This window comes from Streptomyces roseus (assembly GCF_001044425.1).
GTDB lineage: Bacteria > Actinomycetota > Actinomycetes > Streptomycetales > Streptomycetaceae > Streptomyces > Streptomyces roseus.
In genome coordinates, this window is record NZ_LFML01000014.1 from 1 (window position 1) to 51565 (window position 51565).

Below are 51565 nucleotides of genomic sequence, written 5' to 3' on the forward strand. Positions count from 1 at the left end.
GCGCGAGGGCCGCACCGCCGGTGCCCGCGACGGCGAAGCCGCGCGCCATGGAACGGGACTTGGGACGTCGGTGCTTACCCTTTGCAGGCATGGCGAATTCCTCTCCGTCGCCTGCGAGGTGAGCTGTCGGGTTCGGACTGGAGATGTCCGGCCGCGCATGAAAGGAACATGAGCGGCTTCACCCCGAGCTGTTCGGACGCGAAAGATCCGGAACAGCGGCCTACCTGGTTCCCCCGCTCCTGCCGCGCGCGTCGATAGTCGGGTGCGGTTTCCGGACGGCGGCAGGATGAGGCGGTCCATCCGGATCGATCGCGAAGGTAATCGAGCCCCGCCGCACGGAACAAGCCGCGAATTTCCTGACGGATTCACAGAACGGGGAATCCGACGGAATTCCGGTCACCCTCCGTCCATTACCCCGCGCCAACAACCGCTCCGGCCGGGCCATTCGCCTTTGACGATCAGGCACTCACGGTCACCGTATGATCTGGCTCACGGGGCCGCGCCCGATCTCGCCTCCGGTGATGGCAAGTTGGTCCCAAGTAGTGTAATTCGGACAGACCACGACGATGCGGAGGAGCACCCGTGACCCAGCAGATACCCCGGCCCTCGCTGACGGAGCCCGTACCGGAACCCGAACTCGCGGGAGTGCGCAACTTCCGTGACGTGGGCGGCTTGCCGACCACCGACGGCCGGAGGGTCAAGCCGGGAAAATTGTTCCGTAGCGGACATCTGGCACATGCCACCGAAAGTGATGCAGAATTCCTCGCGTCGCTCGGTCTGCACACCATCTTCGACTTCCGCAACGACGCCGACCACGCCCTCGAAGGGCTCGACGTGGAGCTTCCCGGCGTACGGAACCTCAACATCCCGCTGTCGGATCCGGCCGACGGCAAGGAGTTCTGGAAAATGGTCCGCGACGGCGGCATCGAACAGCTCCGCGGGCTGCTCGGCGAGGGGAGGGCCGCCGCCCGGATGACCAACTCCTACCGCGCGATGATCGAGAACCGCACCGCCGAGCACAGCCGGGTCGTGCACGCCCTCGCCGAGGACAGCGTCCCCGCGCTCATGCACTGCGCCGCCGGCAAGGACCGCGCCGGCCTGTCGATCGCCGTCACCCTGCTCGCGCTCGGTGTCGAGCGCTCGGCGATCCTGGCGGACTACCTGGAGTCCAACGCCCCGCACCGCCGCTACCGGGTGCGCCGCGGCAGCGAGGCGCCCGAGGCCCGCTCCCCCGAGGTGATGGAGCTGCTCGCGCCGCTGTTCGACGCCCGCGCGGAGTACCTGACGGCCGCCTTCGACACGATCGACACGCACTGGGGCGGGGTCGACCGCTACCTGGCCGAAGGGCTCGGGCTCTCCCCCGAGACCCTCGACCGGCTGCGGGACCGGCTGCTCGACTGAGAGCCGGCCCCGCCGTGGAGCGGGCCGTCAGCCGCCGCCGACGGCCTGCTTCACCAGCGTCCTGCCGAAGTCCCACATCAGGCCGCCCCCGCCGTGCGCCTCGTCCATGACCTCCCGGAAGGCTCCGACGAAGCGGTCGACGTCCCGCTCGTCCACGATCAGCGGCGGGATGAGCTTGATGACCTCCAGGTGGTCGCCCGACACCTGGGTCAGGATCCGGTGCTTCTGCAGCAGCGGCGCCACGACCATCTGCGCGAACAACCCCTTGCGGGCCGCCTGGAGCATGGTCCACCGGCTCCGCAGCCCGAGCGAGGACGGCCGACCGAACTCGATGCCGATCATCAGGCCGCGCCCCCGCACCTCGTGGAGCAGCTCGTACTGGTCCACGAGCGCGGCGAGCCGCCCGCGCAGCAGGTCGCCCATCGCGCGCGCGTTCGCCACCACCGACTCGTCCTCCATCACGGAGAGCACCGCCAGCCCGGCCGCCATGGCCTGCGCGTTGGAGCCGAAGCTGGAGGAGTGCACGAGCACCCGGTCCATGGACGAGTAGACCTTCTTGAAGATCCAGTCCTTGCCCAGGGTCGCGCCCACCGGCACGTAGCCGCCCGACAGGGCCTTGGCCACGCACACCAGGTCCGGCTCCACGTCCGGCTCGTGCTGGTACGCGTAGAAATCTCCGGTCCGGCCGAGCCCCGTCTGCACCTCGTCCGCGATGAGCAGCGCCTTGTGCCGGTGCAGCAGCTCCTGCGCGGCGCGCAGGAACCCGGGCGGGGCCGCGAGCACTCCCTTGCCCTGGACCGGCTCCACGACGAAGGCGGCGACGTCGCCCCGCCCCAGCTCCCGCTCCAGGGCGGCGAGGTCCCCGAGGGCGATCTTCGTATCGGGCAGCAGCGGCGCGAACCCGTCCCGGAACCCGCTCTCGCCGTTGACCGACAGGGAGCCCGTGGTCAGTCCGTGGAACGCGTGGTCGCAGTAGAGGATCCTGGGCCGGCCCGTGGCGTACCGGGCGAACTTCAGGGCCGTCTCCACCGCCTCGGTGCCGCTGTTGCCGAAGAACACCCGGTCCAGGTGCGGGCTGTACGAGAGGAGCTTCTCCGCCAGCAGCCCGGGCAGCGGCTGGCAGTCGAACCGGGTCAGATCGGCGAGCTGCGCGTCCAGGACGTCGTGCAGGGCCTGCCGTACGACCGGGTGGTGCCGGCCCAGGCCCATGACCCCGAACCCGGCCAGCATGTCCAGGTGGTCGTTGCCCTCGGCGTCCCAGAAGTGCGCGCCCTCGGCCCGTACGTAGACCTTGTCGAAGCCGATCGTGTGCAGCATCCGGGGCAGCTGGTGGTTGAGGTGGCGCGCGTGCAGCTCGTACCGTTCCCCGCCCCGCTCGTCCAGCAGGGCGCGGAGGTCGAAGCCGGTCACTGCTTCTCCCGGTTCCCCGAGACCGTCTCGCGGGCGGCGCGCAGGGATTCCTTGAGGGAGCCCATGGTGGCGAGGACGGCGGTGGGCTCGTACCCGCAGTGCGCCATGCAGTTCGCGCAGCGCGGGTCCTTTCCGCGCCCGTACTTGCTCCAGTCGGTCTCCTCGATCAGCTCCCGGTAGGTGGGAACGTAGCCGTCGCTCATCAGATAGCAGGGGCGCTGCCAGCCGAAGAGCGAGTAATTGGGAATGGCCCAGGCGGTGCAGGGGAAATCCGCCTTGCCTTCCAGGAAGTCGAGGAAGAGCGGGGAGTGGTTGAGCCGCCAGCGCCGCCGGTTCCCGCCCGCGAAGGCCTTCCTGAAGAGTTCCCGGGTCTGCTCGACGCCCAGGAAGTGCTCCTGGTCGGGGGCCTTTTCGTAGGCGTAGGCGGGCGAGATCATCATTTCGTCGACCTTGAGGTCGTCATTGAGGTAGTTCAATACCTCGATGATCGTCTGCGGGGTGTCGGTGTTGAAGAAGGTGGAGTTGGTGGTGACCCGGAATCCGCGCTTCTTCGCCTCCTTGATGGCGGCGACCGCCTCGTCGAAGACGCCTTCCTTGGCCACCGACTCGTCGTGGCGTTCGCGCAGCCCGTCGATGTGCACCGCGAAGGCGAAGTACGGGGACGGGGTGAACTTCTCGATCTTCTTGCGCAGCAGCATCGCGTTGGTGCAGAGGAAGACGTACTTCCGCTTCGCCACCAGCTGCCGGACGATCTCGTCGATCTGCGGGTGCATCAGGGGCTCGCCGCCCGCGATGGACACCATCGGCGCGCCGGACTCCAGGACGGCGCCGACCGCCTGGGCCACCGGCATGCGCTGCTTGAGCACGCCCGCCGGGTGCTGGATCTTCCCGCACCCTTCGCACGCCAGATTGCAGGCGTAGAGCGGTTCCAGCTCGACGATCAGCGGGAACTTCTCACGCTTGCGCAGCTTCTGTTCGAGAAGATACGTCCCGACCCTGATGGACTGTCGCAGCGGCATGGCCATCTGGCTCACCTCCTGGGGAGCAGCAAAGAACGGTGCCAGTCATAAAACGCGGGCAGTACGGCACGCAGTACGCGGAAGGCCGATATTCCACCGCGGAGCGTGCCGATGCGGACGAGCTCATGCTCCGGAGCGTCCACGATCACCCGGACGGCCGCAACCGGACGGGTCCAGCCATCGGCGGCGGCCTCCACGGCGGTCCACAACGTGGCCGCGGACTCCATGTCGACCGCGATGGCGCCGGTGGCGCGCAGTCCGGCGCGCTCCTGGCCGCGGACGACGTGGTCGGATCCGGTCAGGGGGCCGATGTGCACGGTACGGCCCGGTGCGGCCCGGGCCAGTGCCTCGGCGAGCAGGGCGGTGCCCTCGCAGGCGACGGTGCCCCGCGGGTCGCGGGTCTCCTCGGCGACGACGAGGTCGCCGGGGCTCATGCCGGGGACCAGCCCGGCGCAGAACCCGGTGGCGAGCACGGGGGCCCGCCCCAGCCCCGGCTCGGCGAGCGCCCGGCCGACGGCCCGCTCGGCGGCGCGCGGGCCCATGCCCGTACGCAGCACGGCGTGGCCCGGTGCGGGGCGCGCCGCGCCGCGGGCGCCCGCACTGCGCAGGGCCGCCTGCTCGATGCGCAGCGCGCAGGCGACCAGCAGCGGTGCGGGGAGGGCGGCGCGGGCGGCGGGGGCCATCAGACGCCTCCGGGCGCGAAGGGTTCCCCGTACAGGTAGCGGCCGAGCGCGGTGAGCGGGAAGACCTGCCGGTACAGGTGGTAGTTGATGGAGAAGTCCCACGGGAAGCCGGTGCCGGTGAAGTACGGCTCGTCCCAGGAGCCGTCCCCGCGCTGGGTCTCCACCAGGTAGGTGATGCCGCGCCGGACGGCCCGGCCCTCCCGCTCCCCGGCCGAGAGCAGGGCCATCAGCGCCCAGGCCGTCTGGGAGGGGGTGGAGGCCCCCTTCCCGGCCCACTGCGGGTCCTTGTAGGAGCGCTGGTCCTCGCCCCACCCGCCGTCCTCGTTCTGTACGGATTCCAGCCACCGCACCGCCCGCCGGATCGCGGGGTGCGCCGGGGCGAAGCCGGCGGCCGCCAGGGCCGGGACCACCGACCCGGTCCCGTACACGTAGTTGGTGCCCCAGCGGCCGAACCAGGCTCCGAAGGGCTCCTGTTCGGCGAGCAGCCAGGCGATGCCCCGCCGGGTCCGCGGGTCGGCCGCCTTGCCCTCCACGGCGAGCATCTCCACCACGTGGGCGGTGACGTCGGCCGACGGCGGGTCGATGACCTCGCCGAAGTCGCAGAACGGCAGCCGGTTCGGGAGCGGGCTGGTGTTGTCGGCGTCGAAGGCGCCCCAGGCCCCGTTCCTCGACTGCATCCCGAGGTTCCAGGAGACCCCGCGGGCGATGGCGGCCTCGACCCGGGCGGGCTCCGGGTGCTTGATCCGGCGCAGCGCGAGGACCACTTCGGCGGTGTCGTCGATGTCGGGGTAGGTGTCGTTGTGGAACTCGAACGCCCAGCCGCCGGGGGCCAGTCCGGGCCGCCGCACCGCCCAGTCGCCGGGGCGCACGATCTCCTCGGCGAGCATCCAGTCGGCGGCCTTCACCAGGGCCGGATGGTCGGGGGCCAGGCCCGCGTCGGCCAGGGCGATCGCGGCGAGGCAGGTGTCCCAGACCGGGGACTGGCAGGCCTCGATCATCCGGGCCCCGTCCTCGCGCCACACCGCGAACCGGTCGAGGGACTCCAGCCCGGCCCGCATCACCGGGTGGGCGAGGTCGTACCCGAGCAGGTGCAGGGCGATGATCGAGTACACGGCGGGTGGCTGGATCCCGCCCCAGCAGCCGTCGTTCTCCTGGCGCTCGATGATCCAGCGGGCGGCGGTGTCCATCGCGGCCTTGCGCAGCAGGCGCGGGGCGAAGCGGCGGTAGACGTGCAGCGCCCTGTCCATCCGCTGGAAGACGCCCTCCCAACTGGCCAGTGGCGCGGGGCGCTTGGCCACGGGGTACGGCCGCCGCGCGTCGGTGTGCAGCTCGTCCAGGGCGAACGGGGCCGGGCGTACGGGCCGCTTCGCGGAGACCACCGTCAGCGGGACGATGGTCTGGCGGGCCCAGCAGCCGAAGTCGTAGATGTTCAGCGGCACCCACGGCGGCAGGAACACCAGCTCGGGCGGGAGTTCGGGCAGGTGGTCCCAGCTCCACCAGCCGAACAGGGCGAGCCAGATGCGGGTGAAGACGCGGGCGGCGGCGATCCCGCCGTGGGCCCGGATCCAGGCGGAGGCGCGGGCCATGTGCGGGGCGTCGGGCTCGTCGCCGGCGAGCCGCAGGGCGACGTACGCCTCGATGGTGGCGGAGAGTTCGGGAGGCCCGCCGTGGAAGGTGGCCCAGGTTCCGTCCTCGCCCTGCTCGCCCCGGATGAAGAGCGCGGCGGCCTGGGTGGTGGCCTCGTCCCTGATCCCGAGGAACTGGCGCAGCAGGAGGTCCTCGGCGTCCATGGTGACGTTGGTCTCCAGGTCGCCCTTCCACCATCCGGCCGCGTCCTGGCGCGCCAGCAGGTGCCGGGTCGCGCGCGCGACGGCCTCCTGCGCGCCCGGCACCGTCTCCGGTGAGGTGATGTCCGGATCGACGCCGGGGGTACCGGCGCCGTCGGTCGTCGCTGTCATGGCTTCCCCTTACGTGGCAGTGAACCTCTGCTGTGCTGGGGGTACGCCGTCGGCCGGACGCCCCCGTCAGGGGGCGCCGGCCGGCGACTCGCGCGTCATATCCCTGCTCGGGTGCCGGTCACCTCTTGCGCACGACGACGAAGTCGGCGAGCGCGACGAGCTGTTCGCGCACCCGCTGCGGCATCTCCACGTCGTCCAGCGCGCGGATGGCGATCGCGTGCTGGCGGCGTGCCTCCTCGGCGGTCCACTCGCGCCCGCCCGCGGCCTCGATGAGCGCGGCGCGCGCCGCGAACTCCTCCTCCGAGAAGTTCTCGAAGTCGTTGCTCTTGGCGTCGGCCGCGAGCAGCCGGCCGAGCTCCTCGCAGGCGGGCCCGCCTGCCGCGAGAGCGGCGACGACCGGCAGGGACTTCTTACGCTGGCGCAGGTCGCTCCAGGTCTGCTTGCCGGTGGCCTCCGGGTCGCCCCAGATGCCGAGGAGGTCGTCGACGGCCTGGAAGGCGAGGCCGAGGTGGTAGCCGTACTCCTCCAGCTTGTCGGCCGTACGGTCGTCCGCGCCGCCGAGGACGGCGCCGATGGAGACCGCGCAGGCGAGCAGGGCGCCGGTCTTGTTGCCCTCCATCTCCAGGCACTCCTCGACGCTGACGCGCTCGCGGTGCTCGTAGGAGATGTCCTGGGCCTGGCCGTCGATGAGCTTGCGGCTGGCGGTGGTCAGCCTGCGCGTGGCGCGCCCGGCCTCGACGGTGCCGAGCTCCAGCAGGACCTCGTTGGCGAGGGCGAACAGGGCGTCGCCGACGAGGATCGCCAGCGCCGGCCCGTGCACCTTCCACACGGTGTCGCGGTGGCGGCGCTGCTCGTCGCCGTCCATGAGGTCGTCGTGGAGCAGCGAGAAGTTGTGCACGAGCTCGACGGCTACGGCGCCCGGGATGCCGACCTCGGCCGAGGCCCCGGCGGCTTCGGCGGAGAGCAGCGCGAGGGCGGGGCGCACGGCCTTGCCGCCGTCGCCGTCCGCCGCGTTGCCCTGGGCGTCGATCCAGCCGAAGTGGTAGGCCGCGACGGTGTCCATGGGAGCCGCCAGCCGGTCGACCGCGGCGCGGAGCACGGGGGTCGACAGCGCGCGGCCGCGCTCCAGGAGTGCGAGCGTGTCCGCCTTCTCGGCGCCCCCTCCGGCTGCGCCGTTGCCGGCGTCCGTGTTCTCGACAGCCGGATTCCCCGGGTTCACTGGCTCTCCTCTGTGTCCTGTACGTGCTGCTGCGGTCGGGCTGGTGGTCGTCATGCCGCCTCCTGCAGGGGGTGCTTCCGGTGGCGGCCGAGTGCGGTGAGCGCGGCGTGCGCCGCGCTCAGTCCGCTGCGGACAGCGCCCTCCATGGTCGCGGGCCAACCGGTGGCGGTCCACGCACCGGCGAGGTAGAGGCCCGGCGTGTCGGTCCGCGCCCCGGGGCGCAGCCGGCCGACGCCGGGGGTGGGGGCGAACGTGGCGGTCCGCTCCCGGGTCACGAAGAAGTCCCGTACCTTGGCGCCCCGCGCGGCCGGCAGCAGCCGTTCGAGCTCGGGCAGGTATTTGGCGCGCAGCACCGACACCGGCTCGTCGATGTCGTCCTGGGCCGCCGACTGGGACAGCGCCAGGTACTGGCCGCCGTCGGGGAGCCCGGAGGAGTCGGTGCGGTCGAACACCCACTGGACCGGGGAGCCGAGGGCGGCGAAGAAGGGCCGCTTGAGCACCTTGCGGTCGTACACGACGTGGACGTTGAGGATGGGCGCGGTGCCGATGTCCAGGAGCTTGTCCGGGTCGGCGAGGGCGCCGGGCGGCAGCAGGGCGTGCGCCTCGCGCTGCGGGACGGCGAGGACGACGGCGGCGGCGTCGAGGGATTCGCCCTCGGTGTCGACCCGCCAGTTCCCCTCCGGCGTACGGGAGACGCCGGTGACGCGGGTGCGCAGCTCGGTGCGTACGCCTGCGGAGTCGAGCTGTTTGCGGGCGAGGGTGTCGTGCAGGTCGCCGAGCGGGACGGTGGCCCAGCCGATGTCGGCGGCGCCGTTCTCGGAGAGCAGGCCGGTCTTGAACACCGTGGCGGCCAGGCCCAGCGAGGCGTGGCCGGCGGTGGCGTTGAGGGTCGCGATGCCGACGAGGTCCCACAGGGCCTCGATGGTGCGCGGGCTCTGGCCCTGGCGGCCGAGCCAGGTCGCGAAGTCCACGCCGTCCAGGGCCGGGTCGGCGGGGTCGAGCCGGCGCAGCGCGAGGGCGGCGCGGCCCACGCTCGCCCGCTCGGCGAGCGAGAGGTGGGGGTAGCGGGCCAGGGAGCCGGCGAGGTGGAGCGGTACGGGCAGGGCGCTGCGGCGCAGCCGGCCCAGGCGCGGCCCGGCGGGGTGGGCGACGTCGAGTACGGGGACGTCGAGGCGGTCCTGGACGGGGGCGAGGTGCGCGCCTTCGACGCGGTCGAGGAACCACCGGTAGGCGGTGCAGCAGCGCAGGTAGACGTGCTGGCCGTTGTCGACGGTGAGTTCGCCGCGCTTGAAGGAGAAGGCGAGCCCGCCGAGGCGGGGGCGGCCTTCGAGGAGGGTCACCTTCAGTCCCGCGTCCGCGAGTTCGAGCGCCGCCGTCACGCCGGCGAGCCCGCCGCCGATGACGACGGCGCGGTCGTCGCTGCCGCTCATGAACCCTCCCCGATGCCGTGGCCTGCGGCGCCCGCCAGGAGGGACGCGCCCGTCCGGGCCCTGGTTGCCCGGGCGGCGGGCTTGGATCCTGCCGGGCTCACGCGCGCCTCCGCGTGCTCTGGCGGGAGATGGTACGGGCGTCGAGGCCCGAGAGGCCGCGTACGGCGACGTACGCCTTCTCGTGCGGGGGCAGCGAGACGCGGCCGCGGAGGACGGCCTCGGGCTCGCGTTCGATGCGGTCGAGCAGCCGACGGTAGATGCCGGCCATGGCGGCGACGCAGGCGCCGCTGCGCCGGTCGAGCATGGGCAGCAGCCGGTAGCCCTCGACGAACAGGGCGCGGGCGCGCCGCACTTCGTGGTGGACGAGCCCGGCGAAATCGGCCCCGGCGGGCATCCGGTCGCTCCCGAACCCGTCCGAGCAGCCGAACTTGGCGAGGTCCTCGGCCGGCAGGTACGTACGGCCGTTGGCGGCGTCCTCGCGGACGTCGCGCAGGATGTTGGTGAGCTGGAGGGCGAGGCCGAGGGTGTCGGCGTACTCGCCGGCCCGCGCGGCGTCGGCCGCGCCGAGGCCGCCGCCGTTGACGGTGCCGAACACCCCGAGGGAGAGCCGTCCGATGGCCCCGGCCACGCAGCGGCAGTAGGCCTTGAGGTCGTCCCAGGTCTCGTAGGTCCGGCCGCGCACGTCCATGAGGACGCCGTCGATGAGCTCGTCGAGGCCGCCGAGCGGGATCGGGAAGCGGCCCGCGGCGTGTGCGAGGGCGACGGCGACCGGATCGGTGTCGTCCTCGTCGATCTCCTCGGCCCGGATCCGTCCGAGCAGGGTGCGGGTCTCCTCCAGGCGGGCGAACTTCGCCTCGGGGGCCAGCATGCCGTCGCCGATGTCGTCGACGCGCCGGGAGAAGGCGTACAAGGCCGACATCGCCTGCCGCTTGTCGGAGGGGAGCAGCCGGATGCCGTACGCGAAGTTGCGCGCCTGGGAGCCGGTGACGGCCTCGCAGTAGCTGTACGCCGCCAGGACCGCTGCGGACGGTGCGGACGTGTGTGCGGAACCCTCCACGGTCGGGCTCACCCCTTTCTCGGCGCTGTGCGCAGGACGGCGGCCACCTCGCGGAGCAGTCCGCTCCTGGTGGGCTTGGGCGGGCCGGGAAGCACGTCGAATCCGGCGGCGGTGACGGCCCGCAGGGCGGCGCGCCCTCCTCCCACGAAGCCCGCGAGCAGCAGCCGGAGCCTGCCGTGCACGCTCCCCACGAGCGGCGTGCCCTCGTCGAGCAGGTCCCGGGCGCGCTGCGCCTCGTACGCGACCAGGGAGCGGACGGACGCGCCGGCGCGGGGCGCCTTGAGGTCGGTCTCGGCCACGTGGAAGCGGCGCATGTCCTCGGCCGGGAGGTAGATCCGGTCGCGGCCGAGGTCCTCCGCGACGTCCTGTACGTGTTCGACGATCTGCAGGGCGGTGCACACGGCGTCGGAGCGGCGGATCCGCTCGGGGGTGCTGGTGCCGGTGAGGGAGAGCACGAGGCGGCCGACGGGGTTCGCGGAGAGCTCGCAGTACGCGAGGAGGTCCCCGTACGTGGCGTAGCGCGCGACGCGCTGGTCCTGGCGGTTGGCCTCGATGAGGCCGAGGAAGGGCTCGGGGGTGAGGCCGTGGGCGCGGACCACGGGCCGCAGCGCTTGCAGGAGGGGGTGGTGCGGCGGCCCGCCGGGGCCGCCGAAGACGCGGCGCAGGTCGGCTTCGAGGGCGTCGAGCATGGCGAGCGGTTCGTCCGCCGCGGCCGGGTCGAGGCCGAGGAGCACGGCGTCGTGTCCGCCGGGGGCGAGGTCGCCGTCGCCGATGTCGTCGACCAGGCGGGCGTACCCGTACACCGCCATGAGGTCGTCGCGCCAGGCGCGGGGCAGGAAGGACGGGGCGACGGGGAAGTTCTCCGAGCGCGCCTTGCCGAGGGTGGCGTACGCCTGCGCTCGGGCGTCGGGGGCTGCGGGGGCCGCGTCCTGCCGTGGCCGGATACCGTGCCCGGGGGTCACCGCCCGCCGCCCGCGCGGGGGACGGCCGTAATGCCTGGGGGCCGGAGAATTCCCGTAGCCATTGCCGTCACATCTCCCGTTCTACACTGCCGACCCAATACATCCTATTTCGGACACGCCGCCGGACTTTCCCCGGGGTACCCCAGGCCGTTCACCTGCGGGGAATCGTCCCCTCTGGCGTGATTCAGGACTGCTCCAGCTTACGCTGTACAACGCCGCAGCAGCCTCTCGGGTATTGACACGGCCACCGAATGTCGGCGCGGAAGCCCCGGACAAGCCGAAGCCCCCGCCGCGCGGAGCGACGGGGGCCGGCGAGGGGCGCGGTCAGGCGCTGGTCGCCTTCTCGTAGGCCGAGACGACTTCCTCGGTGGGCCCGTCCATCAGCAGTTCACCCTTCTCCAGCCACAGCACGCGGCTGCAGGTGTCGCGGATGGACTTGTTGTTGTGGCTCACCAGGAAAACGGTTCCGGCGTGCTTGCGCAGTTCGCGGATGCGCTCCTCGGAACGCACCTGGAACTTGCGGTCACCGGTGGCCAGGGCCTCGTCGATCATCAGAACGTCGTGGTCCTTGGCCGCGGCAATGGAAAAGCGCAGGCGCGCCGCCATACCGGAGGAGTACGTGCGCATCGGGAGGGAGATGAAATCGCCCTTGTCGTTGATGCCCGAGAAGTCGACGATGTCGTCGTAGCGCTCCCGGATCTGCTCGCGGCTCATTCCCATCGCGAGACCGCCGAGGACCACGTTCCGCTCTCCGGTGAGGTCGTTCATCAGTGCGGCGTTGACACCCAGCAGCGAGGGCTGGCCGTCGGTGTAGACCTTGCCGGACTCGCAGGGCAGCAGGCCCGCGATGGCGCGCAGCAGGGTGGACTTGCCGGAGCCGTTGGAGCCGATGACGCCGATGGCCTCGCCGCGGTACGCGGTGAAGGACACCCCGCGCACGGCGTGGACCCGGCGGACGCCCGGCGCGTCGCCCTTGCCCCGGCGCATTATCTTGCTCAGCGCGGCGGTGGCGCTGCCCTTGCCGGACCTGCCGGTGTTGACGCGGTAGACGATGTGCACGTCGTCGGCGATGACGGTGGGGACACTGCCCCGGTTGATCTCAGCCACGGCCGTAACGCTCCTCAGCCTTCCAGAAGTACACGAAGCCGCCGAGGCCGATCACGACGGCCCAGCCGACGGCGAAGGCCCAGACGTGCGGCGGCAGGTTCCCCCGGCCGTAGTCGTCGATCATGGCGAACCGGACCAGGTCCATGTAGATCGCCGCCGGGTTCCACTGGAGCACGTCCGAGACCCACCCGGGCACGTGCCTGTCCTTGAGCGCCCCGCTGATCGAGAACATGACGCCCGAGGCGTACATCCACGTACGCGTGATGAACGGCATCAGCTGCGCGAGGTCGGGGGTCTTGGCACCCATCCGCCCGAAGACCAGCGCGAGGCCGGTGTTGAAGACGAACTGGAGCGCCAGCGTCGGGATGACGAGCAGCCAGGACAGCTTCGGGTAGTTGCCGAACGCGACCGTGACGATCACCACGACGATCATCGAGTACAGCAGCTGCTGGAGCTGCTGCATCGAGAAGGAGATCGGCAGGGAGGCGCGCGGGAAGTGCAGGGCCCGGACGAGGCCGAGGTTGCCGGGGATGGCCCGGACTCCCGCCATCAGCGAGCTCTGGGTGAAGGTGAAGACGAAGATGCCCGTCACCAGGAAGGGGATGTAGACCCCCTTCTCCATGCCGCGGCCCGCGTTCAGGATCAGGCCGAAGATCAGGTAGTACACGAGCGCGTTGAGCAGTGGGGTCGCCACCTGCCAGATCTGGCCGAGCTTCGCGTCGCTGTACTGCGCCATCAGCTTGGCCCGGGAGAACGCCATGATGAAGTGGCGCCGGTCCCACAGCTGCCGCACGTATTCGGCCAGGGTGGGCCGGGCACCGCTGACGGACAGGCCGTACTTCCTGGCGAGCTCCGCGGGGCTCAGCCCGGCGTCATCGGACGGCGGCTTGCTCGTGGCGAGGGCGCCATCCTGCTGGGTTGTGTCACTCACAAGTTGAAACTTTCCGTCTTCAAGATGCGGCAGTAGGTGGCATCGGGCCTGGGGCGCTCGGCCCGTGATCGTGCATGTCCGGGCACGCGTGTTCCGTGACCACGTATGTTCTCAGACGCGAGCCTGTCAGATCACAGGCGGTCGGCCCAGCCGGGTCAGCCGCCAGACCGTGCGCCACTTCATGGGGCGCCGGGGACCGCAGGGAGTGGTCCATCCCTCCTTGAACCCACCGAACCAGGCCTTGAGCGCCGGTGCCGAGGGCTTGCGCAGGAGCGTCAGCAGGAGCCAGACGCCCAGGTAGACCGGGACCAGCGGGGCGGGCAGGTTGCGGCGGGCGAGCCACACCCGGTTACGGGCCACCATACGGTGGTAGACCGCGTGCCGGGAGGGGGCGGTCGTCGGATGCAGCAGCACCATGTCCGCCCGGTAGTCGATCAGCCACCCTGCGTCCAGTGCCCGCCAGGCGAGATCCGTTTCCTCGTGCGCGTAGAAGAACTCCCCCGGCAACCCTCCGACCTGCTTGAACACGGCCGTGCGGACGGCGTTGGCGCCGCCCAGGAAGGTGGTCACGCGGGAGGAGCGCATCGGGTCCGAGGCGCGCAGCCGGGGCACGTGGCGGCGCTGGGTCTCGCCGGACTCCGGATCGGCGATCCGGAAGCTGACGATCCCGAGCCGGGGGTCCTCGGCGAAGGCCTGCCGGCACAGCTCGGCGGTGTCGGTGCGCTCCAGCAGTCCGTCGTCGTCGAGGAAGAGCAGGGCGTCGACCTCGCCGCCGCCGGGGCCGAAGGCCTCGATGCCGACGTTGCGGCCGCCGGGGATGCCCAGGTTCTCGGGCAGCTCGACGCACCGGACGCCCTCGGGGAGCCCGGTGGGCCGGACCCCCTGGCCCACGACGACGACCTCGACCGGGTCGCCCTCCTGGCGGGCCACCGAGTCGAGGAGCGCCTTGAGCTCGTCGGGGCGGTTGCCCATGGTGATGATCACGGCGCCCAGCCGCATCGGCGTGCTCACTTGAGCCTGCTGGAGGCCAGGATCGACACCAGGTGCAGCACCGTCTGGAGCATCGCGATGCCGGCCAGCACGGCGACGCCGAGCCGGGTGAAGTACAGGTCGCCCCGTATCTGGTCCACGATCGCCAGCAGCAGGATCAGGAGCGAGGCCTCGATGCCGAGGACGAGCCGGTGGAACTTGAGCGCGGACGCGGCGCGGCGGGCCAGCGCCATGCCGGAGGAGCGCGGCTCGGCCGCTGCCTCGGCGACGGGCTCCTTGCCGGTCTGGTGGCGGGCGACGCCGACCAGGTCGGTCTCTGCCTTGATCAGGATGGCGCCGAGGGCGGCGAGGGTGCCGAGGAACGCCCACAGCCAGTCGATCCGGCCGGTGCCCCACAGATCGGATGCGCGCAGGCCGAGGCCGACGAGCACCGCGGCGTCGCACAGGTAGGCGCCGACCCGGTCCAGGTACACGCCGGCCAGGGAGTACTGCTTCTTCCAGCGGGCGACCTCGCCGTCGACGCAGTCGAGCAGCAGGTACATCTGGACCGCCACCACGCCGAGGACGGCGCCCCAGATGCCCGGGATGAGCAGCGCCGGGCAGGCCAGGACACCCGCGAGGGTCATCACGTAGGTCAGCTGGTTGGGCGTGACCTCGGTGCCGACCAGGACCCGGGTGATGCGCAGGGAGATCTCGCGCATGTACAGGCGGCCGCCCCAGTGCTCGCCACTGCGCCGGTCCTTGACGCCCGGCGGGTGAACGACGGGCCGGAGTTCAGCTACGGATGGTCTTGGCATAGTCGGCGTACGCGTCCCTGATCTCGGCTGTGGACAGATTGAGGTGCTCCAGGATCGTGAAGCGTCCCGGGCGGGTCTGGGGGGCGTACTCGACGGCCGCGACGAACTCGTCCACGCTGAACCCGATCTCCGCGGGCAGCACGGGCAGGCCGTGGCCGCGCAGCGACTCCACGAAGAGGCCGGCCTGCTCGTCGGCGCCGCGCAGGAACATCGCGAAGGCGGCCCCGAGGCCCACCTGCTCGCCGTGGAGCGCGGAGCGCCCGGGGTAGAGCAGGTCGAAGGCGTGGCTGATCTCGTGGCAGGCACCGGACGCCGGGCGGGTGTCCCCGCTGATCGACATGGCGATGCCGGTGAGGACCAGGGACTCCGCGAGCACGGTGAGGAAGGTGTCGTCGCCGCAGCCGCCCGGGTGGCGCAGGACGGCCTCGCCGGCCGTACGGGCCATGGCGGCGGCCAGGCCGTCCACGGACTCGCCGGTGATCTTGTGCGAGAGCTCCCAGTCGGCGATGGCCGAGATGTTGGAGAGCGCGTCGCCGATGCCGGAGCGGACGAACCGCACCGGGGCGTCACGGATCACGTCGAGGTCGATGACCATCGCGATCGGCGTGGGCACGCCGTAGGAGCCGCGGCCGTTGTCGTTGTCCAGCGTGGCCACCGGCGAGCAGATGCCGTCGTGGGCCAGGTTGGTGGCGACGGCCACCATGGGCAGCCCGACGCGCGCCGCGGCGTACTTCGCCACGTCGATGATCTTGCCGCCGCCCAGGCCGACGACGGCGTCGTAGCGACTGCCCTTTATGTCGTCGGCCAGCTTGACGGCGGAGTCGATCGTGCCGTCGGCGACCGGGTACCAGTCGGCGTGCGGCAGGACGGGCTCCAGCTTGGAGCGCAGCAGCTGACCGGAGCCGCCGCTGATCGCGATCGCCAGCTTGCCGGACGCCGAGATCCGCTGGTCGGCCAGGAGGCCGGCCAGGTCGTCCATGGCGCCGCGGCTGATGTCGACGACGACCGGGGAGGGGATGAGCCTCGTCAGTACTGGCATGCGATCGTCCGGCCCTTGGCGAGGTCGTCGTGGTTGTCGATCTCGACCCACTTGACGTCGCCGATGGGGGCCACGTCGATGACAAAGCCGTCGTTGACGAGCTGCTGGTAGCCGTCCTCGTAGTACAGGTCGGGGTCGCGCTCGAACGTGGTCTTCAGCGCCTCGGCCAGGGCCTCGGCGGCCTCCGGCTCGATGAGGGTGACGCCGATGTACTCGCCGGTGGCGTCGGAGGGCTCCATCAGCTTCGTGATCTTGCGGACGCCCGTGGCGCCGTCGACGACGACCTTCATCTCCTCGTCGGCCAGGCTCTTGACCGTGTCGAGGGCGAGGATGATCTTCTGGCCGTTGCCGCGCGCGTCGAGGAGGGTCTTCTCGACGGAGACCGGGTGGACGGTGTCGCCGTTGGCGAGGATCACACCCTGCTTCAGGACGTCACGGGCGCACCACAGGGAGTAGGCGTTGTTCCACTCCTCGGCCTTGTCGTTGTCGATCAGCGTGATCTTGACGCCGTACTTGGCCTCCAGGGCCTCGCGGCGCTCGTACACGGCCTCCTTGCGGTAGCCGACGACGACGGCGACCTCGGTGAGGCCGACCTCGGCGAAGTTGCCGAGGGTGAGGTCCAGCACGGTCAGGCTGTCCTCGGCGCCTTCGGGGCCGACGGGCACGAGGGCCTTGGGCAGGGTGTCGGTGTAGGGACGCAGGCGGCGTCCGGCACCGGCAGCGAGTACAAGGCCGATCATGCTGGTTCTCCTTCGTCATGTACGGCGGGTGCCCCGGAGGAGACCCAGAAGCGGATGCTCTCCACGAGCACCACGAGTGCCACGAACACGGCCAGGACCGTGAGCGCGACGGGGAAGTCCGCGGCGCGCGTCGCCAGGACGGAGGCCAGGACCGCGGTCAGCAGGACCCGGCCGTCGTGACCGCCGATCGTCCACACCAGCCACCGCGGGGGCGCGCCCGATCCGCCGCGGATGCGGTAGACCGTGTCGTAGTGATGGTAGGCGACCGCCGCGACCAGTCCGAATGCCGCGGGAAGGGCCCCGGGCACGTCCGCCTTGGCGGCGAGGATCAGCACGGTGGTGTACTCGGCGGCCCGGAAGACGGGCGGGACGAGCCAGTCGAGGGCGCCCTTGAGGGGGCGGGCGACGGCCGCTCCGGCGAGCACGGCGTAGAACGCGGCGGCGATGATCACCTGGCGGGCGCCGAACCCGCACGCCCAGGCCGTCCACAGCAGGGCCACGGAGCCGATCACGGCGGCGGCGATGCCGGCCCCGGGGGCCAGCCGGCCCACGACCCGGCCGGCGAGCTCGGCGACCGGGCCGGAGTCGGCGAGGTCGGCCAGTGCCTGGGCGGCACGGTCGGTCCTCTTCGCCTTGCGGGTCAGCGAGCGCAGCACGCGGCCGGCGGTGGTGTAGAGCGCGCCGAAGGCGCAGCCGACGAGCAGGGCGTAGAAGACGATGCGGGGGGTGGTCGCCGCGGTGAGCACCGCGATCATGGCCCAGCGCTCGCCGATCGGCAGGATGATCATGCGCCGGACCCACACCGTCCAGCCGACGCTGTCGAGCTTGTCGGACAGGGCGGCCGTGGGGCTGGTGTTGGCGGTGGCGTCGTGGTTGGCCTCGTTGAAGGCGAAGTCCACGACGTGGCGGCAGGTCATGAGGATCATCGCGCCGAGCGCGAGGGCCCACACGTCGTCGCCGTTCCTGGCCGCGCCCAGCGCGAGGCCCGCGTAGAAGGAGTACTCCTTCGCGCGGTCGAAGGTGGCGTCGAGCCAGGCGCCCATCGTCGAGTACTGCAGCGAGTAGCGGGCGAGCTGCCCGTCCGTGCAGTCCAGGACGAAGGAGACGAGGAGCAGCACGCCTGCGGCGACGTAGCCGCCGCGCTCGCCGGTGGCGGCGCAGCCGGCCGCGATCAGCGCGGTGATCAGCGAGGCGGTGGTGACCTGGTTCGGGGTCAGACCACGGCGCGCGCACCAGCGGGCGATGTAGCGCGAGTACGGGCTGATGAAGAAGGTGGTGAAGAACCCGTCTCGGGACTTCACGGCGGTGCGCAGGCGTACGGCCTCGTCGTCCACGGCGGCGACGGCGGCTTCCGCCGCGGCGCGCTCCGCCCCGGTGGCGGGGACGGCGGCGACCAGGGTGCCGAGCTCGGGGTGGTGGACGGGGGTCCCGGCGGCCTCGACGGCCGCGGCGAGGCGGTCCGCGTGGGGGCCGCCGCCCTCCGCGGGGAGGGCCGCGGCCTTCTCCAGGGCCGCCCGGGCGCCCGGCTGGACGGCGACGGCGCCGGTCACGGCGCAGGCGTCGAAACGCGGGTCGGTCAGCGCGAGCCGCAGGGCGTGGACGTGTCCGACGAAGGCGCTGTCGACGACGGCCACCCTCTGGTCGGCGGGTACGCCGGCCAGCACGGCGGCGGCCTCTTCAGGACCGGCGGCCGGGCGGACGTCGAAGCCGAGGGAGCGCAGCTCGTCGGTGAGCGGTGATCCGGGGACCGGCAGGCCGGTGAGGATGACGGTCGACAGACGGACTCACTCCTTGCAGCGAAACACTGGACGGGCGCCCCGGCGGGGGCGGCGGCACGTCGGCAGAGGCTATCGGATGAATGGAAGCGGGGGTTCACCACCCGTTTACTCCCCGATAAGCCGAATATCCCGGGGCTTCGGGCCCCGGCGCGATCATCATTGACGATCACGCCGAGATACCACAAACCCGGGGAGCAAGGCCGCCGCGGCCCCGCCGCTTATCACGTCGCGGAGGCGGACATGCGCGGATGGCCGAAGTGGGGACAAGCCTCTTTTGTACGGCAGACTGAAGGCCGAAGTCCGAAGCGAAGGATGGGTATGCCGACCACACCAGCCACCGCCGCGAACACCGCGTCCCCCGGCACCGGCACTCAGGAACCGATCATGCTCGAACTGGTCGATGAGTCCGGCAACACCATCGGCACGGCGGAGAAGCTCTCCGCCCATCAGGCGCCGGGTCTGCTGCACCGGGCCTTCTCCGTGTTCCTCTTCGACGAGCAGGGCCGCCTGCTGCTCCAGCAGCGCGCCCTCGGGAAGTACCACTCCCCCGGCGTCTGGTCGAACACCTGCTGCGGCCACCCCTACCCCGGGGAGTCGCCGTTCGCGGCCGCGGCCCGGCGGACCCACGAGGAGCTGGGGCTGTCCCCCTCGCTGCTCGCGGAGGCGGGAACCGTGCGCTACAACCACCCGGACCCGGCGTCGGGCCTGGTGGAGCAGGAGTACAACCACCTTTTCGTGGGACTCGCGCAGTCCGGGCCGCGGCCCGATCCGGAGGAGGTCGGGGACACCGCGTTCGTGACCGCCGAGGAGCTGGCCAAGCGGCATGCCGAGGCGCCGTTCTCCGCCTGGTTCACGACCGTGCTCGACGCGGCCCGGCCCGCGATCCGCGAGCTGACCGGGGATGCCGCGGGCTGGTAGTCGGTACCGGTGTGCCGGGCGCGCCCGGCGCCCGTACGCCGCCTCAGAGCGCGGGTGAGGCGAGCGGCAGGGCCGCCCAGATGACCTTGCCGCCCGTCGAGGTGTGCTCGACGTCGCAGACCCCGCCGGACTCCCGCGTGACCTCGCGCACCAAGAGCAGGCCGCGTCCGCCGGTCTGGCCGAAATCCGCCTCCAGGGCCTTGGGGCGGTACGGGTGGTTGTCCTCGACCGCCACCCGTACCCATTCCCGGCCGATGGCGACCTCGACCGCGACCTGGGGCGAGAGCAGGGCCGCGTGCCGGACCGAGTTCGTCACCAGCTCGGAGACGATCAGCAGCAGCGCGTACACGAGGTCCCGGTCGGCCGGGACGCCCTGGCGGCCGAGTAGGTCGCGTACGGCCCGGCGGGCCTGCGGAACGGATTCTTCTACAGCGGGCACGGTGAACCGCCACACGCCCTCGTACGCGAGGGGGTCGGCCGGGGCGGCCGCCGGCTCACCCTCCTTGGCTGGCGGGACGCTCCCGCTGACATCCATTTCCCGGCCCCCGTCTTCACGCTCGATCGTCTCCACGCGTCAAGAGTGGGGAGCGGACCGGTCCGGACCGGAGCCCTGACCAGAAGTCAGCGTCAATCGGACGCTTTCTGACCGTTGGGGTATGACAGCGTCAGTTGTGCGACCGTTCCTGATCTTCTGCGGGGCCTTTCTCGGCCGCGATGGCCGGACCGCCACCGGCAGCGGCGTCCGCCGGGAGCTCGTCTTCCCTGACCAAGCCCAGAATGCGCCGGGCGCTCATGCCCAGGAGGATCAGGCTCAGCCCGTCGAACAGCAGGGCGAGCGAGAAGAAGGTTCCGATCACGTACAGACTGCTGCTCGGCCAGCTGGCGAGGACCAGGAAGCCCAGCAGGATCCCGAAGGCGCCCTGGACGAGGTTGACCCACAGGTTCGTCCCGCGCACCACCAGGCCGCCCACCAGCCGGAACACCCCGCCGATGAGGAAGAGCAGCGCGGCGAACATGGTCAGCGCCTCGGCGCTCGCCTCCGGCCTGCGCAGGATCACGAAGCCGGCGGCGATGTTGATCGCGGCGATGACGACGGCGAGCCAGAAGTGGTTGCTCTTGCGGGACTGGAACGCCTGGACCAGACCCACCACGCCGCCGGCGAGCAGCAGCCAGCCGAAGAGGAACATGGTGGTCAGGGTGGCGAAGCCGGCGTAGAACAGGCCCAGCAGGCCGGCCGCCACCAAGAGCACCCCGAGCAGGGCCAGCAGCCCGAAGCTGCGCCCGAGCCGCTTCGGGTCCTGGGCCCCGAGCTGCTTCGCGTCCTTGGTTCCGGGCTCGGCCGGGGACGCGGCCCCGGAACGGTCTGCGCCCATGGTCGTGCCACCTTTCAGGCACCCCCCGACGGACTCCCACGATCATAGGATCGGCCGACCGGGATAGCATCCGGCGCATGGACGCAGCCCTCCTGCACACCGTCGCCGACGGTGTCGCCACGGTCGTCATCTCGCATCCCGCCAAACGCAACGCCATGACGGCGGCCATGTGGCGCGCGCTCCCGGAGGTGCTGGACGCCCTCGCGGCCGATCCGGCCGTACGGGTGCTCGTCCTGACCGGGGCCGGACCGACCTTCTGCGCGGGCGCCGACATCTCCTCGCTGACCGGGGACGAGGAGCCGCAGGCCTTGGCCGTGGCGGCCGAGGAAGCCCTGGCCGCCTTCCCCAAGCCGACGCTCGCGGCGATCCGCGGGTTCTGCGTGGGCGGCGGCAGCCAGCTGGCGGCGGCCTGTGATCTGCGGTTCGCGGAGGAGGGGGCCTCCTTCGGGGTGACCCCGGCGAGGCTGGGCATCGTCTACCCCGCGTCCTCGACCCGCCGCCTGGCCGCGCTGGTGGGCCCGGCGGTCGCCAAGTACCTGCTCTTCTCGGCGGAGCTGATCGACGCGGAGCACGCGCTGCGGGCCGGATTCCTGAACGAGCTGCTGCCGGCCGGGCAGCTGGACAAGCGGGTGGCGGACTTCGCCCGCGTGCTGACCACCCGCTCGCAGCTGACGCAGGCGGCGGCCAAGGAGTTCGCCGACGGGCGGACGGACCGGGACGCGTACTGGGCGCGGCAGGCGGCCGCGAGCGGCGACACCGCGGAGGGCGTCGCCGCGTTCCTGGAGCGCCGTACGCCATCGTTCGGCTGGACCGCCTCGCCGGCGGGCGCGCCCGCGTCCGAGCCCGGGCGGACTACCGGCCGTCGAGGGGACTGACCGCGCGCAGCCGCGCCACGATCTCGGCCGGGGCCTTGTCCGGCGAGCCGGCGTCGTAGGGCGGCTGGGGGTCGTACTCGGTCATCAGCTGGACGGTCTGCGCGTACTCGTCGCCGGCGATCCGGCCGAGGAGGCCGAGGCCCATGTCGATGCCCGAGGACACCCCGGCGGCGGTGACGTACTTCCCGTCGTACACCACGCGCTCGCCGGTGGGCTCGGCCCCGAAGGCGGTCAGCCGGTCCAGGTAGAGCCAGTGGCTCGTGGCCCGGCGCCCCTTGAGCAGCCCCGCGGCGGCCAGCAGGAGCGAGCCGGTGCACACCGAGGTGGTCCAGGTGCTGGTGGCGTCGACCGCGCGCAGCCAGTCGACGACGGCAGGGTTCTCCATCTCCAGCTCGGGGTGGGGCCCGCCGGGTACGACGACGATGTCGGGCCGGGTCAGCTCGTCGAGGCCCCTGTCGGCGACGAGGGCGAGCGCCCCGCTGTCGGTGCGCACCGGCCCCGGCCGCTCCGAGACGAACACGACCTCGGCGCCGGACAGCCGCCCGAGGGTGTCGAAGGGCCCGATGGCGTCGAGGGCGGTGAACCGGTCGTAGAGCAGGACGGCGATCTGCATGTTTCCTCCAGGTGGTGGGGTGTCCGAGGGGCGGTGGTGTCCGAGGGGCGTGGGGTGTGCCCGATGGGCGGTGGTGCGCCTACTGAGCGGTGGTCCGCGGGCGGCCGGAGCCGAAGCGGCGCCGGTACTCGGCCGGGGGCTGGCCCAGGGTCTTCACGAAGGCCCGGCGCAGGGCCTCCGGGGTGCCGTAGCCGCAGGCGCGGGAGATCTGGGCGATCCCGTCCCCGGTGTCCTCCAGGAGGCGCCGCGCGTGCTCCACGCGGACCCGCTCCACATAGCGGCCGGGCGTGACCCCGGTCTCCGCCTGGAAGGCCCGCGCGAAGTGCCGCGGCGAGAGCCGCGCCCGCGCCGCCAGGGCCTCCACGCTCAGGTCCGCGTCCGGATGCTCCGTGATCCAGTGCTGCACCTCCCGCAGCGGATCCCGCCGCGCGGTCTGGGCCGCCAGCTGCGCGCTGAACTGGGCCTGATTGCCGGGCCTGCGCAGGAACACCACCAGGTGGCGCGCGATGCGCAGCGCCAGCCGGCGTCCGTGGTCCTCCTCCACCAGGGCCAGCGCGAGGTCGATCCCCGCCGTGACCCCGGCCGAGGTGGCGACCGGGCCGTCCCGTACGTAGATCGGGTCCGGTTCGACGGTCACCCGCGGGTAGTCCCGGGCCATCCGCTCGCACGCGTACCAGTGCGTGGTCGCCCGCCGCCCGTCCAGCAGCCCGGCCTCGGCGAGCAGCAGCCCGCCGGTGCAGACGGACACCAGCCGCTCCGCGCCACCCCCGTGGGCTCGGAGCCACTCGGTCAGCCGGGGCTCGAAGTCCCCCCGGTACTGCCCGCCCGGCACCAGCAAGGTGGTCCCGGCCCCCGGCCGCGCGCTCTCCAGGTCCCCGTCCGGCACCAGCGTGAGACCGCTGCTCGCCCGTACGGGCATACCGCCCGGGGAGACCGTACGAATCGCGTACCCGTCCCCCGCGCGGTCCGGGAAGCGGCCGGCCGCGGCGAACACTTCCACGGGCCCGGTCACATCCAGGCTCTGCACGCCGTCGTAGAGCAGGACGAGCACATTTCGGGGCGACATGACCCCATGGTGTGACGCGCCGCCCATGGCCGCAATGACGCTCGTCCCACCTTTACAGCCATGCCCTGCCGCGCGGATAGGATCGACGGACCATGACTGCAACCCTCGTCGCCAAAAACCTCGCCGCCGCGCACGGTGAGCGCACGCTCTTCGCCGATCTCGACCTCGTCGTCGCCCCCGGCGACGTCATCGGCCTCGTCGGCGTCAACGGCGCCGGGAAGTCCACCCTGCTGCGCCTGCTCGCCGGCCTGGACACCCCCGAGACCGGTGAGCTGCGGCTCTCCCCGCCCACCGCCGCCGTCGGCCACCTGCCCCAGGAGCCGGAGCGGCGCCCCGAGGAGTCCGTACGGGACTTCCTGGCCCGGCGTACGGGCGTCGCCGCGGCCCAGGCGGCGCTGGACGCGGCGACCCAGGGACTGGTCGACGGGACCCCGGGAGCGGACGACGCCTACGCTACGACCCTGGACCAGTGGCTGAACCTCGGCGGCGCCGACCTCGACGAGCGCGCCCAGGAGGTCGCCGACGAACTCGGGCTGGCCGTCGGCCTGGACCTGCCGATGACCGCGCTCTCCGGCGGCCAGGCGGCCCGCGCGGGCCTCGCCTCGCTGCTGCTCTCGCGCTACGACGTCTTCCTGCTCGACGAGCCGACCAACGACCTGGACCTGGAGGGTCTGGAGCGCCTGGAGCGGTTCGTGAAGGGCCTGCGCGCGGGCACGGTCGTCATCAGCCACGACCGCGAGTTCCTGACCCGTACCGTCACCAAGGTCCTCGAACTCGACCTGGCGCAGCAGCAGATCAACCTCTACGGCGGCGGCTACGACGCCTATCTGGAGGAGCGCGAGCGGGCCCGTACGCACGCACGCGAGGAGTTCGACGAGTACGCGGGCAAGAAGGCGGCCCTGGAGGGCCGCGCCCAGATGCAGCGCAACTGGATGGACAAGGGCGTGCGCAACGCCCGCCGCAAGGCGAGCGACAACGACAAGATCGGCAAGAACCTGCGCGGCGAGTCCAGCGAGAAGCAGGCCGCCAAGGCCCGCCAGACGCAGCGTGCCATCGAACGGCTGGACGTCGTCGACGAGCCCCGCAAGGAGTGGGAGCTGCGCATGGAGATCGCGGCGGCGCCGCGCTCCGGCTCGGTCGTCGCCACCCTGAACGAGGCCTCCGTGCGGCGCGGGGACTTCGCCTTCGGCCCGGCCAGCCTGCAGATCGACTGGGCGGACCGGGTGGCGATCACGGGCGCCAACGGCGCGGGCAAGTCCACCCTGCTGGCCGTGCTCCTCGGGCGGCTGCTTCCCGACTCCGGTGCGGCCACGCTCGGTTCGGGCGTCCTGGTCGGCGAGGTGGACCAGGCGCGCGGGCTCTTCCTCGGGGACGAGCCGCTGCTGGAGGCCTTCTGCGCGGCGGTCCCGGACACCGAGCCGGCCGAAGTGCGGACCCTGCTGGCCAAGTTCGGCCTGAAGGCGGCGCACGTACTGCGCCCGGCGGCCACACTCTCCCCCGGCGAGCGCACCCGGGCGGCCCTGGCACTCCTCCAGGGCCGCGGGGTGAACCTGCTGGTGCTGGACGAGCCGACCAACCACCTGGACCTGCCCGCGATCGAACAGCTGGAATCGGCCCTGGACGCGTACGAGGGCACCCTGCTGCTCGTCACCCACGACCGCCGGATGCTGGACGCGGTGCACGTGACCCGCCGCCTGGAGGTCGCGGACGGCAAGGTCACCGAGCTCTAGTGACCTGAGTCAGAGATTCGGTGGCAGTAGGCGGCGACCCTGTCGAGGATCTCGTCGGCTGTCTTCGTCCAGACGAAGGGCCGTGGGTGTTCGTTCCAGTCGGCGAGCCAGGCCCGGATGTCGCGTTCGAGTGCCTGGACGGAGCGGTGGACTCCCCGCTTGAGCTTCTTCTGCGTGAGCTCGGCGAACCATCGCTCCACCAGGTTCAGCCACGACGAACTCGTCGGCGTGAAGTGCAGGTGGAACCGCGGGTGGGCCAGCAGCCACTTCTTCACGACCGGCGTCTTGTGGGTCGCGTAGTTGTCCAGGATCAGATGGACATGGAGATCCGCCGGCACTTCTTTGTCGACCTTGGCCAGGAACTTCTTGAACTCTGCAGCCCGGTGGCGGCGGTGAAGCGAGCCGATGACCTTGCCGGTGGCGACTTCGAAGGCCGCGAAGAGGGTAGTGGTGCCGGCACGGACGTAGTCGTGGCTGCGGCGTTCGGGAACGCCGGGCATCATCGGCAGGACCGGCTGGGACCGGTCCAGGGCCTGGATCTGCGACTTCTCGTCCACGCAGAGGACCAAAGCCTTCTCCGGCGGGTCGAGATAGAGGCCAACGACATCGCGGACCTTGTCGATGAACAACGGATCGGTCGACAGCTTGAACGTCTGCGAGCGGTGCGGGGCCAAGGCGAACGCCCGCCAGATCCGGGAGATGGCCGACTGCGACATCCCCGTCGCCGCGGCCATCGACCGGGTCGACCAGTGCGTCGCGTTCTTCGGCGTCTCCTCCAGGGTCTTGACGATCACCCGCTCGACATCAGCATCGGTGATCTTCCGCGGGACACCGGGCCGGGGCTCGTCGTGCATGCCCTCCAGACCGCGATCGAGAAACCGGCGCCGCCAGGTGCGAACCGTCTCGGAAGCGATCCCGAGACGACGCGACACCTCCGCGATCGAGTGTCCCTCCGCGGACTCGAGCACGATCCGGGACCGTAACGCCAGCGCCTGAGCCGTTGAACGACGCCGCACCCACCCCTCGAGCACAGCACGCTGGGCATCGGTCACAGACAACGGCGGGATCTTCGGTCCAGGACGACTCACACCTAACCAACGACGAATCTCTGACTCAGGTCACTAGGTGGCTTCCCGCGACTGCGGCGGGCGCCTCTTGCGTGCGAGCCGGGCGGCCACGAAGCCGCGCGGCAGGTGCCGGACGGCGAGCGCGTACGCCTGGTAGCGCCGGCCGGTGATGCTCACCGGGCGGCGCAGGGCCAGGTCCCTCAGGGCCTTGGCCACCACGGCCTCGGGCTCCAGCCACACCGCCTCGCGCAGGGAGCTGACGTCCATCCCGGCCCGCGCCTGGAACTCGGTGCGGGTGAAGCCCGGTACCACCGCCAGCACCCGGACCCCGTACGGCTCCATGTCCACCCGCAGGGATTCGCTGAACGCGGTGACCCAGGCCTTGGCGGCCCCGTACGTCCCGGTCGGCAGCAGTCCGGCCACCGAGGACACGTTGACCACCGCGCCCCGGCGGCGCTCGCGCAGCCCCGGCAGCACGGCGTGGGTGAGCCGCAGCGGTACCTTCACCAGCAGGTCGAGCAGCCGCTCCTCGTCCTCGACCGGGCTGTACGGGAACGGCGCGGGCAGGCCGAAGCCCGCGTTGTTGACCAGGATGTCCACGGGCCGCTGCCGGTCGGCGAGCCGCTCCGCGACGGCCGTGCAGCCGTCCGCGTCCAGCAGGTCGGCCGGCAGCACCTCGCTGGCCGTGCCGAACTCCCGGCCGAGCTCTCGGGCCACCGCTTCGAGGCGCTCCTTGTCGCGGGCGACCAGGACGAGTTCACAGCCCTTGGCCGCGAAGCCGCGGGCGAAGGCGGCGCCCAGTCCGGCACTGGCCCCGGTGATCAGAACGGTGGTCACGAGAGTCACTTCCTTACGGGGTGTGCGGGCGCGGCGGGGTCGGGGGCAGCGGGGTGAAGTCCGTGGTCGACGGCGATCCGTAGGCCTGGGCCACGTCGACCAGGAACCGGGCCTCGTCGTCGAGGTCGCCGCCCTCGGCGGAGGTCTGCATCGCGGCGGGCAGCTCCCACGCCGCGTCCTCCCCGGGCTGCCCGGCCCGTCCGGCCAGCTTCGCCTGCCGCGCCTCCTTCAGTACGCAGGCCAGCGCGGCCGCGGTGCGCCGCTGCTCGGGGATCCCGTGCCCGGTGACGTGGCTGCGGGCCAGCTCCGGGACGCCCGGGGCGACGTACTCGCCGAGGATCAGGATCGCGTCGCGGGTCTCGATCACCTTGCGGTACACCAGCAGGTTGCGCGGGACGGGCGGCCACAGCAGCTCGACGACCCGGCCGGCGCGCGGCTTGGTGAGGGCGACGTGCGGGACCGCTTGGACCAGGTCGTGCCACAGCGGCCACAGCCGCCAGGCGGTGGCGATGTCGGTGCTGGTGCGGCGCAGCGTGAACAGGGTGGGCACGAGGATCGCGGCGGCCCGCAGCAGCCCGTGCAGGTTCATCATCAGCGGCAGGGCGGGCATCGCCCAGGTGCTGGCGAACAGGGCCTTGAGCAGGTACACGAACCAGAACAGGCCCGCGAGCGCGGTGCCGAGGCCGAAGAGCCGTAGTCCGGCGGCGAGGCCCCGGCTCTCGGTGCGGCGGCTGTAGCGCCAGCAGAGGGCCACGCAGGTGGTGTTGGCGAGCAGGTGCGCGCAGATCAGGAGCAGCCAGTACGCGAGGGAGGGCACCGGGTCGCCCTGCGCCGGGATGGTGTGCGCGGTGTGCGCCGGGGCGGTCGTGTCCAGCACGGCGAGGGTGGTCAGCCAGGCCGCCGTGCCGGTCCAGGAGGCGAGCTGGAGGATCCGGCCGCCCGTCGCGGCGGCGACGAAGTAGAGCACGATGCCTGCGGACAGCACGCCGATGAGGTTGCGGACGAGGCCGACCGAGTGCGCGTAGTGCGGGTCGCGCATCGCGTACGCGACGACGTCGGGCAGGTTCAGGGTCATCGCGGCGGCGGCGGTCGCGACGGCGAGCCACAGGCCGCGCTGCTGCGGGGAGCGCAGGGCCGCCGGGGCGCGGAGCAGGACCGCCGCCCAGAGGCAGACGACGCTGGGCACGGCGAGCGAGTCGCCGAGTGCGGTGAGGTCAGCGGCGTCCATGGCTCCCCCGCCCGTAACCCATGGCGGATTCCAGCCAGGCGAGGGTGCCGCGAGGTGCGGTGGCCGACTGCGGGCAGGGGCCCGTCGTACGGATGCGGATCATGCTCGCCAGCATTTCCGCTTCCTGCTCCTGGCTGGTGGTGTAGTTGGTGCGCCCGAGGACGGTGGGGACCTGGCCGCCGTTGTCCTCGGCCTCCAGGGAGTTGTGGCCGAACAGGATGTGCCCGAGCTCGTGGAGCACGATGTGCTCGCGGTGCAGCGCGGTGGTCTGGGCCTCGTAGAACACGAAGTCGACGCTGTCCGTGCCCACCCACAGCCCGCAGACCCCGGATTCCGCGGCCTCCTTGGGGAGCGGGTGGAGGTGGATGGGGCGGCCCCGCTGCTCGGCGATCCGGTTGCACAGCCCCTCGATGGAGAAGGGATGTGTCAGCTCCAGATGGCCGAGAATCTTCTCGCACCGTTTACGGAGGCTGGGTTGCGAGTGGGGCATGTGATCCCTCTTCGGACCCTTTCGCGGGCAGCGTCGGTAGGCGTGCGTGGGCGTGGGCATGGCGTCCTGTGCCTTCAAGGCGGCCTCGGGGAGTGGGGTCCTGAGGGGAGAAACGGAAGCCCGTTCGCCACTCGGCGAACGGGCGTTCCACCATGCCTACAGATCTTGTACGGGAATTCGCAAGATGTGCGCCCGGGTGGGGTGCCTATTCGGCCATCTCCCAAGGGCCCCGGCGAACACGTGCGCCTCAGCGCTTGCGGCGCTCCTCGGGGCCGCCGGTGACGCCGGCGCGGCGCAGGGCGTCGGCCATCGCGCTGTTGGCGGGGGCCGGGGATCCGCTGCCGCCCTGGCGCGGGCCGCCGCCCCCTTGGCGCTGGCCGCCCTGGCGCTGACCGCCGCCTCCCTGGCCGCGGCCCTGACCGCCCTGGCCCTGGCCGCTTTGACCGCTTTGACCGGCGCCGCGCTGCTGCGGGGGACGGCCGCCGCCGCGCCGCTCCTGGCGCTCCTGGCGGTCCTCGCGCTGCCGTGGAGCGCCGCCCGCCGTGCGGTCGGCCTCGTCCTCCAGCCGCAGGGTCAGCGAGATCCGCTTGCGCGGGATGTCCACGTCCAGGACCTTCACGCGGACGATGTCGCCCGGCTTGACCACGTCCCGCGGGTCCTTGACGAAGGTCTTCGACAGCGCCGAGACGTGGGCCAGCCCGTCCTGGTGGACGCCGATGTCGATGAACGCGCCGAACGCGGCCACGTTCGTGACCACGCCCTCCAGGATCATGCCGGGCGCCAGGTCGCCGATCTTCTCGACGCCCTCCTTGAAGGTGGCCGTCTTGAAGGCCGGCCGCGGGTCGCGGCCCGGCTTCTCCAGCTCGCGCAGGATGTCCGTGACCGTCGGCAGGCCGAAGGCCTCGGTGACGAACTGCTCCGGCCGCAGCGAGCGCAGCACGCCCGTGTTGCCGATCAGCGCCGCCACGTCACTGCCGGCCGTCTTGGCCATGCCCCGGACCAGCGGGTAGGACTCGGGGTGCACGCTGGAGAAGTCCAGCGGGTCGTCGCCGCCGCGGATGCGCAGGAAGCCCGCGCACTGCTCGTACGCCTTCGGGCCGAGCCTGGCGACGTCCTTGAGCGCCTTGCGGCTGCGGAAGGGGCCGTTCTCGTCGCGGTGGGCCACGATGTTCTCGGCCAGCCCGCCGCTGATGCCCGACACCCGCGAGAGCAGCGGCGCGGAGGCGGTGTTGACGTCCACTCCGACGCCGTTCACACAGTCCTCGACCACGGCGTCGAGCGAGCGCGAGAGCTTCACCTCGGAGAGGTCGTGCTGGTACTGGCCGACGCCGATCGACTTGGGGTCGATCTTGACGAGCTCGGCGAGCGGGTCCTGGAGGCGGCGGGCGATGGACACCGCGCCGCGCAGCGACACGTCCATGCCGGGCAGTTCCTGCGAGGCGAAGGCCGAGGCCGAGTACACGGAGGCGCCCGCCTCGGACACCATCACCTTGGTGAGCTTCAGCTCGGGGTGGCGGGTGATGAGGTCCCCCGCGAGCTTGTCGGTCTCGCGCGAGGCCGTGCCGTTGCCGATGGCGATCAGCTCGACCGCGTGCTCCTCGGCGAGGCGGGCCAGCTTGGCGAGGGACTCGTCCCACTTGTTCGCGGGCACGTGCGGGTAGATCACGTCGGTGGCGACGACCTTGCCGGTGGCGTCCACGACGGCGACCTTCACGCCGGTGCGGAAGCCCGGGTCGAGGCCGAGCGTGGCGCGGGTGCCGGCCGGGGCGGCGAGCAGCAGGTCGCGCAGGTTGGCGGCGAAGACGCGTACGGCCTCGTCCTCGGCGGCGGCGCGCAGCCGCATCCGCAGGTCGATGCCGAGGTGCACCTGGATCTTGGTGCGCCAGGCCCAGCGGACGGTGTCGGCCAGCCACTTGTCGCCGGGGCGGCCGCGGTCGTTCACCCCGAAGCGGCGGGCGACCATGCCCTCGTACGTGGACGGGCCGGGCGTCGCGGAGTCTTCGCGCTCCTCGGGCTCCAGCGTGAGGTCGAGCACGTCCTCCTTCTCGCCGCGCAGCATGGCGAGCACGCGGTGGGAGGGCAGCGCCGTGAAGGGCTCGGCGAAGTCGAAGTAGTCGGCGAACTTGGCGCCCGCCTCCTCCTTGCCCTCGCGGACCCTCGCGACGAGCCGGCCGCGGCCCCACATGCGCTCGCGCAGCTCGCCGATCAGGTCGGCGTCCTCGGCGAAACGCTCGGTCAGGATGGCGCGGGCGCCCTCCAGGGCGGCCGCCGGATCGGCGACGCCCTTGTCGGCGTCGACGAACGCGGCCGCCGCGGCGGCCGGTTCCACCGTCGGGTCCGCCAGCAGGCCGTCGGCGAGCGGCTCCAGGCCGGCCTCGCGGGCGATCTGCGCCTTGGTGCGCCGCTTGGGCTTGAAGGGGAGGTAGATGTCCTCCAGCCGGGCCTTGGTGTCGGCCGCGTTGATCCGGGCCTCCAGCTCGGCGTCGAGCTTGCCCTGCTCCCGTACGGATTCCAGGATCGCCGCCCGCCGGTCCGCCAGCTCGCGCAGATACCGCAGCCGCTCCTCGAGGGTGCGCAGCTGGGCGTCGTCGAGCATCTCGGTCGCTTCCTTGCGGTAGCGCGCGATGAACGGCACGGTGGAGCCGCCGTCGAGCAGCTCGACGGCGGCCTTGACCTGCCGCTCCCGTACGCCGAGCTCCTCGGCGATCCTGCCTTCGATGGACATCGTCACGATCGGGTCCCGCCTGCCTTCGTTTGCCGGAAGGCTGCCAATTGTGGCAGGTGGCGGGGGCGGGGGCGGGGAGACCCGCGCCCGGGCCGCTTCCCGGCCGGGCCCCGGCCTGCGTCAGGCCTTGCCGAAGGCGTCCGCGGGGAAGGCCCCGGCGGTGACGGCCCTGGCGACGAATCCGCCGCCGAGCTCGGCCAGGCGGGCCAGGCCTTCGGCGCCGAGGTGCTCGTAGGGGGCGGCGTCGAGGCGGTCGGTGTCGGCTTCGAGGCGCTCGCGCACGGCCCTGCCCTCCTCGGTGAGTTCGCCCTCGGCGTCGAGGATCCCGCGCTCGCGCAGCCGGTCGGCGGCGGCGTCGAGGTCGGACTGCTCCCAGCCGCGGATGGCCTTGATCCACTTCGGGGTCATGCCGCGGCCGGTGGCGGTGTGGCTGACCAGCGCCTCCAGCGGGTCCAGGCCGGCGAGCAGCAGGGCGGCGAGGTGGCCGTCGCCGCGGTGCTCGCGCAGCAGGGTGGTGGCGTGCCACAGGCGCAGGTGCGGCTCCTCGGGTACGGGGAGGTCGGCGTGGGCGGCGTAGAGGGGCCGGGCGTGCCGGGTGCAGCCCTCGGCGGCGCGCAGGGCGAGGTCGGCGGCCTCGGCGAGGTCGGGGGAGGCGACGGCCTCCTCCCCGAGGAGGCGGCGCAGGGTGCTGTCTGCGGCGCGCAGGCGGGCGTCCAGGGCCTGTTCGGGGGTGATCGTGTCCCAGACGGCGGGCAGGTGCCGGGCGACGAAGTCGTGGCGGTAGTTGTAGAAGGTGGCGGTGACCGTGCCGGGCCCGACGGCGCCCATGGCGGCGGAGCGGGAGGCGAGGTTCACGGCGGGCCGCTCGGTGACGCCGAGGGCGGCGAACTCCTTGCCGAGGTCGGGAGAGAAGTAGATGGTCGCGTGCAGCGGATTGATCGCTGCATGCCAACAGTTACGGGCGGCGCGCGCGGGAATCGTCATGCCGGTCAGATTACCGACCGCTCAGTATGGCGGGTAGGCCGAGTCCCGGCCGCCGTGCACCGCGCGGGGCGACCTCCGGTTTCCGGCCGTCTTCCGCCCGCCCCGGCGGCGGCGGAGGGCCGCTCACGTACCCGAACGCGGCTCATCGGGGCTCATCTGGGCGGTGATCCCGGGGTGCGGCGCCCCGGCCTGTGACGGCCGAATGGCGATCGTGTGACACAAGGGGCCATGGACATGACGTGACGCGGCAGGCCTGAATACGGTCGGACGACAAGCCGTTGACCAGAACTGCCTCCCTACCCCTTGGAGCTCTTCGTGCACCGCAAAGTCATCGCCCCGAGCGTCCTCGCCGCCTCCCTCCTGCTGGTGATCCCGGCGTCGGCGGCGAGTTCGGTCCAAGGGGCCCCGGGTATCGGCGATCCCTACTACCCGGCCAGCGGCAACAGCGGGTACGACGTGTCGCACTACGACCTGCGCCTTCAGTACCAGCCCAAGACGGACCTGCTGGAGGGCACCGCCACCCTCCTGACCACCGCCAAGCAGGACCTCTCCCGCTTCAACCTGGACTTCGGCCTGAAGGTCAGCGAGATCCGGGTCAACGGCGCCAAGGCGAAGTTCGCCACGTCCGGGGAGCACGAGCTGGAGGTGACCCCCGACCGGCCGCTGAAGAAGGACACCCCGGCGTCGGTCGTCGTCAAGTATTCGGGAAAGCCCTCGGAGTTCAAGATCGACGGCTGGTCGGCCTGGCAGCGCACCCCGGACGGCGGGATCGCCGCGCAGGAGCCCGACTCGGCCGTCTGGTGGTTCCCGAGCAACGACCACCCGCTCGACAAGGCCACCTTCGACATCTCGGTCAACGTTCCCGACGGTACGCAGGCCATCAGCAACGGCGTGCTCCAGTCGCAGAGTTCCCGGCTGGGCTGGACGCGGTACAACTGGCGCTCGAACAAGCCGCAGGCCACGTACCTCGCCACCCTCGCCATCGGCAAGTTCGACGTCACCACCGGCCAGACGGCGAGCGGCCTGCCGATCCTGAACGCGTACAGCAAGGACCTCGGCGACAACGCGGGGGCGGCGCGCGCGAGCGTGGAGCGGACCGGCGAGGTGGCCGAGTGGCTGGAGGGGGTCTTCGGGCCGTACCCCTTCAACGCCCTGGGCGGGTACGTGCCCAACGTGCCGTCCAGCTTCGCCCTGGAGACGCAGACCCGGCCGTTCTACAGCCCGAAGCAGTTCGCGAACGGCGCCAACGTCTCCGTGGTCGTGCACGAGCTGGCCCACCAGTGGTACGGCGACAGCGTCTCCGTCGACGGCTGGAAGGACATCTGGATCAACGAGGGCTTCGCCCGCTACAGCCAGTGGCTGTGGTCGGAGAAGGAGGGCGAGGGCACCGCGCAGGAGCTCGCGGACTGGGCGTACGGGCTGCGCGCCGCGGACGACCCGTTCTGGCAGGTCAAGCCGGGCGACCCGGGTCCGGAGAACCAGTTCCACGGAGCCGTGTACGACCGTGGCGCGATCGCCCTGCAGGCGCTGCGCAACGAGGTCGGCGACGAGACGTTCTTCAAGATCCTCAAGGGCTGGCCCACCGAGCGCGCCTACGGCAACGCCAAGGTCGGGGACTTCGTCCGGTACGCGGAGAAGGTCTCGAACAAGCCCCTCGCGCAGCTCTTCGAGACCTGGCTGTACACCCCGGGCAAGCCGGCCTTCACCCCGCCGGCCGCGGCGGCCAAGACCGCCCGGTCCCTCCAGGCCCCCGCCGCGAAGCCGGTGGAGCCGAAGTCCTGGAAGAAGATCGCCGAGACGAACACGATCCACGAGCACTGAGCGGCGCGGCGCGGCGGTGAGCCGGGCGGCGCGTACGAGGCTCTGCGCGCCGGCGCCCCTCAGGGGGTGCCGGCGCGCCACCGGGCCCGGGCCGCCCGCGCGATGGGCAGGTACCGCAGGCGCTCCGGCAGCAGCGGTACGAGGAGGCGCACGGCCGTGCTGAACCGCCGGAGCCTGCGCTCCTGGGCCGGGCTCCACTCCAGCCCGACGGCGGCGCGGGCCTCGGGCGGCATGTAGCCGGCGGTGACGAACGCCCGGAAGCGCAGGAACGCCGCCCGCAGCACCGGCCAGGTCAGCCGCAGCAGCAGCCGCACCGGCAGGGAGCCGCCCTCGGGCCTCGGCAGCTGCGCGTCGGTGGCGACCAGCTCGCGGGCGACCTTGGTCGGCTCGATCTCCTCGGCCAGCATCCGGCGGTAGTAGACCCAGTATTCCTCGACGCTCTGCGGCATGTCCCGGTCGTGCAGCCCGAGGATCCGGCCCACCTGGAGCCATTCCCGGTACAGCAGGCGCTCCTGGGCGGGGGTGAAGCGGCGCAGCAGGTAGCGCCCGGCGTACAGGTAGATCGGGAAGCCGGTGGCGTGCACCCAGGAGTAGCAGGCGGGGTCGAGGGAGTGGTAGCGCCGGCCGCGCGTGTCGACGCCCTGGATCTCCTTGTGCAGGCGGCGCACCCGGCGGCCCTCCTCGGCGGCCCGCGCCCCGCCGTACACCCACAGCTGGACCGAGCGCAGGGAGCGCTCGCCGCGCCCCCAGGGGTCGGTGCGGAAGACGGAGTGCTCGTCGACGCCGGCGCCGATCGCGGGGTGGGCGACCTGCAGGGTGAAGGCGGCGGGCAGCATCAGCAGGGCGCGCACGTCGCCGGAGATGGTCCAGAGCACCCCGCCGGGGGCCGGCGGCTCGGGATCGGGGCGGCGCGCGGCCTTCGGTCCGGGTCCGGGGGGCGCTGTTTCTCTCATGGTTCCAGTATGCGAGCGCCTCGGGTTCGGGTTGGGGGGCCAGACGTCCGCTGCCGGACAGAAAGTCTTGTCACGGGTGTTACCCAGAGGTAACCGCGGCTGCTTGGATGACGGAGTCGATCTCCCCCCTGCAGGAATGATGGAGACCTCATGCTGCACACCAAGCTCAGCCGCAACCGCGCCGCTGCCGCGGCCGTTGCGGCGATCGCCGTCGGCGCACTGGCCGCCACCAGTGCGCCGGCCGCCTCGGCCGCCCCGAGCGCCGCGGCCCCGCGGCTCAGCGTCCTCACGTACAACACGTTCCTGATGAGCAAGAACCTCTACCCCAACTGGGGCCAGGACCACCGGGCTTCGGAGATCCCCAAGGCGTCCTTCTTCCAGGGCCACGACGTGGTCGTGCTCCAGGAGGCCTTCGACAACGGCGCCTCGGACGCGCTGAAGTCGAACGCCTCGGCGCAGTACCCGTACCAGACCCCGATCGTCGGCCGCAGCAAGAGCGGCTGGGACGCCACCGGCGGCGCGTACTCCTCCACCACCCCGGAGGACGGCGGCGTCACGATCCTCAGCAAGTGGCCGATCGTCCGCAAGGAGCAGGTCGTCTACAAGGACGCCTGCGGGGCCGACTGGTGGTCCAACAAGGGCTTCGCGTACGTGGTGCTGAACGTGAACGGGACCAACGTGCACGTGGTCGGCACCCACGCCCAGTCCACCGACCCGGGCTGCGGCTCCGGCGAGGCGGCCGACATGCGCGCCCGCCAGTTCAAGGCGATAGACGCCTTCCTGGACGGCAAGAACATCCCGGCGAACGAGCAGGTCATCGTCGCGGGCGATATGAACGTGGACTCGCGCTCCCCCGAGTTCGCGACCATGCTCGCCAACGCCGACCTGGCGAACTCCGACTCGCGCACGGGCCACCCGTACTCCTTCGACACCGCGCAGAACTCCATCGCGAACTACCGCTACCCGACGGACCCGCGCGAGGACCTGGACTACGTCCTCTACCGCAAGGGCAACGCGCGCCCGGCGGGCTGGGAGAACAACGTCGTCAAGGAGCAGTCGGCGCCCTGGACGGTCTCCAGCTGGGGCACCTCGTACACGTACACCAACCTCAGCGACCACTACCCCCTGATCGGCCGCTGACCCACCCTCCCTCCCCCGGGGGCCCGCCCCGCGACGGGCCCCCGGGGCCCGCGAGCATCTCGTCGGCCCCGTCGGGCGTGCGTCCGCGCGCTCGTCCGGTGGGCGGCCGTGCGCCCACCGGACGGGGGTGTCCGGGCTACGCCTGCGCGTCCTGGGGAGGGTCCGCGTACGGCTCGGCGTACAGCGCCTCGATCAGGGCGCCGTACTTCTCCCGGACCACCCGGCGGCGCAGCTTCAGCGACGGGGTGAGCTCGCCGGAGTCGGGGCCCCATTCGCCCGTCAGCACCCGGTACCGCTTGATCTGCTCGGTCCGGTTGAGCCGGGCGTTGGCCGCCTCGACGGCGGCCGCGATCTCCGCCCGGACGGCCGGGTGCTCCGCGAGCGCGGCGAGCGGGCCGGCCTCGATGCCGCGGGCCGCCGCCCAGGCCGGGGCGACCTCCCCGTCCAGCACCAGCAGGGCGACGAGGTAGGAGCGGCCGTCGCCGTGCACCAGGGCCTGGCCGATCAGTGGATGCTCCTTGACGGTGTTCTCCACCAGCGCCGGCGACACGTTCTTGCCGTTCGAGGTGATGATCAGTTCCTTCTTGCGGTCGGTCAGCCAGAGGAAGCCGTCCTCGTCGAGCCGGCCGACGTCCCCGGTCGGGAACCAGCCCTCGGCGTCGTGCGCGCTCTCCACCGACCCGTCGGGGCGCAGGTAGCCGGCGAAGACGGTCGCGCCGCGCGTGAAGATCTCCCCGTCCTCGGCGAGGCGCAGCTCCAGGCCCTCGATCGGACGTCCCACGGAGCCCAGCCGGAAGCCGTCCGGGCTGTTGATCGTGCACACGCCCGAGGTCTCGGTGAGCCCCCAGGCGTCCATGATGGTGATCCCCCAGCCGGCCCAGAAGCGCACCACGTCGATCGGCATCGGCGCGGTGGCGCTGGCCGTCCACACCAGCCGGTCCAGCCCGGCCAGGCCCAGCAGCGGGTCGAGCACCTGCTCCTTCGCCCGCTTGTACGAGGCTTCGAGCGCGGCCGGGATCCGCTCGCCGCGCTCGCGGTGGCCGGCCCGGGCGCGGGCGAGGTCGTTCGCGGCCTCGATGGACTCCCGCTGCGCGGCGGGCAGCTGGGCGAGCACGGCCCGTACGGACGCCGCGAGCTTCTCCCAGACCCGGGGCACCCCGAAGAACTGCACCGGGTGCAGTTCGCGCACGGCGGCCCCCACGGCGGCCGGGTCGGCGACGAGCCGGACGTGCGCGGCGCGCAGGAGGGGCAGGTAGATGCCGAGGATCCGCTCGGCGATGTGCGCGAACGGGAGGTAGCAGATGTGCTCGGCGTGCTCGGGCAGGTCCGTGCGCGCGTCGATGCGGACGGCCTGGAGCATGATGTTGCGGTGGGTCAGCCGGACGCCCTTGGGGTCCCCGGTGGTGCCGGAGGTGTAGACGACGGTCAGCGGGTCCTCCGGGCGGGTCTCCTGCCAGGCCTTCTCGAAGGCGTCGAAGCGGTGGACGCGGGCGCCGCTCGCGTGCAGGGATCCGTACGTACGGTGCGGACCGGCCTCGGCGGCTTCGGCTACGACCAGCCGCTCCAGGGGCACCCCCCGGTCGGCGAGCAGCGGTTCCCAGCGGGCCAGCTCGCGGGCGCCTTCGAGGACGGCGACGCGGGCCCGGCTGTGGCGGGCGATGTAAGCGATCTGCTCGGGCGCGGAGGTCCCGTACACGGTGACGGGGACGGCGCCGAGGTGGACCAGGGCGAGGTCGGTCAGCCAGTGCTCGGGCCGGTTGCCCATCATGATCAGGACGTGTTCGCCGCGCTCTACGCCGAGGGCGGCGTAGCCGGAGGCGAGGACGGCGACCTTGCGGCGTACCTCGCTCCAGTCGAGGGTCGTCCAGCCGTCGCCCTCCCGCCAGGAGAGGGCGGGGAGGTCGCCGTGCTCGGCGGCGTTGCGGGCCAGCAGGGCGGGGATGGTGAGCTCTTCGGGTCGTCCGGGCAGTCGCAGTTTCATGGTCATGGGCAGCTCCTGGCCGTTTCACATCGTTGGTGCGACAGCAATACTGTTGAACCCAAGCTGTGGAGCAGAGAGCGAGGCGCAGACGATGGCCGAACAGGCACCCGAGCCGATGCTCACCGTCGACGAGCTGGCGGCCAGGGCGGGCGTCACCGTGCGCACCGTTCGTTTCTACAGCACGCGCGGGCTTTTGCCCCCTCCCGTGATCGGCCCGCGTCGGGTGGGGCACTACGGCCCCGAGCACCTGTCGCGGCTGGCGCTGATCGAGGAACTCCAGCACCAGGGCATGACGTTGTCGGCCATCGAGCGGTATCTGGACGCGCTGCCCGACGACCTGAGCGCGCACGACCTGGCCATCCACCGGGCGATGGTGTCCAGTTGGGCTCCGGACTCGCCCCAGGAGGTGTCGCGGGAGGAGCTGGAGAAGCGGGCGGGGCGGAGCCTGTCGGACGCCGACGTGCTGCGGCTGACGGCGATGAACGTGCTGGCGCCGGCCGCCGAGGGCTTCCGGGTCGACGTGGGGCTGCTGCGGCTGGGGGTCGCGCTGCTGGACGTACCGATCGCGTACGAGACGATCGTGGCGGCGCGCACGGTGCTGCTGGAGCACGCGCGGACGGCGGCGCACGAGCTGACGGCGCTGTTCCGGGACGAGGTGTGGGGGCCGTTCACGCGCGGGGAGAGCGATCCGGAGCGGGTGGAGTCGATGAAGGCGCTGTCCGCGCACATGCAGCCGATGGTGGTGCAGGCGCTGGTGACCGCGTTCCAGCGGTCGCTGAAGGGGGAGCTGCGGGCGGCGTTCGTCTCCGGAGAGTGACCGGGCCGGGCCGTCCCGGAGCCCCTACCAACCCCAACTCCAGCCCCGTCCGGTGTTGTTGAGAACCCCAACACCGTCACCTATGGTTGGCATGGACACCACAACTCAGGGGGATGGACCAATGCGCATCAAGCGCTCCGTAGCACTCCTGGCTGCCGCAGCCGGTGTAACTCTGGGAATGGCCACTCCGGCGAGCGCGTATGCGTGCCAGACCGGCTACTTCTGCTTCTATTACAACTCCAACCAGGCCGGCGCCCGGTTCATGACGGACAGCAACATCCCCAATCTCGCCGGTGAGACCTTCAGTACGATAGCCAACGGCGAGGGCGAGCCGGTGAAGAACAACGCCGCCTCCGTGCAGAACGCTTCGAGTTACTGCTACCGGGTGTACTACAACTCGAACTACTCCGGTCCTTCCGACACCGTCGTGGCCTATTCGTCCCGGAACCTGGCGAACACGTACAACGACAACGCCTCCGTCCGAAGCATGATTTGCTGAGCAACGCCGCATGGATCGAAGAAGGGTGTCCCGGGGTCGCGACGGCGGCTTCGGGACACCCTTCCTCGTCATGGCAGAGGAATCCCGTGAAGTCGTTCTCCCCTTCCTCCACCGCGTACGCGGGCCTGGCGCTCCTGCTGCTTCCCCTGCTGGGCGCATGCTCGGCCGGCGCGTCCGGCCCGCAGGGGTCCTCCGCCCGCTCCGACGACGCCCCCGGCCGGAGCCCGGTGCACCGGCTCGACGACAGCAAGACCCTTGAGCTGCCGCTGGACGCGTACCTGCTCACGACACCCGACCTGGAGACCCTCTCCACAGGGCGCGACGCCCTCGTGCAGCGGTGCCTCGCCGCACTGGGCGCCCCCGCCGCCCCCGCACCACGGGGCGGCGTGAAGATCGGAACCAACGAGCGGCGCTACGGCCTGGCCGACCCGGAACTCGCCAAGGCCCACGGCTACCACCTGCCCGACGCGGGCCAACCGATCGAGGACTATCCACCGGCCGCCATGGCGCTCGTCCGGGGCGAGGTCACCACGTACAACGGCAAACCGGTACCCGAGGGCGGGTGCGCCCAAGAGGCGGGGCGGGAACTCCACGACACTGAGCTACAGCAGGCCCTGGGCCCCGTACAGCGACTCGACGTGGAGAGCTACGAGACGTCGCGGAAGGATCCCGCGGTCACGGAAGTCAGCGGGAAATGGTCCACGTGCATGGAGGAATCCGGGTACAGGTACCCGGATCCCGTCGCCGCCATCAACGACCGGGAGTTCGCATCCGGAGCGCCGAGCGACCATGAGAAGGCAGTCGCGCTCGCAGACGTCCTGTGCAAGCGGAAGGTGAATCTGATCGGCGTGTGGTCCGGGGCCGAGAGCGCGTACCAACGGTCTTTGATCAAGTCGAAGTCGAGCGTTCTGGCAGCGCCGCTGCTCGCCAAGGAGAAGACCATGTCGATCGCGAAGGCCGCGGTCAACTGACGGCGGAGGACACAGGGGGGCGAAAAAGGCAGGAAGGGGCGAAGGCGGGGAAGGCGGGGAAGGCGGGGCGGGCCCCGGGGAGCCGGCCCCGCCTTCCCCGCGACCGTCCTAGTCGGCGTACGTCTCGCCGCGCTCGGCCTTCGCGACGAGCGAGGCCGGCGGGGTGAACCGCTCGCCGTACTGGGCCGCCAGCTCGCGGGAGCGGGCGACGAAGCCCGCCAGACCGCCCTCGTAGCCGTTGATGTACTGGATGACGCCGCCGGTCCAGGCCGGGAAGCCGATGCCCATGATCGAGCCGATGTTGGCGTCGGCGATCGAGGTCAGCACGCCCTCGTCGAGGCAGCGGACGGTGTCCAGGGCCTCCGAGAAGAGCATCCGCTCCTTCATGTCGACGAACGGGATGTCCGCGTCCGGCTTGGCGAAGTGCTCGCGCAGGCCCGGCCAGATGCCGGTGCGCTTGCCGCTCTCGTCGTACTCGTAGAAACCGGCCCCGCCGCTGCGGCCGGGGCGATCGAACTCGTCGACCATCCGGTCGATGACGGTGTCCGCGGGGTGCGCGGTCCACGTGCGGCCCTCGGCCTCGAAGGCCTTGCGGGTCTCGTTGCGGATCTTGCGAGGGAGGGTGAGCGTGAGCTCGTCCATCAGCGAGAGCACCTTGGCCGGGTAGCCGGCCTGGGCCGCGGCCTGCTCGACGGAGGCGGGCTCGACGCCCTCGCCGACCATCGCCACGCCCTCGTTGATGAACTGGCCGATGACGCGCGAGGTGAAGAAGCCGCGCGAGTCGTTGACCACGATCGGGGTCTTGTTGATCTGCCGTACGAGGTCGAAGGCGCGGGCGACGGCCTCGTCGCCGGTGCGCTCGCCCTTGATGATCTCCACGAGCGGCATCTTGTCGACGGGCGAGAAGAAGTGCAGTCCGATGAAGTCGACGGGGCGCGAAACGCCTTGTGCGAGGCCCGTGATGGGCAGCGTGGAGGTGTTGGAGCACAGCAGCGCGTCGGGGGCGACGACGTCCTGGATCTCCTGGAACACCTTGTGCTTGAGGGAGGTGTCCTCGAAGACGGCCTCGATGACGGCGTCGCAGCCCGCCAGGTCGGCGGCGTCGGCGGTCGGGGTGATCCGGGCGAGCAGCTCGGCGCGCTGGGCCTCGGTGCTGCGGCCGCGGGAGACGGCCTTGTCGAGCAGCTTCTCGGAGTACGCCTTGCCCTTCGCCGCGGCCTCGGCGGTGACGTCCTTCAGCACCACCTCGATGCCCGCGCGGGCGCAGGAGTACGCGATGCCCGCGCCCATCATGCCGGCGCCGAGGACCGCGACCTTGGTGACCTTGCGCGGGGCGACGCCCTGCGGGCGGCTGCGGCCGGCGTTGACGGCCTGGAGGTCGAAGAAGAACGCCTGGATCATGTTCTTGGCGGTCTGGCCGGTGACCAGCTCGGTGAAGTAGCGGGCCTCGATGGTCAGCGCGGTCTCGAAGTCCACCTGGGCGCCCTCGACGGCGCAGGCCAGGATGTTGCGCGGGGCCGGGTACGGGGCGCCGTTCAGCTGCTTCTTCAGGTTGGCCGGGAAGGCCGGGAGGTTGGCGGCGAACTTCGGGTTCGACGGGGTGCCGCCCGGGATCCGGTAGCCGGGTACGTCCCAGGGCTGCTTCGACTCGGGGTTGGCGTCGATGAAGGCGCGGGCCTTGGCCAGCATCTCCTCGGGGGTGGCGGCCAGTTCGTGGACGAGACCGTTGTCGAGGGCGCGCTGCGGGTTGTACTGGGTGCCCTGGAGCAGGACCTTGAGCAGCGCGTCGGCGATGCCCATCAGCCGCACGGTACGGGTGACGCCGCCGCCGGCCGGGAGCAGGCCGAGGGTGACCTCGGGCAGGCCGATCTTGGAGCCGGGGGCGTCGAGGGCGACGCGGTGGTGGGAGGCGAGGCAGATCTCGTAACCACCGCCGAGAGCCGCCCCGTTGATGGCGGCGACGACGGGCTTGCCGAGGGTCTCGATGCGGCGCAGCGAGCGCTTGATCTCGGTGCCGGTGTCGAAGGCGAGCTGCGCGTGCTCGGGGCGCAGACCGATCATGTCCTTGAGGTCTCCGCCCGCGAAGAAGGTCTTCTTGGCGGAGGTGTAGATGATGCCGCGGATGGAGTCCTTCTCGGCCTCGGCGCGGTCGGCGATCGCCGCGATGGAGTCCTTGAAGGCCTGGTTCATCGTGTTGGCGGACTGGTCCGGGTCGTCGAGGATCAGGGTGACGACGCCGGTCTCGTCCTGTTCCCAGCGGATCGTGGTGGACTCGCTCATGTTTCTCGCTGCTTCCGTGTCGGGGAGGAGGTCTCGGGGGTACAGGACGGGGTTCAGAGGCGTTCGACGATGGTCGCGACGCCCATGCCGCCGCCGACGCAGAGGGTGACGAGTCCGTAGCGCTTGTCCTGGCGCTCCAGTTCGTCGATGACGGTGCCGAGCAGCATCGCGCCGGTGGCGCCGAGCGGGTGGCCGAGCGCGATGGAGCCGCCGTTGACGTTGACCCGGTCGAGGGTGATGCCCATGTCCTTGACGAAGCGCAGCACGACGCCGGCGAAGGCCTCGTTCATCTCGATCAGGTCGATGTCGTCGATGGTCAGGCCGGCCTTGGCGAGGGCCTTGCGGGTGGCGGGGGCGGGACCGGTGAGCATGATGGTGGGCTCGGAGCCGGAGACGGCGGCCGAGACGATCCGGGCGCGGGGCGCGAGGCCGTTTCGTTCGCCCGCCTCTCGGGTGCCGATCGCGACGAGCGAGGCGCCGTCGACGATGCCGGAGGAGTTGCCCGCGTGGTGGACGTGGTCGATCTTCTCGATCCAGTGGTACTTCTGCAGGGCGACGGCGTCGAAGCCGCCGAGGTCGCCGATGTCCGCGAAGGACGGCTTGAGCTTGGCGAGGCTGTCCGCGGTGGTGCCGGGGCGGACGAACTCCTCCTGGTCCAGGACCACCAGGCCGTTGCGGTCGGTGACCGGGACGACGGACTTCGCGAAGCGGCCCTCCTTGATGGCGGTGGCCGCGCGCTCCTGGGAGAGGGCGGCGTACTCGTCGACGTCGCGCCGGGAGAAGCCCTCGATGGTGGCGATGAGGTCGGCGCCGATGCCCTGGGGGACGAAGCCGGTGTCCCAGTTGGTCATCGGGTCGTTGAACCAGGCGCCGCCGTCGGAGGCCATGGGGACGCGGGACATGGACTCCACGCCGCCCGCGAGGACCAGGTCCTCCCAGCCGGAACGGACCTTGGCGGCGGCCATGTTGACGGCCTCCAGGCCGGAGGCGCAGAAGCGGTTCTCCTGTACGCCGGCCACCGTGTCCGGCAGCCCCGCGGCGATGGCCGCGATCCGGGCGATGTCGGAGCCCTGGTCGCCGACCGGGCCGACGACGCCGAGCACGATGTCGTCGATGGTGGCGGGGTCCAGGCCGGGGTTGCGCTCGCGCAGGGCGTTGATGAGGCCGACGACGAGGTCGATCGGCTTGGTGCCGTGCAGGGCGCCGTTGGCCTTGCCGCGGCCGCGCGGCGTGCGGATCGCGTCGTATACGTACGCTTCGGTGCTCACTGGTCAAGCCTTTCGGGGAGGTCTGGCGTTAGCCGAGGAGGGAGCGGCCGATGATCTCTTTCATGATCTCGGTCGTGCCGCCGTAGATGGTCTGGATGCGGCCGTCGGTGAAGGCCCGTGCGACCCGGTATTCGCTCATGTAGCCGTACCCGCCGTGGAGTTGCAGGCAGCGGTCGGCGACGCGCTTTTGGAGCTCGGTCGCCCACCACTTGGCCATCGAGGCGTGGACGTGGTCCAGCTCCCCGTTGGAGTGGTCGACGATGCAGCGGTCCAGGAAGGTGCGGGTGACGGCGCACTCGGTGGCCATCTCCGCTATCTCGAAGCGGATGTGCTGGAGCTTGGAGAGCGGCCGCCCGAAGGCCTCGCGCTCCTTCACGTACGTGGTGGTGATCTCCAGCAGGTGTTCGGCGGCGGCGATGCCGGCCATCGCGATGCCCATCCGCTCCTGCGCGAGGTTGGTCATCAGGTGGACGAAGGCGCCGTTGAGCTCGCCGAGCAGGTTCTCCTTGGGGACGCGTACGTCGTGGAAGAACAGCTCGGCGGTGTCCTGCGCCTTCTGGCCGATCTTGTCGAGGTTGCGGCCGCGTTCGAAGCCTTCCGTGCCGCGCTCGACCACCAGCAGCGAGAGCCCGTGCGCCCCGCCCTCGGGGGTGGTCTTGGCGACGACGACCACCAGGTCGGCCAGGATGCCGTTGGAGATGAAGGTCTTCGAGCCGTTGAGCACCCAGTGGTCGCCCCGGTCCTCTGCGCTGGTCCGGATCCCCTGGAGGTCGGAGCCCGCGCCCGGCTCGGTCATCGCGATGGCGGTGATGATCTCGCCGGAGCAGAAGCCGGGCAGCCAGCGCCGCTTCTGCTCCTCGGTGGCGAGCGAGGTCAGGTATGGGCCGATGATGTCGTTGTGCAGGCCGATCGCGAGCCCTGCGGCGCCCGCCCGGGTGAACTCCTCGGCGATCACGGCGGCGTAGCGGAAGTCGGTGTTCCCGCCGCCCCCGTACTCCTCCGGGACGGCCAGCCCCAGCAGGCCCTGCCGGCCGGCGGCCCGCCAGGCCTCACGGCTGACGATCCCGTCCTTCTCCCACTGGTCGTAGTGCGGCAGCACCTCCTTGGTGAGGAAGGTGCGGACGGTCTCGCGGAACGCCTCGTGGTCGGCGTCGAAGATGCGGCGTTGCATCGGGGCCCCCTAGAGCCAGCTCTTGACGGTTTCGATCAGCCGGGCCGGCTCGGCTCCGACGGGTGTGACGTTGAGCATGGTGACGCCCGCCTCCCGGAAGGCCTCGACGCGTTCACGTACGTAGCCCTCCGGCCCGCACAAGGTCATGAGCTCGCAGAACTCGTCCGGTACGGCGGCCGCCGCATCGCGCTTGCGGCCGGAGAGGTAGAGCTCCTGGATCTTGCGGGCCTCCTCGCCGTACCCGTAGGCGACGGCGAGGTCGTTGTAGAAGTTCTTGCCGACCGCACCCATCCCGCCGACGTACAGGGCGATCTGGGGGCGGGCGAGGTCCCGTGCGGCGGCGGCGTCCTCGCCGATGGCGAGCAGTCCTCCGGCCACGGTCCGCAGCGGGCCGAGCTCCGGGGAGCGCAGGGCCGTGCCCTCGGCGAGGGCGCTCCCCCACACCGCGTGGGCCTTCTCGGGGAGGAACAGGGTGGGCAGCCAGCCGTCGGCGATCTCGGCGGTCATCCGCACGTTGGCGGGACCGAGCGAGGCGATGTAGACGGGGACCGCGTCGCGGACCGGGCGGGTGAGGATCTTCAGCGGCTTGCCGAGTCCGGTGCCCCGTTCCGGCGGCAGCGGCATGTCGGTGATGCCGTGGTGGTCGATGGTCTCGCGGCGCCAGATGCGGCGGCACAGCTCGACGGTCTCGCGGGTCCGCCCGATCGGCTTGTCGTACGGCTTCCCGTGCCAGCCCTCGACGACCTGCGGGCCGGAGGCGCCGAGGCCGAGCAGGGCGCGGCCGCCCGAGAGCGCGTCCAGTCCGGCGGCCGTCTGGGCGACGAGGGCCGGGGTGCGCGAGTACACGTTGAGGATGGCCGAGCCGATCTTCATCCGCTCGGTGCGCGCGGCGAGGTAGCCCATGATCGTCGGGGAGTCGAACCCCCAGGCCTCGGCGACCCAGACGGCGTCGAGCCCGGCCGCCTCCAGCGCCGCCGCCTCGTCGGCGGCCCGGCGCGGGTCCCCGGCGTAGTCGAGCATCATGGACAGTTCCATCAGACCTCTTTCGGGAGCAGGGCCGGTACGTCCCAGTCGCGCGCCACGGATTCCGTGTGCGCACCGGGCAGGGCGGGGCCCGAGGTGACCGCGGAGGGCGTGGCCGAGAACCGGGGCGCGGGGGCGGGCTGGGTGATCCCGCCGAAGTCGGTGAAGGTGGCGCGGGCGGCCAGGTGCGGGTGGTGCGGCGCCTCGCCCAGGGACAGCACGGGCGCCACGCAGGCGTCCGAGCCGTCGAAGACCGCCGTCCACTCGTCCCTCGTACGGGACTTGAAGCGGGCGGCGACGGCCTCGCGGAGCTCGCCCCAGCGGGCCACGTCCTTGCGGGCGGGGGCTTGGTCCCCGATGCCGAGCAGTTCCACGAAGGTGTCGTAGAACTGCTGCTCCAGCGCGCCGACCGCCATGTACCCGCCGTCCGAGGTCTCGTACGTGCCGTAGAAGGGGCAGCCGCCGTCGAGGAGGTTGGCCCCGCGCCGGTCCTGCCAGCCGCCGGCCGCCATCATGCCGTGGATCATGGCGGTGAGGTGGGCGGCGCCGTCGACGATGGCCGCGTCGACGACCTGGCCGGCGCCGCCGGGGGTGCGGGCGTGCTGGAGGGCGGCGAGCACGCCGATGACGAGGTAGAGCGAGCCGCCCGCGTAGTCCCCGACGAGGTTGGCGGGGACGGCCGGCGGCTCGCCCGGGTTCCCGATCATGCCGAGGGCGCCGGTGACGGCGATGTACGCGATGTCGTGCCCGGCGGTGTGCGCGAGCGGGCCGTCCTGGCCCCAGCCGGTCATCCGGCCGTACACCAGCTTCGGGTTCCGGGCGTGGCAGTCGGCGGGGCCGACGCCGAGCCGCTCGGCGACGCCGGGGCGGAAGCCCTCGATCAGCACGTCGGCCCGCTCGACGAGGTCGAGCACGCGCTCCGGGCCCCCGGCGGACTTCAGGTCGACCAGGACGGAGCGCTTGCCGCGGTTGGTGACGTCGTACGCGGGGTCGACCGCGAGCCCGCCGCCGCCGGGCCGGTCCACCCGTACGACGTCGGCGCCCAGGTCGGCGAGGAGCATGGCGGCGAAGGGGCCCGGGCCGATGCCCGCCAGTTCGACGACGCGCACCCCGGCGAGCGGACCGCCGGAGGAGCCGGGGCCGCGGGAGGCGCCGGGGCCGCCGGTTCGGCCCGGCGTGCCCGGCCCGTCGGGCACGTTCCCTGTCACTGCCATCGAGCCCCCAGCGTCCGTAGCATCCGTGGTGCGCCATTGTGTGACACAACTGATGTAACACCAGCGATGCTAGGAACGCGTTCCACTCAGCACAAGAGCAACCGCTTAGCCGGTTGACTCGTTTCGCACGGCCGGGCTCTCCTCCAGGCGCGCGTCGAGCTCCTTGACGTGCCGCTTGAGGGCGACCGTCCGGTAGCTCTCCTCCACCCACTCGCACAGCACGTCCAGGGAGGGCGCCCCCTTCACGCCGAGCGGTACGAAGACCCAGCCGGCCCGCCCCAGCCCGTACCCGGTCGGCTCGGCCCCCGGCGCGGTCATGGCGTGGCCGTGCAGCGCCTCGTCCTTGAGCTTCACGGAGATCCCCGGCGACTGCGGGCCGTCGAGGCCGCCCAGGAAGACGAAGATCTTCTTGTTGACCTTCACGACGCAGTCCTCGGGCCCCCAGGGAAACTCCATCACGGCCTCCGGCAGCCCTTGGGCGAACGCCCGCACCGCCTCCCACTTGCGCACCGCAGCCTTCATGGACGCCTCCCGTCACCACAGCCACCCGCTCGCACGGACACTCGCCCCCCACGCTAGCCCCGCCTCCCGACACGGACCGGCACGTGGGCCGCAGCCTTCGCACGGGCGCCGGCGAAGTCCCGCCCGAACCGGTCTACCGGAACCGGAATGGCGACGACGTCAGCCCCGCTGTCGGGCTTTTCGGTGACTATCCGGACAACCGGCCGGAGACTGTGAAACTGCCGATCACAGCGGCCAGATGCGCTTTCCGCACCACTTTCGAGACTCTTGTCTCAGGTACGAAAGACGATCATGGGGGGAGTCAAGCGGAATCTCAGGAGCTATGTAATCTGAGCAAGCTTTCAGCCCTGGCCAAGGGCTCACGGAACATAGGGGGCTCGGTGTCCTACCGCCGACTCGCAGCATCCGCCGCCGTCTTCGCGGCCGGCATTTCTCTCATACCGGGCATGGCCCACGCGGCCGGCACCGACTCCGGCGATGCCCAGGGCATCAGCAAGCCCGACCTGGCGCAGGCCGGCCTGGAGAACACCGCCAAGTTCTCCAGCCCGGCCGCCCGGTCGGTCCGGCAGAGCGCACCGGCCACGGCCCCCAAGAGCAGGCTCGCCGCCGCTCCCATGGCGGAGACCGCCGAGGCCGCCAACCCGACGCTCGCGGTCGGTCTGGACGCGTTCGCCACCTCCGCCCACGCGATCGAGCTGCACACCTCCGTCACCAGCGCCGCCACCCCGCTCGACATCGCCGTCGCCTGGGGCGACGGGGCCACCACCACGGCCTCGGCCTCCGGCACCCAGTCCGTGATCTCCGAGCACACCTACGCGGAGCTCGGCACCTACACCGTCAAGGTCACCGTGACGGACAAGGCCGCCAACACCTCGGTCACCAACGAGGTGGCGTTCACGACCGCGGGCTCGGACTACACCCCGTACGGCCCGACCCGCCTGCTGGACACCCGCAACGGCACCGGCGCCCCGAAGGCCGCCAAGGTCGCCCCGTACTCCTCCGCCCACCTGAAGATCGGCGGGAACGGCTCCATCCCCGCCGGCGTCACCGCCGTGGTCCTCAACGTCACCGTCACCAGCACCACCAGCGGCGGCCACGTCACCGCCTTCGCCGACGGCGACGAGAAGCCGAGCACCTCGAACGTCAACTTCGTCCCCGGGCAGACGGTCCCGAACCTGGTCATCGTGCCCGTCGGCGCGAACGGCTACGTCAACCTCTACAACGGCGGCTGGGAGCCGGTCGACCTCATCGCCGACGTCACCGGCTACTTCACGCAGACCGCCTCCAGCGGCTACACCCCGCTGGCGCCACAGCGCTTCGTCGACACGCGCAGCGGCACCGGCACGGCCAAGGGCCAGCTCGCGGGCTACGGATCCTTCGGCACCCAGATCACCGGCCTGGGCAAGGTGCCGGCCTCCGGCGTCACCGCCGTGGCGCTCAACGTGACCGTCACCAACCCGCGCAGCGACGGCCACCTGACCGTCTACCCGAGCGGCCAGCAGGCCCCGACCGCGTCCAACGTGAACTTCACGACCGGGCAGACCATCGCCAACTCGGTGATCGTCCCGGTCGGCCCCGACGGCAGGATCAACATCCGCAACGGCGGCTGGAACCCGGCCGACGTCATCGTCGACGTCGTCGGCTACTACAGCCCGCAGAGCAAGGGCTCCTACCTGCCCTTCGCCCCGGAACGGATGATCGACACCCGCGATCCCAAGGACCCGGTCTACGGGCCCCTGGCCGGCCGCGACTACATCTACACGGCGATGGCCGAGCCCGGTTCCGGCGTCACCGGCTTCGTACTGAACGCCACGGTGACCAACACCAAGGACAGCGGCTTCCTCGCCGTCGCCCCCGACCCGAACACGCAGGAGGCGTACGACGACAACGCGGCGAGCATGCCGGCACCGCCCACCTCCTCGACCCTGAACTGGACGACCGGCAAGACCGTCCCGAACCTGGTCCAGGCGAGCACCGGCGGCACCGGCCTCGTCGACTTCTGGAACCAGAGCGACGGCGACACCGACCTCATCGTCGACGTCTTCGGCATGTACCAGGAGAGCTGAGCCGCGGCGGCGCAGCGCCGAGCACAGCGCCCCGGGAGCGGCCGTACAGGCCGCTGCCGGGGCGCTGTTCTGCGTACGGGGCGTGCGGGTTAGCCTCAGCCACCGACAGGAGTGGGAGGAGCCGTGGTGAACGAAGAGGTTCGAGGGGCTGACAGGGCAGACGGGGCGGACGGGGCCGAGGAGGCGGAAGGGGCCGAGGCGGCCGAGCGGACCGAGGGGCGCGAACCCGAACCCGCACGCGGACGGTCCTACGACGTGGTGCTGTTCGGCGCGACCGGCTTCGTCGGCGCCCTCACCGCCGAGTACCTCGCCGCGCACGCCCCCGCCGACTGCCGGTGGGCTCTCGCCGGGCGCGACCTCGGGAAACTGGAGCGGCTGCGCGAACGGCTGACGGAACTCGACCCCGGCTGCGCCTCGCTGCCGCTGCTGCGCGCGGACGCCTCGGACCCCGCGGAGGTACGGGAACTGGCCGCCTCCACCCGGGTCCTGGCCACGACCGTCGGGCCGTACGTCCTGTACGGCGCGGAACTGGTCGCCGCCTGCGCCGCGGCGGGCACGGACTACGTGGACCTCACGGGCGAGCCGGAGTTCGTGGACCGGATGTACGTCGACCACGACGCGCGGGCCCGGGAAACGGGCGCGCGGCTGGTGCACGCCTGCGGCTTCGACTCGATCCCGGCCGACCTCGGCGCGTACTTCACGGTGGGTCTGCTCCCGCAGGGCGTTCCGCTGCGGGTGGACGGGTTCATGCGCTCCAATGCCGCCTTCTCCGGCGGAACGCTGGCCTCCGCCCTCACCGCCATGGGCCGCGGACCGCAGACCCTGGCCGCGGCCCGGGAGCGCCGCCTGCACGAGCCCCGGCTGCCGGACCGCCGCGTACGGGGACCCCTGGGCGCACCGCGGTTCAGCCGCGAGACCGGCACGTGGGCGCTGCCGCTGCCGACGCTGGACCCCCGGATCGTGACCCGCTCGGCGGCCGCGCTGGAGCGGTACGGGCCCGACTTCCGCTTCCGTCAGTACGCCTCGGTGAAGCACCTCCCCGTCGCCGTGGGCGGTGCGGCGGCGGTCGGCGGGGTGGCGGCCCTGGCGCAGCTCCCGGTGGCGCGGCGGTGGCTGATGGGCCGCTGGGAGGCGGGCCGCGGCCCGGACGCGCAGCGGCGGGCGCGCAGCTGTTTCACGGTGCGCTTCGTGGGCGAGGGCGGCGGCCGCCGCGTGTTCACCGAGGTCTCGGGCGGAGACCCGGGCTACGGGGAGACCGCCAAGATGCTGGCGGAGTCGGCGCTGTGCCTCGCGTACGACGCCCTGCCGGAGCGGGCCGGCCAGCTCACCACGGCGGTGGCGATGGGCGACGCCCTGCTGGACCGGCTCCAGAAGGCGGGGATCCGGTTCCGGGTGGCCGCGGTCCGCTGAGC

44 protein-coding genes, 1 pseudogene and 1 riboswitch are annotated in these 51565 nt (G+C 71.8%); of the genes and pseudogenes, 11 read left to right on the forward strand and 34 right to left on the reverse strand.

What is annotated here, in order from left to right; translation table 11 throughout:
- Nucleotides 1–91 (reverse strand): annotated as a pseudogene (locus tag ACS04_RS39160) (peptidoglycan-binding protein); the annotation flags it as partial.
- 2 nt (nt 92–93) lie between these two features.
- Nucleotides 94–264, reverse strand: a riboswitch (cyclic di-AMP (ydaO/yuaA leader).
- Between the two features lie 318 nt (nt 265–582).
- On the opposite strand from ACS04_RS39160, the gene ACS04_RS03465 reads away from it, so the two are divergent.
- Nucleotides 583–1401 carry a tyrosine-protein phosphatase gene (locus ACS04_RS03465; RefSeq protein WP_048474975.1) on the forward strand — a complete coding sequence of 273 codons (819 nt, stop codon included), beginning with the start codon at nt 583–585 and terminating at the stop codon, nt 1399–1401.
- A 27-nt stretch (nt 1402–1428) separates the two neighbouring features.
- Here ACS04_RS03465 and ACS04_RS03470 read toward each other — a convergent pair whose 3' ends face one another.
- The 15 genes from ACS04_RS03470 to ACS04_RS03540 form a co-directional block, all read right to left on the reverse strand.
- The gene (locus tag ACS04_RS03470) at nt 1429–2811 is read right to left on the reverse strand and encodes an aspartate aminotransferase family protein (RefSeq protein ID WP_048474976.1); all 1383 of its coding nucleotides are present in this window, start codon (nt 2809–2811) and stop codon (nt 1429–1431) included.
- A complete protein-coding gene (gene hpnH / locus ACS04_RS03475; RefSeq protein ID WP_048474977.1) occupies nt 2808–3836 on the reverse strand; it encodes an adenosyl-hopene transferase HpnH in 1029 nt (342 codons plus the stop codon). The genes ACS04_RS03470 and hpnH overlap by 4 nt, the downstream gene beginning before the upstream one ends.
- 5 nt (nt 3837–3841) lie before the next feature.
- On the reverse strand, nt 3842–4513 hold the full coding sequence (locus tag ACS04_RS03480; RefSeq protein ID WP_048474978.1) for a phosphorylase family protein: 672 nt from the start codon (nt 4511–4513) through the stop codon (nt 3842–3844).
- Complete coding sequence (gene shc, locus ACS04_RS03485; protein ID WP_078864394.1) at nt 4513–6471, reverse strand: squalene--hopene cyclase; 1959 nt, start codon at nt 6469–6471, stop codon at nt 4513–4515. Before shc ends, ACS04_RS03480 begins: the two co-directional genes overlap by 1 nt.
- A 118-nt stretch (nt 6472–6589) precedes the next feature.
- Complete coding sequence (locus tag ACS04_RS03490) at nt 6590–7690, reverse strand: polyprenyl synthetase family protein (protein ID WP_398024468.1); 1101 nt, start codon at nt 7688–7690, stop codon at nt 6590–6592.
- Nucleotides 7691–7740: 50 nt separating this feature from the next.
- Nucleotides 7741–9120: a hydroxysqualene dehydroxylase HpnE gene (hpnE, locus tag ACS04_RS03495; RefSeq protein WP_048474979.1), complete on the reverse strand. Its 1380-nt coding sequence runs from the start codon at nt 9118–9120 to the stop codon at nt 7741–7743.
- A 97-nt stretch (nt 9121–9217) separates the two neighbouring features.
- Nucleotides 9218–10189 carry a presqualene diphosphate synthase HpnD gene (gene hpnD / locus ACS04_RS03500; protein ID WP_048474980.1) on the reverse strand — a complete coding sequence of 324 codons (972 nt, stop codon included), beginning with the start codon at nt 10187–10189 and terminating at the stop codon, nt 9218–9220.
- A complete protein-coding gene (gene hpnC / locus ACS04_RS03505) occupies nt 10186–11121 on the reverse strand; it encodes a squalene synthase HpnC (protein WP_048475012.1) in 936 nt (311 codons plus the stop codon). Before hpnC ends, hpnD begins: the two co-directional genes overlap by 4 nt.
- A gap of 342 nt (nt 11122–11463) precedes the next feature.
- On the reverse strand, nt 11464–12246 hold the full coding sequence (locus tag ACS04_RS03510) for an ABC transporter ATP-binding protein (protein WP_048474981.1): 783 nt from the start codon (nt 12244–12246) through the stop codon (nt 11464–11466).
- A complete protein-coding gene (locus tag ACS04_RS03515; protein WP_048474982.1) occupies nt 12239–13177 on the reverse strand; it encodes an ABC transporter permease in 939 nt (312 codons plus the stop codon). Before ACS04_RS03515 ends, ACS04_RS03510 begins: the two co-directional genes overlap by 8 nt.
- A 126-nt stretch (nt 13178–13303) precedes the next feature.
- A complete protein-coding gene (locus ACS04_RS03520) occupies nt 13304–14176 on the reverse strand; it encodes a glycosyltransferase family 2 protein (protein ID WP_078864395.1) in 873 nt (290 codons plus the stop codon).
- Nucleotides 14177–14184: 8 nt separating this feature from the next.
- A complete protein-coding gene (locus ACS04_RS03525; protein WP_078864396.1) occupies nt 14185–14964 on the reverse strand; it encodes a CDP-alcohol phosphatidyltransferase family protein in 780 nt (259 codons plus the stop codon).
- Nucleotides 14942–16003 (reverse strand): iron-containing alcohol dehydrogenase family protein, encoded by a 1062-nt coding sequence (locus ACS04_RS03530; protein ID WP_048474985.1) that lies wholly within the window; start codon nt 16001–16003, stop codon nt 14942–14944. Before ACS04_RS03530 ends, ACS04_RS03525 begins: the two co-directional genes overlap by 23 nt.
- Nucleotides 15991–16743 (reverse strand): phosphocholine cytidylyltransferase family protein, encoded by a 753-nt coding sequence (locus tag ACS04_RS03535; protein ID WP_048474986.1) that lies wholly within the window; start codon nt 16741–16743, stop codon nt 15991–15993. Before ACS04_RS03535 ends, ACS04_RS03530 begins: the two co-directional genes overlap by 13 nt.
- The gene (locus tag ACS04_RS03540) at nt 16740–18521 is read right to left on the reverse strand and encodes a DUF5941 domain-containing protein (RefSeq protein ID WP_048474987.1); all 1782 of its coding nucleotides are present in this window, start codon (nt 18519–18521) and stop codon (nt 16740–16742) included. Before ACS04_RS03540 ends, ACS04_RS03535 begins: the two co-directional genes overlap by 4 nt.
- A gap of 318 nt (nt 18522–18839) precedes the next feature.
- Here ACS04_RS03540 and idi point away from each other — a divergent pair, with 318 nt between their 5' ends.
- Complete coding sequence (idi, locus tag ACS04_RS03545) at nt 18840–19439, forward strand: isopentenyl-diphosphate Delta-isomerase (RefSeq protein ID WP_048474988.1); 600 nt, start codon at nt 18840–18842, stop codon at nt 19437–19439.
- Nucleotides 19440–19482: 43 nt separating this feature from the next.
- Here the strand turns inward: idi and ACS04_RS03550 are convergent, their stop codons facing one another.
- Together ACS04_RS03550 and ACS04_RS03555 are read right to left on the reverse strand one after the other, a co-directional pair.
- Entirely contained in the window at nt 19483–19974 is a 492-nt protein-coding gene (locus ACS04_RS03550) for an ATP-binding protein (protein WP_048474989.1), read from the reverse strand.
- A gap of 130 nt (nt 19975–20104) precedes the next feature.
- Complete coding sequence (locus ACS04_RS03555; protein ID WP_078864397.1) at nt 20105–20812, reverse strand: HdeD family acid-resistance protein; 708 nt, start codon at nt 20810–20812, stop codon at nt 20105–20107.
- 77 nt (nt 20813–20889) lie between these two features.
- Between ACS04_RS03555 and ACS04_RS03560 the strand changes: the two genes are divergently transcribed.
- Nucleotides 20890–21687 (forward strand): enoyl-CoA hydratase/isomerase family protein, encoded by a 798-nt coding sequence (locus ACS04_RS03560; protein ID WP_048474990.1) that lies wholly within the window; start codon nt 20890–20892, stop codon nt 21685–21687.
- Here ACS04_RS03560 and ACS04_RS03565 read toward each other — a convergent pair.
- Entirely contained in the window at nt 21665–22300 is a 636-nt protein-coding gene (locus ACS04_RS03565; protein ID WP_048474991.1) for a DJ-1/PfpI family protein, read from the reverse strand. The genes ACS04_RS03560 and ACS04_RS03565 overlap by 23 nt on opposite strands.
- A gap of 79 nt (nt 22301–22379) precedes the next feature.
- Entirely contained in the window at nt 22380–23366 is a 987-nt protein-coding gene (locus tag ACS04_RS03570; protein WP_048475014.1) for a GlxA family transcriptional regulator, read from the reverse strand.
- Between the two features lie 92 nt (nt 23367–23458).
- Here ACS04_RS03570 and ACS04_RS03575 point away from each other — a divergent pair, with 92 nt between their 5' ends.
- Nucleotides 23459–25096 carry an ABC-F family ATP-binding cassette domain-containing protein gene (locus ACS04_RS03575; RefSeq protein ID WP_048474992.1) on the forward strand — a complete coding sequence of 546 codons (1638 nt, stop codon included), beginning with the start codon at nt 23459–23461 and terminating at the stop codon, nt 25094–25096.
- On the opposite strand, the gene ACS04_RS03580 is transcribed toward ACS04_RS03575, so the two are convergent.
- The 6 genes from ACS04_RS03580 to ACS04_RS03605 form a co-directional block, all read right to left on the reverse strand.
- A complete protein-coding gene (locus tag ACS04_RS03580) occupies nt 25093–26184 on the reverse strand; it encodes an IS630 family transposase (RefSeq protein WP_048474993.1) in 1092 nt (363 codons plus the stop codon). The genes ACS04_RS03575 and ACS04_RS03580 overlap by 4 nt on opposite strands.
- 33 nt (nt 26185–26217) lie before the next feature.
- Nucleotides 26218–27000 (reverse strand): SDR family NAD(P)-dependent oxidoreductase, encoded by a 783-nt coding sequence (locus ACS04_RS03585; protein ID WP_048474994.1) that lies wholly within the window; start codon nt 26998–27000, stop codon nt 26218–26220.
- 13 nt (nt 27001–27013) lie between these two features.
- Nucleotides 27014–28228 carry an MAB_1171c family putative transporter gene (locus ACS04_RS03590; RefSeq protein ID WP_048474995.1) on the reverse strand — a complete coding sequence of 405 codons (1215 nt, stop codon included), beginning with the start codon at nt 28226–28228 and terminating at the stop codon, nt 27014–27016.
- Nucleotides 28215–28718, reverse strand: a complete 504-nt coding sequence (locus tag ACS04_RS03595) for a hypothetical protein (RefSeq protein ID WP_048474996.1) — start codon at nt 28716–28718, stop codon at nt 28215–28217. Before ACS04_RS03595 ends, ACS04_RS03590 begins: the two co-directional genes overlap by 14 nt.
- Before the next feature lie 247 nt (nt 28719–28965).
- Entirely contained in the window at nt 28966–31449 is a 2484-nt protein-coding gene (locus ACS04_RS03600) for a Tex family protein (RefSeq protein WP_048474997.1), read from the reverse strand.
- Nucleotides 31450–31563: 114 nt separating this feature from the next.
- Nucleotides 31564–32427 (reverse strand): SCO6745 family protein, encoded by an 864-nt coding sequence (locus tag ACS04_RS03605; protein WP_048474998.1) that lies wholly within the window; start codon nt 32425–32427, stop codon nt 31564–31566.
- 315 nt (nt 32428–32742) lie between these two features.
- Between ACS04_RS03605 and ACS04_RS03610 the strand changes: the two genes are divergently transcribed.
- The gene (locus tag ACS04_RS03610) at nt 32743–34248 is read left to right on the forward strand and encodes a M1 family metallopeptidase (RefSeq protein ID WP_048475015.1); all 1506 of its coding nucleotides are present in this window, start codon (nt 32743–32745) and stop codon (nt 34246–34248) included.
- 59 nt (nt 34249–34307) lie between these two features.
- Here the strand turns inward: ACS04_RS03610 and ACS04_RS03615 are convergent, their stop codons facing one another.
- Nucleotides 34308–35201 (reverse strand): oxygenase MpaB family protein, encoded by an 894-nt coding sequence (locus tag ACS04_RS03615; protein WP_048474999.1) that lies wholly within the window; start codon nt 35199–35201, stop codon nt 34308–34310.
- 150 nt (nt 35202–35351) lie between these two features.
- Between ACS04_RS03615 and sph the strand changes: the two genes are divergently transcribed.
- On the forward strand, nt 35352–36341 hold the full coding sequence (gene sph / locus ACS04_RS03620) for a sphingomyelin phosphodiesterase (protein WP_048475000.1): 990 nt from the start codon (nt 35352–35354) through the stop codon (nt 36339–36341).
- Between the two features lie 136 nt (nt 36342–36477).
- Here sph and ACS04_RS03625 read toward each other — a convergent pair whose 3' ends face one another.
- Entirely contained in the window at nt 36478–38328 is a 1851-nt protein-coding gene (locus ACS04_RS03625; RefSeq protein ID WP_048475001.1) for an AMP-dependent synthetase/ligase, read from the reverse strand.
- Between the two features lie 85 nt (nt 38329–38413).
- On the opposite strand from ACS04_RS03625, the gene ACS04_RS03630 reads away from it, so the two are divergent.
- The 3 genes from ACS04_RS03630 (at nt 38414) to ACS04_RS03640 (ending at nt 40609) form a co-directional block, all read left to right on the forward strand.
- Nucleotides 38414–39139 carry a MerR family transcriptional regulator gene (locus ACS04_RS03630; protein WP_048475002.1) on the forward strand — a complete coding sequence of 242 codons (726 nt, stop codon included), beginning with the start codon at nt 38414–38416 and terminating at the stop codon, nt 39137–39139.
- Nucleotides 39140–39260: 121 nt separating this feature from the next.
- Nucleotides 39261–39638 (forward strand): peptidase inhibitor family I36 protein, encoded by a 378-nt coding sequence (locus ACS04_RS03635; protein WP_048475003.1) that lies wholly within the window; start codon nt 39261–39263, stop codon nt 39636–39638.
- Between the two features lie 86 nt (nt 39639–39724).
- Nucleotides 39725–40609, forward strand: coding sequence for a hypothetical protein (locus tag ACS04_RS03640; RefSeq protein WP_048475004.1), 885 nt, complete (start codon nt 39725–39727; stop codon nt 40607–40609).
- Nucleotides 40610–40717: 108 nt separating this feature from the next.
- Here the strand turns inward: ACS04_RS03640 and ACS04_RS03645 are convergent, their stop codons facing one another.
- The 6 genes from ACS04_RS03645 to ACS04_RS03670 form a co-directional block, all read right to left on the reverse strand.
- A complete protein-coding gene (locus tag ACS04_RS03645; protein WP_048475005.1) occupies nt 40718–42889 on the reverse strand; it encodes a 3-hydroxyacyl-CoA dehydrogenase NAD-binding domain-containing protein in 2172 nt (723 codons plus the stop codon).
- 53 nt (nt 42890–42942) lie between these two features.
- On the reverse strand, nt 42943–44157 hold the full coding sequence (locus tag ACS04_RS03650) for an acetyl-CoA C-acetyltransferase (protein ID WP_048475006.1): 1215 nt from the start codon (nt 44155–44157) through the stop codon (nt 42943–42945).
- A 28-nt stretch (nt 44158–44185) separates the two neighbouring features.
- Complete coding sequence (locus ACS04_RS03655; RefSeq protein ID WP_048475007.1) at nt 44186–45328, reverse strand: acyl-CoA dehydrogenase family protein; 1143 nt, start codon at nt 45326–45328, stop codon at nt 44186–44188.
- Nucleotides 45329–45337: 9 nt separating this feature from the next.
- On the reverse strand, nt 45338–46363 hold the full coding sequence (locus ACS04_RS03660) for an LLM class F420-dependent oxidoreductase (RefSeq protein ID WP_048475008.1): 1026 nt from the start codon (nt 46361–46363) through the stop codon (nt 45338–45340).
- Nucleotides 46363–47565 carry a CaiB/BaiF CoA transferase family protein gene (locus ACS04_RS03665; protein ID WP_245236266.1) on the reverse strand — a complete coding sequence of 401 codons (1203 nt, stop codon included), beginning with the start codon at nt 47563–47565 and terminating at the stop codon, nt 46363–46365. The genes ACS04_RS03660 and ACS04_RS03665 overlap by 1 nt, the downstream gene beginning before the upstream one ends.
- Nucleotides 47566–47670: 105 nt before the next feature.
- Entirely contained in the window at nt 47671–48087 is a 417-nt protein-coding gene (locus ACS04_RS03670) for an MmcQ/YjbR family DNA-binding protein (RefSeq protein WP_048475009.1), read from the reverse strand.
- A 446-nt stretch (nt 48088–48533) separates the two neighbouring features.
- Here ACS04_RS03670 and ACS04_RS35730 point away from each other — a divergent pair, with 446 nt between their 5' ends.
- Both ACS04_RS35730 and ACS04_RS03680 read left to right on the forward strand, forming a co-directional pair.
- Complete coding sequence (locus ACS04_RS35730) at nt 48534–50153, forward strand: PKD domain-containing protein (RefSeq protein WP_158977164.1); 1620 nt, start codon at nt 48534–48536, stop codon at nt 50151–50153.
- Between the two features lie 255 nt (nt 50154–50408).
- On the forward strand, nt 50409–51563 hold the full coding sequence (locus ACS04_RS03680; protein WP_048475018.1) for a saccharopine dehydrogenase family protein: 1155 nt from the start codon (nt 50409–50411) through the stop codon (nt 51561–51563).
- Nucleotides 51564–51565: the final 2 nt, after the last annotated feature.

What these genes read in the sequence shown, in the direction of transcription:
- hpnH (WP_048474977.1), bottom strand. Translation starts at nt 3,836, where the DNA reads ATGGCCATGCCGCTGCGACAGTCCATCAGGGTCGGGACGTATCTTCTC.
- ACS04_RS03480 (WP_048474978.1), bottom strand. Translation starts at nt 4,513, where the DNA reads ATGGCCCCCGCCGCCCGCGCCGCCCTCCCCGCACCGCTGCTGGTCGCC.
- shc (WP_078864394.1), bottom strand. Translation starts at nt 6,471, where the DNA reads ATGACAGCGACGACCGACGGCGCCGGTACCCCCGGCGTCGATCCGGAC.
- hpnE (WP_048474979.1), bottom strand. Translation starts at nt 9,120, where the DNA reads ATGAGCGGCAGCGACGACCGCGCCGTCGTCATCGGCGGCGGGCTCGCC.
- ACS04_RS03520 (WP_078864395.1), bottom strand. Translation starts at nt 14,176, where the DNA reads ATGCGGCTGGGCGCCGTGATCATCACCATGGGCAACCGCCCCGACGAG.
- ACS04_RS03525 (WP_078864396.1), bottom strand. Translation starts at nt 14,964, where the DNA reads ATGCCAAGACCATCCGTAGCTGAACTCCGGCCCGTCGTTCACCCGCCG.
- ACS04_RS03530 (WP_048474985.1), bottom strand. Translation starts at nt 16,003, where the DNA reads ATGCCAGTACTGACGAGGCTCATCCCCTCCCCGGTCGTCGTCGACATC.
- ACS04_RS03535 (WP_048474986.1), bottom strand. Translation starts at nt 16,743, where the DNA reads ATGATCGGCCTTGTACTCGCTGCCGGTGCCGGACGCCGCCTGCGTCCC.
- idi (WP_048474988.1), top strand. Translation starts at nt 18,840, where the DNA reads ATGCCGACCACACCAGCCACCGCCGCGAACACCGCGTCCCCCGGCACC.
- ACS04_RS03550 (WP_048474989.1), bottom strand. Translation starts at nt 19,974, where the DNA reads ATGGATGTCAGCGGGAGCGTCCCGCCAGCCAAGGAGGGTGAGCCGGCG.
- ACS04_RS03555 (WP_078864397.1), bottom strand. Translation starts at nt 20,812, where the DNA reads ATGGGCGCAGACCGTTCCGGGGCCGCGTCCCCGGCCGAGCCCGGAACC.
- ACS04_RS03560 (WP_048474990.1), top strand. Translation starts at nt 20,890, where the DNA reads ATGGACGCAGCCCTCCTGCACACCGTCGCCGACGGTGTCGCCACGGTC.
- ACS04_RS03565 (WP_048474991.1), bottom strand. Translation starts at nt 22,300, where the DNA reads ATGCAGATCGCCGTCCTGCTCTACGACCGGTTCACCGCCCTCGACGCC.
- ACS04_RS03570 (WP_048475014.1), bottom strand. Translation starts at nt 23,366, where the DNA reads ATGTCGCCCCGAAATGTGCTCGTCCTGCTCTACGACGGCGTGCAGAGC.
- ACS04_RS03575 (WP_048474992.1), top strand. Translation starts at nt 23,459, where the DNA reads ATGACTGCAACCCTCGTCGCCAAAAACCTCGCCGCCGCGCACGGTGAG.
- ACS04_RS03590 (WP_048474995.1), bottom strand. Translation starts at nt 28,228, where the DNA reads ATGGACGCCGCTGACCTCACCGCACTCGGCGACTCGCTCGCCGTGCCC.
- ACS04_RS03595 (WP_048474996.1), bottom strand. Translation starts at nt 28,718, where the DNA reads ATGCCCCACTCGCAACCCAGCCTCCGTAAACGGTGCGAGAAGATTCTC.
- ACS04_RS03605 (WP_048474998.1), bottom strand. Translation starts at nt 32,427, where the DNA reads ATGACGATTCCCGCGCGCGCCGCCCGTAACTGTTGGCATGCAGCGATC.
- ACS04_RS03615 (WP_048474999.1), bottom strand. Translation starts at nt 35,201, where the DNA reads ATGAGAGAAACAGCGCCCCCCGGACCCGGACCGAAGGCCGCGCGCCGC.
- sph (WP_048475000.1), top strand. Translation starts at nt 35,352, where the DNA reads ATGCTGCACACCAAGCTCAGCCGCAACCGCGCCGCTGCCGCGGCCGTT.
- ACS04_RS03625 (WP_048475001.1), bottom strand. Translation starts at nt 38,328, where the DNA reads ATGACCATGAAACTGCGACTGCCCGGACGACCCGAAGAGCTCACCATC.
- ACS04_RS03630 (WP_048475002.1), top strand. Translation starts at nt 38,414, where the DNA reads ATGGCCGAACAGGCACCCGAGCCGATGCTCACCGTCGACGAGCTGGCG.
- ACS04_RS03635 (WP_048475003.1), top strand. Translation starts at nt 39,261, where the DNA reads ATGCGCATCAAGCGCTCCGTAGCACTCCTGGCTGCCGCAGCCGGTGTA.
- ACS04_RS03645 (WP_048475005.1), bottom strand. Translation starts at nt 42,889, where the DNA reads ATGAGCGAGTCCACCACGATCCGCTGGGAACAGGACGAGACCGGCGTC.
- ACS04_RS03655 (WP_048475007.1), bottom strand. Translation starts at nt 45,328, where the DNA reads ATGCAACGCCGCATCTTCGACGCCGACCACGAGGCGTTCCGCGAGACC.
- ACS04_RS03660 (WP_048475008.1), bottom strand. Translation starts at nt 46,363, where the DNA reads ATGGAACTGTCCATGATGCTCGACTACGCCGGGGACCCGCGCCGGGCC.
- ACS04_RS03665 (WP_245236266.1), bottom strand. Translation starts at nt 47,565, where the DNA reads ATGGCAGTGACAGGGAACGTGCCCGACGGGCCGGGCACGCCGGGCCGA.
- ACS04_RS03670 (WP_048475009.1), bottom strand. Translation starts at nt 48,087, where the DNA reads ATGAAGGCTGCGGTGCGCAAGTGGGAGGCGGTGCGGGCGTTCGCCCAA.
- ACS04_RS35730 (WP_158977164.1), top strand. Translation starts at nt 48,534, where the DNA reads ATGGCCCACGCGGCCGGCACCGACTCCGGCGATGCCCAGGGCATCAGC.